33 protein-coding genes and 2 pseudogenes are annotated in these 42,943 nt (G+C 46.8%); 31 read left to right on the forward strand and 4 right to left on the reverse strand.

Annotated elements, in window-relative coordinates; all coding sequences use genetic code 11:
• The first annotated feature begins 155 nt into the window (after positions 1-155).
• The 3 genes from ACE3MQ_RS26450 to ACE3MQ_RS26460 all read left to right on the forward strand — a co-directional run bounded on the left by ACE3MQ_RS26450 (position 156) and on the right by ACE3MQ_RS26460 (position 3,949).
• Positions 156-1,499 carry an MATE family efflux transporter gene (locus ACE3MQ_RS26450; RefSeq protein ID WP_379398466.1) on the forward strand — a complete coding sequence of 448 codons (1,344 nt, stop codon included), beginning with the start codon at positions 156-158 and terminating at the stop codon, positions 1,497-1,499.
• A gap of 102 nt (positions 1,500-1,601) precedes the next feature.
• Positions 1,602-2,279 carry a stalk domain-containing protein gene (locus tag ACE3MQ_RS26455; protein ID WP_379398468.1) on the forward strand — a complete coding sequence of 226 codons (678 nt, stop codon included), beginning with the start codon at positions 1,602-1,604 and terminating at the stop codon, positions 2,277-2,279.
• Between the two features lie 317 nt (positions 2,280-2,596).
• Complete coding sequence (locus tag ACE3MQ_RS26460) at positions 2,597-3,949, forward strand: copper amine oxidase N-terminal domain-containing protein (RefSeq protein ID WP_379398470.1); 1,353 nt, start codon at positions 2,597-2,599, stop codon at positions 3,947-3,949.
• A 65-nt stretch (positions 3,950-4,014) separates the two neighbouring features.
• Here the strand turns inward: ACE3MQ_RS26460 and ACE3MQ_RS26465 are convergent, their stop codons facing one another.
• Entirely contained in the window at positions 4,015-6,045 is a 2,031-nt protein-coding gene (locus ACE3MQ_RS26465; protein ID WP_379398472.1) for a fructose-specific PTS transporter subunit EIIC, read from the reverse strand.
• Between the two features lie 104 nt (positions 6,046-6,149).
• Entirely contained in the window at positions 6,150-8,099 is a 1,950-nt protein-coding gene (locus ACE3MQ_RS26470) for a BglG family transcription antiterminator (protein WP_379398474.1), read from the reverse strand.
• A 178-nt stretch (positions 8,100-8,277) separates the two neighbouring features.
• Here ACE3MQ_RS26470 and ACE3MQ_RS26475 point away from each other — a divergent pair, with 178 nt between their 5' ends.
• The 4 genes and pseudogenes from ACE3MQ_RS26475 to ACE3MQ_RS26490 all read left to right on the forward strand — a co-directional run bounded on the left by ACE3MQ_RS26475 (position 8,278) and on the right by ACE3MQ_RS26490 (position 12,192).
• The gene (locus ACE3MQ_RS26475; RefSeq protein WP_379398476.1) at positions 8,278-9,273 is read left to right on the forward strand and encodes a Gfo/Idh/MocA family protein; all 996 of its coding nucleotides are present in this window, start codon (positions 8,278-8,280) and stop codon (positions 9,271-9,273) included.
• A 377-nt stretch (positions 9,274-9,650) separates the two neighbouring features.
• Positions 9,651-10,190, forward strand: a pseudogene (locus ACE3MQ_RS26480) (LamG-like jellyroll fold domain-containing protein); the annotation flags it as partial.
• An 87-nt stretch (positions 10,191-10,277) separates the two neighbouring features.
• Positions 10,278-11,441 (forward strand): annotated as a pseudogene (locus ACE3MQ_RS26485) (right-handed parallel beta-helix repeat-containing protein); the annotation flags it as partial.
• A 145-nt stretch (positions 11,442-11,586) separates the two neighbouring features.
• Positions 11,587-12,192 carry a PsbP-related protein gene (locus ACE3MQ_RS26490; protein ID WP_379398478.1) on the forward strand — a complete coding sequence of 202 codons (606 nt, stop codon included), beginning with the start codon at positions 11,587-11,589 and terminating at the stop codon, positions 12,190-12,192.
• Here the strand turns inward: ACE3MQ_RS26490 and ACE3MQ_RS26495 are convergent.
• Positions 12,164-12,610 (reverse strand): prepilin peptidase, encoded by a 447-nt coding sequence (locus ACE3MQ_RS26495; RefSeq protein WP_379398480.1) that lies wholly within the window; start codon positions 12,608-12,610, stop codon positions 12,164-12,166. The genes ACE3MQ_RS26490 and ACE3MQ_RS26495 overlap by 29 nt on opposite strands.
• 263 nt (positions 12,611-12,873) lie before the next feature.
• Between ACE3MQ_RS26495 and ACE3MQ_RS26500 the strand changes: the two genes are divergently transcribed.
• The 23 genes from ACE3MQ_RS26500 (at position 12,874) to ACE3MQ_RS26610 (ending at position 38,287) form a co-directional block, all read left to right on the forward strand.
• Positions 12,874-14,250 (forward strand): hypothetical protein, encoded by a 1,377-nt coding sequence (locus ACE3MQ_RS26500; RefSeq protein WP_379398482.1) that lies wholly within the window; start codon positions 12,874-12,876, stop codon positions 14,248-14,250.
• Positions 14,251-14,254: 4 nt separating this feature from the next.
• Positions 14,255-15,130, forward strand: coding sequence for a CpaB family protein (locus ACE3MQ_RS26505; RefSeq protein ID WP_379398484.1), 876 nt, complete (start codon positions 14,255-14,257; stop codon positions 15,128-15,130).
• Positions 15,109-15,936 (forward strand): hypothetical protein, encoded by an 828-nt coding sequence (locus ACE3MQ_RS26510; RefSeq protein ID WP_379398486.1) that lies wholly within the window; start codon positions 15,109-15,111, stop codon positions 15,934-15,936. Before ACE3MQ_RS26505 ends, ACE3MQ_RS26510 begins: the two co-directional genes overlap by 22 nt.
• Before the next feature lie 17 nt (positions 15,937-15,953).
• Positions 15,954-17,423: a CpaF family protein gene (locus tag ACE3MQ_RS26515; protein WP_379398488.1), complete on the forward strand. Its 1,470-nt coding sequence runs from the start codon at positions 15,954-15,956 to the stop codon at positions 17,421-17,423.
• Positions 17,401-18,384: a 6TM ABC transporter family protein gene (locus tag ACE3MQ_RS26520; RefSeq protein ID WP_379398490.1), complete on the forward strand. Its 984-nt coding sequence runs from the start codon at positions 17,401-17,403 to the stop codon at positions 18,382-18,384. Before ACE3MQ_RS26515 ends, ACE3MQ_RS26520 begins: the two co-directional genes overlap by 23 nt.
• Positions 18,381-19,262: a hypothetical protein gene (locus ACE3MQ_RS26525; RefSeq protein WP_379398492.1), complete on the forward strand. Its 882-nt coding sequence runs from the start codon at positions 18,381-18,383 to the stop codon at positions 19,260-19,262. The genes ACE3MQ_RS26520 and ACE3MQ_RS26525 overlap by 4 nt, the downstream gene beginning before the upstream one ends.
• Positions 19,263-19,291: 29 nt before the next feature.
• Positions 19,292-19,519 carry a hypothetical protein gene (locus ACE3MQ_RS26530; protein WP_379398494.1) on the forward strand — a complete coding sequence of 76 codons (228 nt, stop codon included), beginning with the start codon at positions 19,292-19,294 and terminating at the stop codon, positions 19,517-19,519.
• A 33-nt stretch (positions 19,520-19,552) separates the two neighbouring features.
• Positions 19,553-20,047 (forward strand): hypothetical protein, encoded by a 495-nt coding sequence (locus tag ACE3MQ_RS26535; RefSeq protein ID WP_379398496.1) that lies wholly within the window; start codon positions 19,553-19,555, stop codon positions 20,045-20,047.
• Between the two features lie 8 nt (positions 20,048-20,055).
• Entirely contained in the window at positions 20,056-20,559 is a 504-nt protein-coding gene (locus tag ACE3MQ_RS26540) for a hypothetical protein (RefSeq protein ID WP_379398498.1), read from the forward strand.
• 16 nt (positions 20,560-20,575) lie between these two features.
• Positions 20,576-20,806 carry an EsaB/YukD family protein gene (locus ACE3MQ_RS26545; protein WP_379398500.1) on the forward strand — a complete coding sequence of 77 codons (231 nt, stop codon included), beginning with the start codon at positions 20,576-20,578 and terminating at the stop codon, positions 20,804-20,806.
• Positions 20,807-20,820: 14 nt separating this feature from the next.
• Positions 20,821-21,639, forward strand: coding sequence for a DUF5050 domain-containing protein (locus tag ACE3MQ_RS26550; protein WP_379398502.1), 819 nt, complete (start codon positions 20,821-20,823; stop codon positions 21,637-21,639).
• Between the two features lie 7 nt (positions 21,640-21,646).
• Positions 21,647-25,561, forward strand: a complete 3,915-nt coding sequence (essC, locus tag ACE3MQ_RS26555) for a type VII secretion protein EssC (protein ID WP_379398504.1) — start codon at positions 21,647-21,649, stop codon at positions 25,559-25,561.
• Positions 25,562-25,599: 38 nt separating this feature from the next.
• Complete coding sequence (locus tag ACE3MQ_RS26560; RefSeq protein WP_379398506.1) at positions 25,600-25,911, forward strand: WXG100 family type VII secretion target; 312 nt, start codon at positions 25,600-25,602, stop codon at positions 25,909-25,911.
• A 37-nt stretch (positions 25,912-25,948) separates the two neighbouring features.
• Positions 25,949-26,242 (forward strand): WXG100 family type VII secretion target, encoded by a 294-nt coding sequence (locus ACE3MQ_RS26565; protein WP_379398508.1) that lies wholly within the window; start codon positions 25,949-25,951, stop codon positions 26,240-26,242.
• An 82-nt stretch (positions 26,243-26,324) separates the two neighbouring features.
• The gene (locus ACE3MQ_RS26570) at positions 26,325-26,645 is read left to right on the forward strand and encodes a WXG100 family type VII secretion target (RefSeq protein WP_379398510.1); all 321 of its coding nucleotides are present in this window, start codon (positions 26,325-26,327) and stop codon (positions 26,643-26,645) included.
• A 15-nt stretch (positions 26,646-26,660) separates the two neighbouring features.
• Entirely contained in the window at positions 26,661-27,818 is a 1,158-nt protein-coding gene (locus ACE3MQ_RS26575; protein ID WP_379398512.1) for a hypothetical protein, read from the forward strand.
• A gap of 30 nt (positions 27,819-27,848) precedes the next feature.
• The gene (locus ACE3MQ_RS26580; RefSeq protein WP_379398514.1) at positions 27,849-28,589 is read left to right on the forward strand and encodes a hypothetical protein; all 741 of its coding nucleotides are present in this window, start codon (positions 27,849-27,851) and stop codon (positions 28,587-28,589) included.
• Entirely contained in the window at positions 28,582-30,582 is a 2,001-nt protein-coding gene (locus ACE3MQ_RS26585; protein WP_379398516.1) for an Mbeg1-like protein, read from the forward strand. Before ACE3MQ_RS26580 ends, ACE3MQ_RS26585 begins: the two co-directional genes overlap by 8 nt.
• Positions 30,583-30,705: 123 nt before the next feature.
• Complete coding sequence (locus tag ACE3MQ_RS26590) at positions 30,706-31,374, forward strand: hypothetical protein (RefSeq protein WP_379398518.1); 669 nt, start codon at positions 30,706-30,708, stop codon at positions 31,372-31,374.
• The gene (locus tag ACE3MQ_RS26595; RefSeq protein WP_379398520.1) at positions 31,367-33,370 is read left to right on the forward strand and encodes an Mbeg1-like protein; all 2,004 of its coding nucleotides are present in this window, start codon (positions 31,367-31,369) and stop codon (positions 33,368-33,370) included. The genes ACE3MQ_RS26590 and ACE3MQ_RS26595 overlap by 8 nt, the downstream gene beginning before the upstream one ends.
• A 103-nt stretch (positions 33,371-33,473) precedes the next feature.
• Entirely contained in the window at positions 33,474-34,286 is an 813-nt protein-coding gene (locus ACE3MQ_RS26600; RefSeq protein WP_379398522.1) for a copper amine oxidase N-terminal domain-containing protein, read from the forward strand.
• 632 nt (positions 34,287-34,918) lie between these two features.
• Complete coding sequence (locus ACE3MQ_RS26605; protein ID WP_379398524.1) at positions 34,919-37,123, forward strand: hypothetical protein; 2,205 nt, start codon at positions 34,919-34,921, stop codon at positions 37,121-37,123.
• A gap of 216 nt (positions 37,124-37,339) precedes the next feature.
• Entirely contained in the window at positions 37,340-38,287 is a 948-nt protein-coding gene (locus tag ACE3MQ_RS26610) for a serine/threonine protein kinase (protein WP_379398526.1), read from the forward strand.
• On the opposite strand, the gene ACE3MQ_RS26615 is transcribed toward ACE3MQ_RS26610, so the two are convergent.
• Positions 38,250-40,358 (reverse strand): vWA domain-containing protein, encoded by a 2,109-nt coding sequence (locus tag ACE3MQ_RS26615; protein WP_379398528.1) that lies wholly within the window; start codon positions 40,356-40,358, stop codon positions 38,250-38,252. The genes ACE3MQ_RS26610 and ACE3MQ_RS26615 overlap by 38 nt on opposite strands.
• Before the next feature lie 410 nt (positions 40,359-40,768).
• Here ACE3MQ_RS26615 and ACE3MQ_RS26620 point away from each other — a divergent pair, with 410 nt between their 5' ends.
• Complete coding sequence (locus ACE3MQ_RS26620; protein WP_379398530.1) at positions 40,769-42,937, forward strand: transcriptional regulator; 2,169 nt, start codon at positions 40,769-40,771, stop codon at positions 42,935-42,937.
• The last annotated feature ends 6 nt before the right edge of the window (positions 42,938-42,943 follow it).

The following is a 42,943-nucleotide window of genomic DNA, read 5'->3' on the forward strand; positions in this document are numbered from 1 at the left end:
AAATTCCATGTAGTATAGGACAGCTTAGTATCGGACAGCAGCACCATCAATCTTACCTAATTGCAAACTAAATAATTATAATACTGAGCTGGAAGGGGAGAAATCTCCTTCTATTTTTTGTTTGCTATGATATAGGGGGGAGGGGAGGTTGCGACATGAAGCAGCATGATTTTACGAAGGGGAATATTTGGAGGCAGCTTGTCATATTTTCGGCGCCGCTGTTGCTTACGAATTTACTCCAGGTATCTTATCAATTCATCGACAGCTTGTGGGTCGGTAATCTGCTGGGAACCAACGCGCTAGGAGCTGTGGCAATATCCAGCACGGTCATATTTACGGTTCTGTCCTTCATCATCGGGATCAATAATGCGGCACTCACCATTCTATCGCAGGTTAAGGGCAAACAAGACGAACAGGGTTTAAAAAGTTATGTGAATGCATTTTCCGTTATCCTAGGCATGATCGCTATCGTGCTAGGCGTAATTGGATTTGTATTTGCGGAGAAAATTCTACTCCTGTTGGGAACGCCAAGCGAGATGATCCCCATGGCTACAAGTTATTTGCGAATCAACTTTTTGGGCATTCTGTTCTTGTTCGGCTATAACTTTATTAGTACGGTGTATCGGGCGCTGGGCAATAGTAAAACGCCGCTGCGGTTCGTCATGATTGCGGTTGTCTTGAATGCGGTACTCGATCCATTGTTTATTTATGTGTTTCAATGGGGGATTCAAGGCGCGGCCTATGCTACGGTCATTGCCCAAGGGGTGGCTTTCTTCTATGGACTTGTGCTCAGCCTACGCCGCAGGTTCATTCCTTTTTCAATTCCAGAGTGGCCCAAGAAAGCGGAAGTCTCGCTTATATTAACGCAAGGTATTCCTTCCGGTCTGCAAATGATGGTCATTTCTGCGGGTTCAGCGGCGATTATGAGCGTTGTCGCATCGTTCGGGAAGGATACGGTGGCTGGCTTTGGCGCGGCGCAGCGTCTGGATAGCCTCATTATGCTTCCGGCTCAAGCGCTTGGCGTGGCTGTGACAAGCATGGCGGGACAAAATATTGCGGTGAAGCAATGGCAGCGCGTGCGAAAAATTGCCGGGTATGCTATTTTGCTTAATTTAGCGATTATGCTATCTATTTCGGTGATCATTTTTATATTGGCCAAGCCGGGGATTGAAATGTTTATCTCTGAGCCGGGGGCCGTAGCGTTTGGGGCATCTTATGTGCAGATGATCGCCTTTCTCTACCCTTTTTTAGGCTTGAACTTTATTTTTAACGGCGTTGTGCGTGCTTCGGGAGCGATGCTGCAGGTGCTTGTCCTGAATATCATCTCCTTCTGGATTTTACGGTATCCGCTGACTTACTGGTTTGCCGGTTTGGTTGGCGAGAAGGGAATCGCGGCAGGCATTGGCTTAAGCTTCATTATTAGCAGCGTAGTCTCCTATGCATATTACCGTTTCGGACGCTGGCGGGCAAAGAAGCTGTTCGCAGAGGCCAAAGACTGAAGTTTATAAAGTTGCTATATAGTGCCAATATACTATATTCTTCGACCTACTCCGATGCTATAATATCTTAAAATTTATTAAAATGAATGGAAGGAGAATATGATGAAGAAGAAATTGGCGCTTATACTCGGCGGGGCTGTGCTGTTATTCGGCGGAATGAGCCTAGGGGCCGCAGCTAGCTCTCAGCTGCAAGAAATCAAGGCATTTCTGAATGGAGGCATTAAAGTTAGAGTCGATGGAGATATCGCTCAGCTTAAGGATACAAACGGCAAAGCCGTGCTGCCGATTACGTACAATGGCACTACATACCTGCCTGTAAGGGCTGTAGCGGATGTACTGGGCGTGCCCGTGAAATACGATGCCCAGACAAACGAAGTACTGCTGGGTGAACAGTCGGAGGGGGTTCCAATCAAGCAGGAGGATTATAATAATACGCTGTATTCCAAGGATCCGAGTGATACTACACTCCAAGGACACGATTATAAGGAAGTGCTCTATAGTGCTCCTGGAATGAATATGGATTATACGGCAATAAATCCGAACGGAAAGTACATGAAGCTGTATCTGCAATTCGCGGCGATAGACAAAGAAGTAGAGCACGTTGAAATTATAGATCAAGACAAAAATGCTCTGCTGAAAAAAGTCGAAGGAATCACGCCTGAAAGCGGAATGCAAACGATCGAAGTGGACATTACCGGTGTGAAGAACATTTCAATTAATGTGAAGAAGGACAAAGACGGGGGATATATGATTCCGTTGACAACTTCCTACTATAAATAAAAACTAAGAGCTCCGCATTTACAAGGAGCTTCAATAGATGCCTCCTGCTAGCTTAAGCAGGGGGACTTTTTATATACTCCATGTCCTATGTCTGGATACTTTTTTTAATAGAAGCAAAATAAATAGCGCGATATGTGACTTTTGTATTTGATAAATAGTGCAGTGTGGGATTTATTTCCCTGGACATTGGTTTGGTTGACAATGAAAGATCTAGTCGTAAAGAGCTGATTTTCGACAAACTTAGAGGTTTTATCGCAATATTGGCGAAACTTCGTTAGACGAAAAAAATCAATCACAATGAAGAAGGAGAATGCAGAATGATAACTTTAAAGCGCAAATATTACATACTCTTCGTCGTTCTGGCTATGCTTACGGGTGTTTTTGCATGGCCGCAAGGGAATTCGCAAGCCGCTAAAGCCAGCGATTCATTCATCCAAGAAATAAATAAGCAGTACACGGAGATTCGCGATGAATTCAGAGGTCAGTATGATTCCGATTTGAAGCGGATTCAGGGGGATTTTGAGCAATTCCTGCAGAAATCCAGAGAGGATCAAAGTACACTGGAGAAGCTATTGGATGATGATTTGGCATACCTGACGCAGCTGCTGAAGGAGGATCATAAACAGCTCCAAGCGGCTTATGGCAAGCAATCCAGCTACCAGAGCAAATTGCAGCAATACGAACGGGCGATTAATCCGCATTATTCTTCCGGCCCGTTATGGAGATATAACAAGGAAAGCGATAAGAGCTATTCCTCGAGCATCCATTGGAAATTCAACAATGAAATTAACCCTAACTATTCCAGCAGTCTGATGTGGAAATACAGCAATAATGTCAATCCATCCTATTCATCAAGCATCATGTGGAAATATGCCAATACGATGAACCCGAGTTATAGCAGCAGCTTAATGTGGAAGCTTACTAATGAGAGCAATTCCTCCTATTCCTCGAGCACAATGTGGAACTATGCACGAGGCGGCATTAGCCTGACCACGGCGAAAGACAAAATGGCTACGATATTTGCCAATGCGAGAAAGGATCTTCAGGCCGCCCGGGATCAATCCGTAGGTGAGATGAATAAGCTTAAGGCAAATACGGAATCGTCCATTATCGCATTGCGGAACAGCAGCGCAGAGAAATTGCTGCAGCAGCGGGCCAGCAGCCTTGCAGAGATTTCGTCGATCAGAGAACGCAACTTCGGAAAAGGCATTACACCGAATAAGCTGCAAATCAGCTTCGATAAGATCAGAGTCATCATTGATGGAGAAGTAATGGCCTTTGAACAACCGCCGGTGATGAGAAATGGCAGTACGCTCGTTCCGATGAGAGCTATCTTCGAGCGCCTAGGCGCTACCTTGAAATGGAACGCTCAGACCCAATCCGTTGTCGCAACGAAAGACGAAACGAGAATCGAGCTTACCTTGGGCAGCAAAGCGGCGAAGAAGAATGGACAGGTGATTAACCTGGATGTACCGGGGCAGCTGGTCGGCTCGCATACGATGGTGCCGATTCGCTTCATTAGCGAGTCGCTAGGAGCTGCCGTGAAATGGGATAGTGCAACACAGACCGTCTATATTACAACAACAACCGCGGAATCCGGGGATATCATGCCTTCCGAAACGGAGGAAGCGGTACCTGGAACCGGAAGTGACACTACAACAACAGAATAAAATAGCTAAAAACAGCCCCTGAGCAGAATCGTTGATCCTTGCTCGGGGGCTGTTTGCTTCTAACTTTAATGAATCTGATCCAGAAGCGCGTAAGCCTCCTGTTTCGTTTGCACCTTCAATAGCTGATCCCGGAAATCATCATCCATCAGCTTGCGGGAGAGCATTTGCAATATTTTGAGATGCTCGTTTCCTGTGTTCTCCGCAGGAATTGCAATCATGAAGATGAGCTTAGCCGGCGTACCGTCTACGCTGTCCCAATCGACGCCGTCTGGTTTGATTCCGAATACGACGCGCGGCTCGATGACTGCGTTCGATTTCCCGTGAGGGACGGCGATGTTCATGCCGATTCCGGTAGAGCTTTCCTGCTCGCGGCTAAGTATCGCTTGTTTGAACTGAGAGGAAGAGCTGATTGCGCCATCCGCTTCAAGCTTCCCGATTAGCTCATCGATAACGCCGTCACGGGACGTTGCTTTGAGCTCTGTCTCAATCAGATCAAGACTGATAATATCCGTTAACCTGCTGACCGATTTATGTTGGTTTGCGGGCTCAACCGTTTCGGAGATTTTAACGTCGGCTTGAGTATCGCCTCTAGCTTTAGATTTATCACTAGTGCTCTTCCCAGCCTTGAAATCTGCGACTGCTCTACTCGCAACAGTTCCACCTGCAACCGCTGCGTCTGCAGTAGCCGAGTGGGTCGGGGCCACGTCCTTCTTGAGCAGCTTGATCATAAGCGCTGTGACGAGCGAGCCGATAATGACGGCTACAAAGAACATAACCACGTTATCTACCGCACCTAATACGGCAACGATTGGCCCGCCGTGAGCTACCCGATCACCGACCTGACCCAGCATAGCGATGACAGAACCGGTCATGGAGCCGATCATGATGCTGGGAATGACGCGCAGTGGATCCTGCGATGCAAAAGGGATTGCCCCTTCCGTAATTCCGAACAACCCCATCGTAAAGGAAGCCTTCCCTGATTCCCGCTCGGTGTCATGGAATTTCTGCTTGAACAGGAAGGTTGCGAGTCCTAGGCCGATCGGTGGAATACAAATGGCTACGGCGATCGGGCCCATGATTTCATAGTTTCCTTCGCCGATCATGGCTGAACCGAATAGGAAAGCAACCTTATTCACCGGGCCGCCCATGTCAAAAGAAATCATCGCCCCGAGAATCAAAGCGAGCAGGATGGAGCTAGTGCCTTGCATGCTCGCAAGCCAGGAAGTTAAGAACTCAAAAAACTTTGCAATCGGCCCGCCGAGCAGAAGTATAAAGGCTAAGCCCACGATCAACGATGCCAATACCGGAATGATGATGATCGGCATAATAGGGGCAAGCGCTTTAGGAACCTTCCATTTCTTGATCCACAGCGCCACATAACCCGCCAAGAAACCGGCGATGATCCCGCCGATAAATCCGGCGCCGGCTTCACTACCGTAGAAGCTGCCATTTGCGGCGATGAAGCCGCCGATCATACCGGGGGCAAGGCCAGGGCGGTCAGCTATACTAAAGGCGATAAAGCCTGCCAAGATAGGAACCATAAATGTAAAAGATGCGCCGCCGAGACTTTCAACAATTTTCCAGAAGGAGCCCTCCGGAATTTGCAGCCCGCCTGGGGTTGGTTCACCCCCAATGGATAAAGCGATAGCGATCAGAAGGCCGCCTACGACGATAAACGGAACCATGTAGGATACTCCGCTCATCAAATGGCGGTAGAACTGGTTTTGCTTAGCCGCCGGTTGCTTCTCACTGCCGCCGGACGTCTCTTGTCCCGGCTGCGCTTGGTACAGAGGCGCTTGTCCGCGGATCAGCTTCTCAATCAAGGCCTCGGGGTTTCGAATGCCGTCCTGTACTCCGGCGACCAACAGTCTTTTGCCGACGAAGCGGCTTTTGTCCACGTGTTTGTCTGCGGCAATGATTATGCCGTCCGCTTGTGAAATGTCCTCTGCTGAAAATTCATTTTCTACTCCAATGGAGCCCTGGGTTTCCACTTTCATACTAACGCCCAGTTTGTCAGCTGCTTTTTGCAAATTTTCAGCAGCCATGTAAGTATGGGCGATGCCGTTAGGGCATGAGGTAATGGCTAGAAATTTCATTTGGCAAATCTCCCCTGTGTTTTAAATCGTTTATATATAAATATTAACCTAATAAAACAGAGGAAAAGTTTTAATTTTTACCGCAGCTTCCGGCAAAATGTGTTTTATAAGAGCGAGAAGATGTCCTCAGGCTCCTTGGCCCGGATCAGCTGTTCAATAAGAGACGGCTGCTCGCTCAGGAGGGAGAGGCGATGAAATAGTTTTTTCGTATTTTCCTGCTCCTGGTTCCGCAGCGCCAGCATAAACACGATCGATACCTTATCCTGCTCCCATTCGAGCGGTTCCTTCAACGTAGCAATGGCGATTTGGGATTGCTTCACCAGCTTGGGATCGCCGTGTGGGATCGCTATTCCGCCGCCAATGGTCGTCGCCGAGACTCTTTCCCGCAGCAGAGCCTGGTGGGCGTAATCCTGCTCGACATAGCCATTGGCATACAGGCTGTTAGCCAGTTGCTCAATAATTTCAAAGCGGTGGGAAACCTCGACCTGAGAGTAAATGAGTGCAGGCTTCGTATACATTTGCAAAAAAGAGGCCGATGCTTCCAACGGATGTTCTTCCAGTCGTTCAAGTAAATTTGTAATTTTTTTCACATCGACAGGGTCTAACAAAGGAGATACCACGATATAGGGGACGTCTACTGCGTCTATATCGTTCAGTGGAATTGTGGATACGATAAAATCCACCGGGTGATGCTCTAGGTATGTATTTAAATCGGCTCTTCTGACAGAATCCATGACCTGGACTCCGCTGAATTTTCGTTCCAGCTTCGTACGCAGGATTTGCGAGATGCCCACTCCCATATGACACACGGTTACGATATTCTTAATGAGCCTCGTCTGCTTGTTTAACCGTTCGATCGCTGCCTGAAAATGCAAGGTAAGATAAGCGACCTCATCCTCGGGAACGGTGAAATGAAAGTTATGGCCTAGCTCGTTAGTCGCATAAATGACCATACTAAACATATAGGGATACATTTTCTTAATATCCTGGAGCAATGGATTCGTTACGCTCAGCCCGTAGCTCAATCGATGGATCGTTGAGCTTAAATGAATACTCAGCCCTTCCTTCAGCGTAAGATCCCGTTCAAAATCGATGAATGTAAGACTGGACATTTTCCGCATGAGCGATTGCACGATCTCTGTGACCTCTGCGGTAATTTTCAGCGGGTGTTCCGTCAGCCTTGCGCTATCCAGCCGGGTTCGGGAACGGATCTTCGCTCCGAGGAGATGCGCTGTTAAATAAGCGAGCTCACTTGAAGGGAAGTGTACCGAGAAGTAACGCTCCAGCTGCCGAATGAAGTCCAGCGTCCATTGGTACTCTCTTTTCTCCTGAATAAAGGCTTGTTCCTGCTCCGAAAAGGAAATCGGTTGATTGAGCTTCGTTCGGCGAATCATGAGCAGCGTGTGAATCAGCAGATTCTCGAAGGCTTCATCTGTAAAATGAAAGGCCTGCTTCTCCTCCAGCCGTCTTAATTCACGGGTTACGAGGTCTATCTCATAGGTTTCGAACCTCTTTTTTATAAAATCGTTGGTCGAGGTTTCGATTAGCAGGGATACTTTGGACAAAGCGGCCCGCTTGTCCTTCTCAGCTCCTTCAATGAGGATGCCCACTCTTTGCTTGGAGACGATCTCGAGTCGTCGTTTATGAAGCCATGGATTTAGGGAGTCCAGATCCCTTTTGATGATGGCTCGATTGACATAATACTTCTCTGCCAATTCCTGAAGCGTAGTTGGTTTGGTATTCATAAGAAGCTCGTAAGCGATGGCGGCAATTCGGTTATCGTCCCGTTCATACCCGGTATCCGGGGTGGAGCGGAATAATCGATCGAACAGCTTGGCCCGCTCATGCTCCTCAATGTCCAGATCCACCCCGATTCCCGGTTTCCGCAGCAGCTTTGCCTTTCCCTGTTCGGCCAAATAAGCATCAATGGCTTCGAAGTCGTTCCGGATCGTCTTCTCTGAGCAGTTCAAGCTCGCAGCCAGATCGCGCACGACAAAGGAGCGGCCAGGCTCGCCCAGCAGCATTCGCAAAATCTCTTGTTGACGTGTATTCATCGTTCAGATCAACACCTTGTTTAAATTCTTGTTCATGATCATGCTTAAATCGCTCTCATTATAGCTCAGTCGACATAGATATCCAACCAGCATGGTGATCGCGACTAAAAATTGGTAGTATGGGATGAGAGTACATAAAAATATTTTGGTTGCGAAAATAGGGATATGGAGGAATGGCATGAAAGAGAACACGGGGAAGACAATTCGTTGGGGCATCATGGGGACAGGCTGGATAGCCGAGCAGTTTGCCGCAGATTTAACGTATGTCACCAATGGGGAAGGAGCTGCAGTTGGCTCGCGTACCCGGAATAGTGCCGAGCAGTTTGCTGCCAAGTTCAATATTCCCCGCGCCTATGGGAGCTATGAGGAATTAGCAAACGATCCCGAGATTGATGCGATCTATGTGGCGACGCCGCATCCTTTTCATCGAGACAATGTGATAACCGCTTTGCGGGGAGGAAAGGCCGTGCTGTGCGAGAAGCCGATTACGGTGAACAGCCGGGAGCTTGAAGAGATTATTGCACTGGCTAAAGAGAAGGGCTTGTTCTTGATGGAGGCGATGTGGACGCGATTTTTGCCGCCGATCATTAAGGTCAGGAAGTGGCTGGAGGAAGGCCGGATCGGTGAAGTGAAGCTGGTCAAGGCGGAATTCGGTTTCCGCAGCGACTGGAATCCAAGCGGAAGATTGCTGAATCTAGAGCTTGGAGGCGGTGCATTGCTGGATGCGGGGATTTATCCGGTATCGTTCGCCTCGATGATTTTTGGTGCGGATCCAGAGAAAGTTTGGAGTACAGCCCACATCGGCGAGACCGGGGTAGATGAGCATTTTTCGATTTTGCTGGATTATGGACAAGGACGTTCGGCGTCGCTCCACGGGGCGGTTCGGCTTGACCTTACGAATGAAGCGTATATTTACGGAACAGAAGGCTCGATTCACATTCCTTCTTTCTTGAATGCCAAAACGGCAACTCTTCAGGTGAGAGGTCAGGAGGCAGAGACGGTGACGGATGACCGGATAGCTGTGGGTTATGCCTTTGAAGCCGAAGAGGTAGGCCGATGTTTGCTAGCTGGGGAAACGGAGAGCAGTGCAATAACATTGGCGGAATCGCTAGGCATTATGCAGCTGCTTGACCAGGTGCGCGCCCAGTGGGGAGTAAAGTATCCATTTGAGTAAGGCGTAGGCAATATTTCAAAAGACTTCAATGGGAACCTTGACGGACTTCAATGTCTTCAAGGTTTTTTTATTGAATAAGCAAACCCCTGAACACTCCCTATTAAGGTAAAAAAACTATAATATGTAAAAATGATTATTGATGTAACCGCTTTAAAAAACTAGCATAACTAGTAGTACCCGCGTGCACCGGGTGCAAGCCTTATAGCAAAAGGGAGGTGAGTATTCGTACTGCTCCAGGAGATTCAAGGAAAAGTGCTAGTATATCCTTTATTAATGGAGGTATTGCAATGAACTCTAAAACATCCGTTATTAAGCTTAGCCGATCATTTAAAATCCATCCTTGGAAAATCATCGCTATCGTCTTATGTATTGCGCTTATGCTTCCATGGCTGCCTGGAGGTCAGGCCAGTGCGGCAACTCTCTTTAGCGATGATTTTGAAAGCGGTAACAGTAGTAATTGGACGCATACTACAGGTACTTGGTCTGTAGTGAAGGACGGGAGCTCTAACGTATATGCCCAGACGAGCACAAGCGAAGGACGTACATCCGTCGGAAATGCATCCTGGAACAACTATACGATACAAGCCGATGTTAAAGTAGATAATTTCAATGGCACCAACCGTACGTATGTGGCGGGGCGCTATAAGGACGGCAACAATTATTATGCAGCTTCTCTGTACAATAGCGGGGGAGGCAAGCTGGAAATTCGCAAGAAGGTAGGCGGCTCCTCCTCGACGCTCGTTACTAAGGATTATGCGCTGTCAACGGGTGTTTGGTATAACGTCAAGCTGGAGCTCTCAGGATCTACCCTCAAAATGTACGTGAACAATACGCTGGAGCTGACAGCAACGGATTCCAGCCTGTCTGCGGGAGCAGTCGGCTTCGTTACAGGCAAGTCTCTAGCTAAATACGATAACGTTATCGTATCGGAAGGGGCAGGAGGGGGAACGCCAACAGATCCAGATCCGAACCCGACTGACCCGGATCCGCAGGAACCCGCTCCTGCCGAGGGAGATCTCTTCGTAGCGGCGAATGGCTCCACCAGCAACCCTGGAACCTTGGATAAACCGACCACGCTTGCAGCTGCGATTACCAGAATCGCTCCAGGCAAAACGATTTATATGCGCGGAGGAACGTACAGCTTTGACTCGACCATCACGATCGAACGCGGCAATAACGGAACCTCCAGCGCCCGCAAAAGCCTGGTTGCTTACGGCAGCGAGAAGCCTGTCCTGGATTTCTCGGCCCAGGCCTTTGCTTCAACGAATCGCGGCATTCAACTATTCGGACACTATTGGGTCATTAAGGGGCTTGAAATTAAAGGCGCTGGAGATAACGGTTTGTATATCGGCGGCAACTACAATCGGATCGAGCAGATCGAGGCGCATCATAACCGGGATACGGGCATCCAAATCGGACGCTATGCTTCAACCGCGCAATTCGATGAATGGCCCAGCTATAACCTCGTGATCAATTCATATTCTCATGACAACTATGATCCGGATGATGGGGAGGATGCGGATGGCTTCGCAGCCAAGCTGACCGTCGGCCCGGGCAACGTATTTGACGGCTGTATCGCGGCTTATAACGTCGATGACGGTTGGGATTTGTACACCAAATCCGATACTGGCCCGATTGGAGCGGTCACGATCCGCAACAGCATAGCTCATCATAATGGCCAGACTTCCGATGGCACTTCGACGACGAATAGCGATGGGAACGGCTTCAAGCTGGGCGGAGAGAAAATCGGGGTCAACCATATTGTCGAGAACAGCATCGCCTTCCAGAACAAGAAGCACGGCTTCACTTATAATAGCAACCCAGGCTCTATTCAAATGAAGAACAATACATCCTGGTCGAACGGGCAGAGCAATTTCGCCTTCGATAAGGGCACGCATATTTTTACGAACAATTTATCCTTCCAGGGCGGAGCAAGCGATAAGACGAGTGGGACGGATGTATCCAGCACGAACGTATGGTGGAAGAACAAAAAAAGCGAGAATGCCAAAGGACTGTTGGCCAGCGCCGCGGATTTCGTCAGCTTGACTCCTTCGCTGGCGCGGAATAGCGACGGTTCTCCAAATCTCGGCAATTTCCTGAAGCTTGCGGCGGGCAGCGATTTAATCGGCTCGGGCACGCCTAGCGGAACGAATATTGGGGCACGCTAGACCCTAATATTGATAAGTTTGCCTAAGCTCATTTCCACTCTAATCAGAAGAGTGGAGATGGGCTTTTTTTCGTATAGGTTACACGCACCAAAGGTTGTCACATTCTTACTGAACTGGTAATATACCCTGAGTAAAGGAGGAGGTCATGAAGAAATCATTATTAAGATCACTGTTGATACTTATTGTTTTTCTAGTAGGCGTTCAAGTATTTCAATCCTTTAAGGGAGATGACTCTAAGGATACTGCGGTTCAATTAAGCGACAACGAGCAGTTGGCGAGTCTCGGATCCGATTCAGCTCCTGCTCAGGAGCATCCAACGATCAAGGACGACGACAACATTCAAGAAGAAATGGCGTTAACGACTTATGTCAATGAACGTTACGGCTTCAGCATCGAGTATCCCAAAGCCTGGAATATCCAAGAGGATTCGCCGTCGGGAGATGGAACTATGCTATATAAAGAAAATGGCGATGAGATTCGCGTGTATGGAGGTTATTTACTTGGAGAAGAGTTAGACCGGCTGGAAATAAACGAAGCCATCTCGGAAGGAATTGATATCAAGTCATTTAAAACATACAAGGGTAAGGAAGGATCGTTCATCCAGCATGAAGCTTCAAACACGACCACTATTCAGTACATTGTCTATGGAGAAACAACCCATTGCCATTTATATGCTAAAGTGTCTACCAAATACTATGAGATGCATAGGGAGCTATTTAGAGTTATGGCAGAAAGTATAGTTGTAGAATAACCTCGCTTACATATATGACTATAGCTGCCGCGGACAGGAATGGAGCAAAAGGAACGGATAAGATCCTTCCGCGGCGCAAGCCTCTTACTGCCCCTACATAAATCAGGGCTAGCACACTGCCCGATAGAAGCACATAAATGTTGGCATACCAGCCCACCCAAGCCCCGATCGCCGATAATAGCTTGATGTCTCCTGCCCCGATATAGAAATTCCACTTGGATTTGGCTATGAGCAAAAGTATTGAAGGAACAAGAATTCCAAGCAAGGATTCGAACAGGGACAGGTACAGCCAACTGTTAAGCAACCCCAATACAAGCACGAAAATCACTATCCGATTCGGAATCATTCGACATCTCATATCACGGATGCTGCAAATTAGCAGGAGAAGAAGGAAGACGATCGCAAACCCTATTTTCATAGAAAAACCTCTCCTTGTAATTGGTTAAGGACGCCAATATTCTCTCGCATTTCCCGTATTTTGTCAAAAAATGTACCTCCTACTTTATTCCTGTTTTTGAAATCTTGTGAATCTTAAGACCTTTGAGACTGGGTAATAAGTCCATATTCAGGATTATTTATACAAATAAGGTATTGTATGCTCTATAGGTTACTTGTATAATGTCAGCATTAGCGAGGTAAATATTACTAATAAAAAGATTTTTTTCTTTAGTAGGTGAACATATGAAGCTGCTTATCGTTAGTGGTGGGTTTCATAATATCGTGATGCAGTACTTGCCTAAAAAGACAGCGGTTATTCATCCTCAAGCCCTAAATTTGCAAAATTTGTCGGATTATCTGGACGGCGGCAATCCCCTTGGCGAAGGTATTCTCATCACGGATGAAGCATTTACGCAAAAGCCGAGCCTTGACCGGGAGCAGCTGACCAAGCTGCTGGAATGGATTGAGGTGAACAGTACTCCGAGAATCCCCGTTGTTCTGATCACTCGGGACTTCATGAAGCCTTTTGAACTGGGCAGGCTGACGCAAAGATTTGACCACTTGAAGATTATCATTTGCGATACGGTACGAATACCAGCGGAAGTATTTCAACGCTCATTGGAACAGATAGGCCAGAAAGATACTGTTCCCATACATAATGATTTAAAGACAGAACCCAACATCATGAACGAGACCCCACGGGAAGCAGGTCAAAGCGGGAAAAAGCGCTCCTTCTTCGACCGTTTCCTTTCGAAGCCGGAGTCACCCGCTGAGCCAACTGCCACCGACCGTTTGACGAGGGATATAGCCAATATAAGCCGCGGAATAAGCAGAGTCGTTGCAGTTACCGGCCATCGCGGAAACGGATTGACCAGTACCGTCGTCAATTTGGCGCATGAAGCAAACAAAAGAGGGCTTAGCAGCATCATTATCGACATGGATGCGGAATATCGCAGCATGAATATGTATTTTAGCCGATTCCACGACAGAACGAATAAAGACGAGCAAATGAGCGCATCGCTGATTCGTACCCTGGCAAGACCTCAGGATTATATGACAACCGCTTTTAATATCAGTGACCATTTCTGGCTTACTTCATTAGGGTACTCCTTCGATGACCGCAAGCTGATGGAACAATTTTATAACAGCGAGAAATTGGTAGGCTTGATTTCCGTATTGCGAACCAAATTCAATCTCGTGCTATTAGACATGCCGTTGGACTTATTCAGAAGCTTCCAAGAAACGATGATTCATATTGACGTATTTGGCTTATGCATACCGAACAATTTGCATGCTGTTCTCAGCACGGCTCGTAATGTGGAGGTGGTTCTTGATCGGGAAAAGGCCTCTTATTTTAATGCAAAATCGAAGGTGATCGTCACGAAATATAACGATCGCTCGCGCTTTCAGGGATCTTTGTTTGCACCGGAAAAAGTAAATGAAATACTGGCTTCAGGAATCAGCGCCTCCTTTCATTATGAAATGAAGACGGCTGGAGTGGTTCCGTACAGTCATAGCTTTGATTCTCAAATTGAGACAGATATTCCCGTTGCGAACACGGGCGCTGAATTTGAGAAGGCCTTTGGACAAATGCTTCTAAGATTAATGGAGGGTGCGTAAGTTCATGGATTTAAGTACTGTAAAAAGCGTCTCCCCAAATAAAAAATTGTTCAAAAAAATAATGGCTTTACTGTTTAGTATCGCCATTATCGTCGTATCTTTTATCGTACTGAACAATGCCAATGAGGCAGCAAAAGATACGGTAGAAATTCTTAAGGTAAATCAATCGGGGGGAATACCGGCATATGTCGTTTTAACGGATAAACAAATCAAGAAATACTCTATCATCCGCAAGGAATATACCGATGATATGATCCTGGCCGAAGACTTGTCTTCCATAACGAATCAGTATACGAAGTATTATTTGAGGGACGGCAGTATTTTGTACAAGGATCAGCTGATGGAAGAAAAGCCTCAGCAAAATGAATGGTTATATGAGCTTGGCGAGGAGCATGAGGTGCTGACTTTGCCGTATAACTTTCTGGAAGCGGGCGGAGACATTCTCATGCCGGGAGATAAAGTGAGAATTCGCGTGTCTTTTGAGGATGAAATATCGGATAGCTCGGGAAATCCCAATGCCGGCTATGGCTCGACAAAAACCGAAATGAAAACGGAAGTTTTATTCGACAGCATTGAAGTCCGGGACATGCTGAACTCCAGCAGTCACTCGATCTATGAAGTGTATAAAGAGGTGCTCAAGCTGAGTGAAGACAAGAGGCAGGAAGTCATGAAGAGCGACGATTTTCTAAAAAGCATTCAGCCGAGATCACTGCTTCTGGAAGGCACGAGGGAACAAATCGATAAATTTGCCAAATTCAACGGCTATGAGGGCAAAAAGTATTTGATTACGATTCTAACCCGCAAGAACAGCCAGGTTATATTGGATCAACTGCCTACTTTGCAAAGAGAGGTGGAATCATGGATCAAAACGAAAGACTGAGGCTCGATGACGTACTGAGTAAAATTTCGGCGAAGGAACTAATGGGAACGGAACTGCAGGAGAGCAAGCTGATCTATAGTGTCGTCGGTTTTATTCCTGCCTGCGATATGGTAGACAACGCTTTAATCATTAGCAATCTAGGCTATCTGCTGTCTCAGAAAGGCTTCAATACCTGCATTGTCGATTTGAAGGTATTTAACCCGAATATCTACCATTACCTGGATGTCAAACCTAGCAAAAGAGGGCACGGCCTTATTCGGGTGCTAAAAAGCGACAAGGTCGATTTCCGTGAGGAAATTCAGGCTACGAAGTATGAACGCTTGTATGTTTTGTCACCAAGTCCGCATGATTTGCTTGAAGAATATTTCGATTTTGAGTTCGATCATTTGGAACGAGTCATCGATACATTAAAAGGAATGTTCGACATCATCCTGCTGGATATTCCGAATAATCCGCCCCTTGAGTTCTGCCTGGGAGCGATGAAATATTCGCACGTAGGCTTCTTTACGGCTACAGAGCGAATCGAAGCACCAAGCAATATGGTTCGCATGCTGGACTTTGCCTCTTCCGTAGGGATCAGTACAGCTAAATTCACGAGCGTTATTCTGATGAATATTCAGGATATCAACTATGACTATAAGGGGTTTAAGGAATTCGGCTTTAATATCGTGGCGTCCCTGCCGTTGATCAAAGCGGCTTATGCCTATTCGCTCGAAGGGAAGCTATACGTGAGGGACAACCCTTTGGTGAACAAATATTTTCTTAGAGAAATGCGCAGATTGGCAGACATTCTCGGCAATCAGTAAGGGAGGGACGGAAACGAATGCTCACCCGTGCAAAAATCAGCGACATGCAGCAGAAAGTAACGCATCAGGTCAACAAAGTCGAAAATATGGAGGAACTGAAGAATAAATACACAACCATTCAGTTCGAGGAAGCGTTGGAGCTGTGTCAGAAATACATAACCAAGGTTGCGACCCATGCCTTCCGGCGAGAGAGTGACCCGGCTCGTAAACGTGAAATGACCAAATCCTATATCAACGAATTTGTGGACTCGCAGAAGCCGATCGTTGAAGGATTTTTGGAGCTTGTTGAACTGAAGCAAGCATTGATCAATGAGATCACACATTACGGCCCGATTACGAAGGCGATGGAAGACCCTACGATTGACGAAATTCGAATCAACGGGACAGAGCAGATCTTTGTGGAAAGCGGCGGAAAGACGCTACCTTGGGATCAGCATTTTATCGATCGCGAGCATTTGGAGCGGATTATTTCCAAGCTGCTCGGCGTCTCAAAGGTTCGGCTCACGCCTAAAATTCCGATGGTTAACGCCCGTACGATCGAGGGATACCGCGTTAACGCCACTCATGCCGATATTTCACCGTATGATATGCCGGCGGTAGTCATCCGAAAGTTCAGCAAGAAGAGTATTACGCCGGAGATGATGCTGCGGAATGAATCCTTTTCCGTCAACATGTTTAAGCTGCTGTCTCTGCTGCCGAAAGCCGATTTGTCTTGGGTTACGGTAGGGCCGACAGGCAGCGGGAAGACGACGCTGAACGAAATGATGGTCAAGGAGATTAACCCGCTTTCCCGGATCATTACGATTGAGAATCCTTCGGAGATGCGGCTGCTGCAGAGAGAAGGAAATAGCGAGCACGGAAGAATCATCAACGATGTGCTGCAATACGAATCTGTGCCGGATGACGATGACGCCAGTCCGGCAACGATGGAAAATTTGCTGATCAATGCCATGAGGCAATCGCCCCATTGGATTGGTCCGGGTGAACTAAGAACTCCCGGGGAATTTGCAACAGCGCTTCGCGCCGCACAGACCGGTCACTTCTTTTTTACGACGCTGCATGCGGAGGGCGACCGTGAAGCTATTTACCGGTTCCTGACAGCCTACCTCATGGCATCCAATGAACCAGCCGAGCTGGCGCTCCGCAACATTTGCAGTGCCATCAAGTTCATCGTGTTCCAGGAGAAGCTGGCCGACGGCACAAGGAAAGTCACCTCGATTTCGGAAGTGCTGGGTTCCGAGGGACTGGAGCCGATCGTGAATCCGATTTATAAGTTCATATCGGAGGATGTGCTGGAGGAGGAAGGAACTCATCGCGTACTGAAAATCATCGGCAAGCACAAGCGTGTCGGCATGCTGTCCGAGAAGGTGCAGCAGACGATGATTAAGGCGGGAATTAAGCGCAGCCGCTTCGAGTTTCTGACGAATCTGCCGGAGGAAGAAGAAATAGAGGAGTATGGATTCGATGGATACCACTTCAATCATTAGTTTATCTTTAGGGATTGCTGCATTCATCGTATTTAATGCCATATTCGAGGTTCGGTTCTTCGAGGGAACAGGCCGGTTCATTCTTGGTATCCTCGATACGCTAGCTGAACACCTCGGAAGATACAATACAAAGCGATATGTAGAGCGGATCAAGAAGGAACGCATCATCAAGCAGAAGGAGAATATTTACGCCAAATACAATCGGCTTGTCGAGGGGCTGATTCTCGATTTTAACTTGCCGTTGACTTTGGAGAGCTTCACTTCGCTGCTATGCATCGCTTTCGCCATTGTCGTACTCATCGTCGTTGTATTTATGAAGAACGTTACCCTGGCGGTAGTCATCACCGTCGCCATATTCATCGGGCTGTTAACGTACTTCGTGATGCAGTCCAAGGCCATCAAAGCCGAGAAGCTGGAGAGCATCATGGACGCCGAGGATATCCTTTGTCCCTTGGCGCGGGAAGGGGTGCTGGTGGCGATCAAGAAGGTCATGGAAAGCGATGAATATATTAAACCGGGCATACGCCCCTACTTCCAGCAGTTTATCGATAATTGCGAAAATAACGGGTATTCGTTCAAGCAGGCCATTGAGCTGCTCAACCGGCAGTTAGGGCCAAAATTCGATAATTTTGCCAAGAAGGCCATCGTCTTCGAATATAACGAGCGGAAAGGAATGGCCGATATCTTCCTGGATATCGTGGATGAGAATGCAGTTCTACGAGAGATTAATGCCCGCAAGGATCGGATTTTTCGGAAGATGAATCGGGATTTTCTATTAAAAACTGTCATTATCGTGCTGTTCTTTCTATATGCCTTGTCGGTGGATGAATTCAGGGGATTTATGCTGTTCAGCAGCTTCGGCAAAATGATCAACACGGTGATGATCAGCGTTATTTGCTTGAGCTTTGCCCGTACGCAGGCGCTTCAAGGCAATCTGGGGCCGGGGAGTGATAGGAAATGACGATTATCGCCAAATTAAGCGCGCTTGCCGCCATTCTCTATCTAGTAAAAGTATTTATATATCCTTTTTTTAAGCCCGTGCAAGGAAAACAAAAGAAGCGGAATCGAAGATTCCTGAAGGAACGTAAAAATGAACAGTTCAATAGTAAACTGCAGGGCTTCAAACGAACGTTTGCTGCCAAATACGTCACCAGACTGCTGGGGACTGCAGAGCGTGCACGCTACCAGAAAATGATCGACCGTCTCGACCTGCCGATGAAACCCGAGGAGCTTCGGGCGGAACAGATATTTTATGCATCTGCCGGGCTAGTTGTAACCGCCATTTTCATGAGCGCTAACTTATTGCTCGGATATGTGACGGCGATATTTATCATTCTAGGGTGGATGTACCCTATTTCGGAGATGGAACAGAAGATTGAGCGCAAGAATAAGAACATCGCGTTTGATTTTCCGTCGTTCTACAGCATGGTGTATTACCAGTACTCGAAGTCGGTCAACATTTACCTCGCGGACGTGATTCGGGATTATCTGCCGAACGCGAATAGCGATATGGCGGAGGAACTCGGCGTCATGCTCGATAATATCGAATATGGCGAGGAATACGCGCTTAAACAGCTAAAGAAAAGGGTTCCGATTCATTATGTTATCAAATTTTGCGATTTGATGGAGACCCGGCTTAAGGGCTATGACAACATTTCGCAAATGGTATATCTCAAGAATGAGGTGGACAGCTACCGGATCATTGCATTGGAGGAAGATCTGGAGAAAAGGCAGCGGGTGAATTCCCGCATTCAACTCGTTCTTATCTTGATTCTTGTCATTTATATCGCGATCTATTACTTATTTACGATCCTGGATTCTATCAAAATGTTTCAATAATTCAAAATCAATTGAGGAGGTTTATGTCGATGGATTATCAAAATCGCAAGCAGCGCAAAGAACGAAAGGAAGAGAAGCAGCTTTCCTTCTGGAAAGAGGAACGGGGAGATATCGGCGTAAAGCAGATTGCCATCACCGTAGGCTTGATCGTCATCATCGCTGTTGCCGTTACGTTAATTAAAGATACTTTTCTAGAACAGTGGATTAAAGAAGTCTGGGAAATGTTCATTAAGGCAATTGAGGACATGATGGCTTAAATCAGCCGATTAATTAGGGCACAGGTGAATGAAATGCGCGCATTTGCAAAATCAATTCTCATCTCTATTCTCGTCTCGGTAGCCATTTTATTGTTTACGAACTTTATTTATTTCTTTCCCTGGTACATGACGCTGGTGGTAGAGACCTTCCATCTGTCCCAGGCTGTGGCCAGCGATAATTATTTAACGTACGACAACAAGGACTATACGCTCAAAAGGCTGAAAGAACGCCCGGTCTACCGGGACAAGGCCGATCAAATCGTCATTTCCGCCGAGAAGGATAAGGGTGAAAAACATTCAGCGGAGGGGGGGTATGCATCGTCATATGAGGATGCTCTTACGGATGAAGAAAAGCCCTACCAGCAGCGTGGAAACCCCGTCACGGTAAGGATTGAGGCGGTATACCCGCTAAGCATCAAGCTGTGGGGGAAGAAATACGAGCGCGAGATCCCTGTTTCATTCTCTCTTACGACAACGGGGCTCAAGCATTATAAAGACTTAGTTTATGATCCTAATAAAGATTATTAAGAGGGATTATGAAAAATATAGCTATAGCCATGCTGCTGCTTCTACTGCTGTCAGTGTTCCTGGAGCCTGTAGTGGAGCTTATGTATTTAGGAAAAGAGAAGATTGTTCTAGGATCCGCTCTTAGCAATGCTGCTCGGTCGGCGAGGGATCGCAGCTTGAATTATGAATTTCATCGAGATTTGGATGCGAAGGTTGATGAAGATAAGTTCGTAGAGTATTTCGCGAAAGCATTCGGTGATGCACTGAAGCTGACCTGGACGAATGACGGACTGAGCACACGCCAGTTGACCTTCGAATCCATGAACGGCAAATACAATAATTTTACGGTAACCGTTGAGTTTAGGGAAAAAATACATGAAGAAACAGAGCAGCTAGTCACGACGGTCGAGCTTAAGGCGCAATCCGAATACAAATTCCAGACCAAATATTTGCGGCTTGCCGAGGATGCTGGACAGAATGTTGCTTATCAGCTGGAGTCGCAGCGCGAGTTCACGCTGTCGGTCAAGAACTAAAGAAGGAGGAAGCAGGATGGATTATGTTATGGTCACCTTTCAAGCCAGCGAAAGCTTTGTAAGGGAATTGAAGGTGCCGATCTTCGTCACATCGGAGGAATTGATGACGATGCTGTCTGAGGCGCTAGGTTTGTCCATTACCCCGGAGCATCGGCTTCAAGCGGAACCGCTTGGACGCATACTTGATCCTGCCCGAACGTTAGAAGAGGAAGGCGTAGCCTTTGGGGCGCTGCTGACTCTCATTTAGAAGGAGTGGATATCGTGAATTACAACATAAATAGCGGCGGTTTGGTTTGCGAGGCAGATGGCAAGCTGCTTCTCGTCGATATTCGCAATTATTCCGGTACCTGCTTATTGAACGCGTCTTCCGGCGATACATCTCACTTGGACGGATTATTCTGGTTCATGAACAAGGTCGGGGATGACATCTATTACAGCGATCAGATGCAGGGTCATCGCTTGTACAGAATGAACCTGTCAACCCAAAGCGCCGAACGGATTCAGGATCGCCCTTGCTACGGCCTGGCCCTAAGCGGCGACTGGCTGTATTACAAGAGCGAGACCGATCACAAGCTGTATCGCTGCCTTCTGGATGGGAGGAAAGAATCCCGAGTTACGGACGAGCCGGTAGAATGCTTTGTCGTGGAAGAGGATCAAGTGTATTACGTTACCCAGCAAGGAATCAGATCATGCCATGTCACCGGAAACGATCGGGAGCAGCTCTCGGAATCCGTAGGTATACACTTGCTAAAAATCGGCGAAACATTGATATTTGCTGATATCAAGAACCAGTACCTGCTGACCGCCTTGCATTTGCAAACGGGCGAGGCACGCGTATACGCAGACGTGTCGCCGAATAGTCTGAATAGCGATGGGCGTTTCATCTATTGTGCCAATCGCAATAACGAGAGCTCGGTATACCGTATTGATTTGGACACGGGCAGCAAAATCCGCATATGCGGAGAGAGCGCCGATCATATTCATGTTTTAGGCGACACCATTTATTTCAGCAGCCGTTTCGAATGGTATAAAATGTCGCTTACCGGCGGACAAGCGGAGAAAGTCATTACATTGTCGTGAGGTAAATATGATAAACGAAAAATATGAATTTAGCCGCCAGCCCCGTTTTTTGCCGGAGATGCCAAACGGTGAAATTGAAATTCCCAATCCACCTCATGCTTATGAGAAACCGGAAATCTCCTGGTTTACTTTGCTGGCTCCGCCGGTAGTGATGCTGGTCATTACGTTATTGCTCGCATTAACGCACCAGTCGATGTTCATGATGCTGTCGATTGCGATGACCGTGATGACGCTCGTCGTATCGCTCACTACCGCTGCTTCTCAAATCAAGAAATACAGAAAGCAAAAAAAAGAGCGCGAGCAGAAGTATTTGCAATTCATTGCCGATACCCGCAGCGAGCTGATGCTGGCAAGAGAACAGCAAATTAGGGCAATGAACGAAATGAATCCGGAGCCTGCGGCCTGTCTGCAGCGTATCCAGGACATTGACAACCGGCTGTGGGAGAGAACCCCCTCTTCCCCGGATTTTCTGTCACTCCGGCTTGGGGTAGGCAGCGTTCCTTCGGCCTTGCAAATCAAATATACGAAGCAGGCGATCATCATGGAGAGTGATCCGCTGATTATGGAGCCGCAAAGACTGGCTCTCGAGTTCGAAAGGGTACAGGATGTGCCTGTATCGATCAATCTGATGACTTCGGAGATTTGCGGCATCGCCGGGGAGGAAGAGAGAACGTTCGCAGTCGTGACCCAAATGCTGCTGCAGCTCGTTACGCATCACGGATATGATGATGTACGGGTGGTTGTACTGGCTGCTGAGGACGGTCTGGAGAAATGGAACTGGCTCCGGCAGCTGCCGCATCTGTGGACGGACGGATTCGATGCAAGGTTTCTTCTTTGCGGAAAGGCGATCGCTCATCAGGTGCTTGGCGGGCTGAACGAAGTCTTGAAGGAGCGCGATCGTAAAGAGGTGGGAGGAAGCCCGCTTCCGCATTTCGTCTTCATCATCGAAGACCCTTCTTTGCTTGAAGAGGAGCCGATCAATAAGTATTTATATAACAAATGCGCTGTTCTCGGCGTTTCGTCCGTATATATCGCGAAAAATCAGGCTTATCTGCCGATGAACTGCAAGCAGGTTATTGTCATTCAGGGTAAAAACGGCGAGCTGGCCGATCGGGAATCCGGCGAGAAATCGATATTTATTCCGGATCAAGTCTATATGCAGCAATTGGAGCAGGCAGCCCGTCTGATGGCGCCGCTCCGGATCAAGAATTCGAGCGCCAGCTTCTCGCTGCCGACCTCGCTTACACTGCTGGATATGCTGCAGGCCAAAACGACCACGGAAGTTGATTTGCAGTCCCGTTGGTTAAGGAATAAACCCTTCAAGGGGATGAGCGTGCCGATCGGGGTCAAGGCAGGAGGCAGCCTGTTCCAGCTGGATATGCATGAGACCGGACATGGGCCGCACGGACTGGTGGCAGGAACGACGGGCTCCGGGAAGAGTGAGCTCCTGCAAAGCATCATTATTTCCTTGGCAATTAATTATCATCCTCATGACGTCGTTTTTGTGCTGATTGACTACAAGGGCGGCGGCATGGCCGACATCTTCAAGGGCATGCCTCACCTGGTGGGCACGATCACGAACCTGGGAGGAAATCAGACGACTCGCGCGCTACTATCCATTAAGAGCGAGCTGATGAGAAGACAGCGTGTGTTCTCGGAATACGGGGTAAACAACATTGATAGATACCAGAAGCTGTATTACAGCGATAACGAGAGTGGGCGAATGCCAGCAATCCCCCATCTGATTATGATCGCCGACGAGTTTGCCGAGCTGAAGCAGGATCAGCCGGAATTCATGAAGGAGCTGGTCAGTACGGCGCGGGTCGGCCGCAGCTTGGGTGTCCATCTGATTCTGGCCACGCAGAAGCCGGCAGGGGTCGTGGATGACCAGATTTGGAGTAACTCCAAATTCAAAATCTGTCTGAAGGTTCAGGATGAGGCGGACAGTAAAGACGTGATCAAACGGCCGGATGCCGCTATGATCAAGGAGCCTGGCCGCGCTTATATCCAGGTGGGCAATGATGAGATCTTCGAACTGTTCCAATCGGCGTATTCGGGAGCGGATTACGATCCGGAGGGAGAAATGCTGAAGAGTGAGAATCGCACGAAACGCATTTACGAAGTCTCTCTGCATGGCCGATCGGAGCAAATATATCCGTTGGAGGAAGAGAAGATTGCGCTGAAGGAGATGCCTTCCCAGTTGAAGTGCATGGTCGAGCATATTATTTCGTTCTCGGAGCATAGCGGTGTCCAGGCATTGAAGGGGCCATGGCTGCCGCCACTGCCGGATAGCGTATATTTGGACGATTTATATGCTCCTGGATCAGGCTTGGATCTAGAGAGCGGCTGGCCTAGGGAAGAGGCGCTTCTCAGTGCGCCTGTTGGCCTGGTGGATGATCCACGGGGTCAACTGCAGGAGCCGCTGGCGATCGATTTTGCGGCTGAGGGAAATCTTTTCGTTTACGGTTCCCCAGGAACGGGAAAGACGTATCTCTTAAGAGCGCTGTGCATGTCGCTGGCTTATAAGTATTCGCCATCGGATGTTCATTTGTACGTCATGGATTTCGGGGGTTCCTCCTTTAAGCTGTTCGAGAGGCTGCCGCATTGCGGCGGAGTCATGACGCTGGAGCAGGAATCGACGATCCAGCAGTTCGTCCTGTTCCTGTTCAGAGTCATGGACGATCGCAAGAAGCTGTTTGAGGAAAGCCAGAGCGACGGCTTTAACGACTACAGGCATCATGGCGGGCAGCTTCCGGCAATCGTTCTCATCATCGACAATTACTTCGCCTTGTCGGAGACCTATGAAGATATTGACGAGAAAATGGTGACATTGGCTCGGGAAGGCTCTAAATTCGGAATATATATGGTAGTTACCGCAACGAATGCGTCCCTTGTCCGTTACAAGCTGTCCGTGAACTTCAAAATGGCCGTGGCGCTACAGCTGACGGATAAAGGAGAATACGCCAATATCGTCGGCCGGACGGAAGGCTTGGAGCCGGCCAGGACAGCGGGAAGGGGACTGGTTAGCGGCAAGCCTCCGCTGGAGTTCCAGACGGCCATGCCGGAGTTCAGAACTCGGAATATGGAAGAGATGATTCACGATTTCGAGCATTTCGCGCGAGAGAACCTGGTCACTCCAGCTACCCCCATCCCGATTATGCCTAGCAAAATTGATATGAGGGAGATTAATCGGGATGAGGAACTGCTGGCCATCGGTCTCGGGGATCACGATTTGATGCCGGTATGCATAGACCTGACAGTTACTCCGGTCATTATGATCGCAGGAGATGCGATGTCAGGCAAGAGCACTCAACTGGTCTCATGGATCAGCATGCTGAATGAGAAGCTAGGTTCGGATCGATTGGATGTCTACGCGCTGGATTCCAGCTCCATGGGAATCTATGAATTGATGAAGCTGCCTTGTGTGACGGACTTATCGCAGGTTGAAGATATGTATGACTTCATCGATATGATCAAGCAAGAGCTCGATGATCGCCGCTCGAGGTTCCTGGCTACAAGACAGGCTAACGGCGATTTGAACGCGCTTGTTCGTTCATGGAAGCAGATGATATTTGTCATCGATAATTTAAGCGAGCTGACAAATGGAGATCAATACTCACTCAAAGAATTGATCGAGCGCATCGCCAAGCATGAGCGCAGCATGAAGGTCGCCGTCATTGCAGCGGATCAGACCTCAGAGCTTACTAATAACTGGGATAGCCTGGGCAAAGTGCTCCGTGAGGAGCAAACGGGTCTCTTGCTCGGCAGCCTTAAGGAACAGAGTCTGTTCAATACGCGGTTTCCTTACGGGAGCCAGGAGAAGGAAATGGAACTTGGCGATGGTTACTTCATTGTAAAGAATAAATTTACGGGTCTGCGCACGGCCACGTTCCTGCATCAAAATGAGAAGGTCATGATATAAAACATCCAGGGAAGCTGAGTAGTTGAGGAGGGGTGTATATGCCTTCAGCAGGAGAAATACGCAGAAAAGCAGCAGGGGTTCGTGCGATATCCGAAGATATCAGGCGCGAATCATCGAAGTACCAAGGCGTCGTAAACGATGTAACTACCTGGTGGAAGGGAGAGGCTGGCACTAGCTTTAGAACCGGATATTTGCAGATCCAACGCGAAATCAGCGAAATGCTTCGGAAGCTGGACAGCCTGGAATCCGCCGTCAAGAATAATCTGGCAAATGCCGTTGAACGGGCAGAAGAGCAGAGAAGGCGGAAAGCTATGGAAGAGAGCCAGCGCTTGAGCGCAATGAAACGGTAGCTAAGCCAGAATATATCACTTGAAAGGAGGTGAGATCATGTCAAATAATTTAACGTTTAGTCCGGGGCAAGCGCGCAGCGTGTCCAAATCTATTTTGAACAAAGGCAGAAATGCAAAGGATATCGTGGAGCAGCTTCACAGAGAAATCAATTCCGTTGAGGGTTGGTGGCAAGGGGATTCCGCCAAAGCTTTCGTGGAGGAGTTCAGGCAGCTTAAGCCAAACCTTGATAAGTTAGTTGAATGCGTGGAGAACATCAGCAAGAACCTCGATAAAATCGCTGATATCAAGGAACAAAGCGAGAAAGATATCGCTAGCGCACTTCGTAAATAATAGGATTGGCGTGGTATACAGTTTGCTGCTGTTATCACGCCATTTTCTAAATTATATCGGATTTATAAATGGAGGTGGGAAGATGACGACACCAAGTGCCATAAGCAGCACGGCTAGAAATATTCGGAATGAGCTGGCCGAGGTGAAAAGGGAGGAATCCAGGCTTCAAGCGGAGCTTGCCGGAGTGACGTCCTGGTGGAAGGGCAGTGCGGGCAAAGCGCTGAATGATAGCTATCGTTCTCAAACGAGAAATGAATTAAGTCGACTATTTTCAGACGTTGAGGATTTGCAATCTGGACTGGAAAGGCTGGCCGTCGAGGTGCAAAGAGCTGATGAACAAAGACGCATAGAAGCTCAGCAGAAGGCGCTGCAGCTTGAGCGGCAGAGGAATGCGAAGAAATAAAGGGGTGTACCTAGCGTGTTGAGGGATAAGGATAAAATATTATTATGCGAGCTGGCGAATACCCGGGATCTCACTCGATTCCTCCATCGCTCCTTGGAGCATTTCACCGAATGGGGGAAGGAACTGAACGGATATTCGGATTTGGAGCTTTTGACTAGCGAAATAACGGCTAGTCCCACACTGCATAGCCTAACTTTGCAGCAGCATATGAATCTGGAATATATGAATCTGTATGTATTCGCAGACTGTGAGGGAAATAGCGTAATCGTAGCCCATGCGCAGGAACACCCGGAAATTCAACTGGATATACAGCACTTCCTGGATGAAGTCACAGCATGTGTAGAGATTTGGAGGGACAAGGGCCGGTGTGAATTGACCGGTATAAAAGCTGGGGGCTACTGCGTGTCGTATCTTGCCGAGCGGCTGGATATGGAGGCCACTGTATTCGCGGTGCCTACAACTGAAGAGCTTCCCGGGCGGGTACGAAACCTCGTTGCCGAGCATGATCCGGTTGGGGACTGGTTGGAAAAGGTTATTTTCGTAAAGCAGCAGACAGAGGAAACCGATTTGGAAGAGGCATACTTCAAGATTCTCGAGTTTGATTTGGAAGGCAATGCCGTTCCGAGTATTCAAAGCGATTATTCTAAATTCGTGAGCTGGTTTTATCATACGGTAGGCACGGTTCGTCCTGAAGTGTGGCATATTTTTTTCGGGGAGAACAAGGAAGAGGAGCCGATATTGGATTACGGGCTTTATTCTTTATTTTTGAAAATGGATGGATTGACGGAAGAAAGCGTAGGACGCTCTATAGAGAAAGTGGTTAGGTATGCGGAGCAGCAGCTTGAGAAGAACAGAAGCTCGCTGGAAAGCGAATTTAGTCATATCGAGGTCGATCAAATTAAGGAGTTTATCCGTGAATGCGGAGAGCGCCTTACGAACCAAGCAGTGGACATTGTGTATGGCGTTTATCGAAGCGTTGAGACCATTTTAGCGGGAACTGCTTTGTTTGCGATGAATAAGAATACAATTACGGTTATGCCTGTGATGGAGAGCTTTAATGCAAGAACCGGTGAGCTGCTGGACAGGGAGATCGTATTTATAACGAATACAATAGAGCAAGAATTTCAGAAATACATGGACAATATGCTGATGTTTCCCGAAATCTCGTTATGAATGGTAATCCGCTTTGAAGGAGGTGGAAGTGTGAATCCGTGGACGAAAAGTTTCATCTTGGGACTGTTAACCCTGATTATGGTATGGGGAGTGAGTGGATGCATGAACAAGAAGCCGAACCATGAAACGACTATAGATAGAATGATAGCGCATTTGGAAGAGAAGTATGGGGAAGAGTTCGTTCCGCTCTCCTTTAACTCTAGTAATTGGGCGTATGGTTATGATTCTTTATATGCCTATCCGAAAAAAGGGTCAGAGAAGGACAATTTCGAAGTTCGTGGAACGAAAAAAAAGGAGGGGACATACGCTATTCATGACGGTTATTTCGGGATATTTATTAAACCACAATATGAGAAAGTTATGTCTGGCTTTGTAAGCGAGATTTATGACGAGTTTAAGCTTTATACGAATTTTGGTGATGGAGTCCTGCCTGATCGGCTGAACAAAGATACCCCATTTGAGGAGATATATGATAAAGATGAACTTTTTTCATCAGATACGGTGGTTTTTGTAAAAGAAGCGTCTGCAAAAGGGATAGATGATGGGGAAAGTCTTCATAAAATTGCTGTGCAAATGCAGGCTAAGAAAATGGTTGGTAGTGTACGTCTTTATGTGGTTTTTGATGAAAGGTTTGAAACGGTAAGTATAGATTCCTTAGATCTAACTCCAATACAAAAAAGGGACTATTTTATACGCGAACGTAAAAATATAAACGTCACAAAAAGTCTTGGAATTGTGAACTATGAAGAGGAGGTACAAATGGATGGCTGAATTAAGCAAAAGCCAATTAATTCTCCTTGACAATTTAATTTATCTTAATGAAGTAGTAAATAAAAAAGATATGACTGTTGGCCAAATAGTTAATGAATTAATTTATGACAACAAATTAGATGCAAGCATAAATGAGGACAAGATAGGTACAGATGAAGAATATCCCTGTAATATGTCTAGAGGAGAATGGCTTGCTATATTAGATGCAATAAATAAAGACCCACAATTAAGGTCTCTAAAAGTAAACAAAGGTATAAACGGAGAAATGCACGACAAGGATGGACAGCCAATAATGAAAAACGGCAAAGTCCTTGAGGCCGGTATGCGTGTCGCTACATTTGTTGATCCAGATGGTGAGGCTACGGTAGTTTTTCGTGGAACGGGCGGCGACTTTGAATGGTTTGATAACGGACAAGGCGGTTATTTAGCGGATACCCCGCAGCAGATAGCTGCCCTGAAATACGTCGAGAGTTTGGAATACGACAATATTACCGTTACAGGACACTCAAAAGGTGGAAATAAGGCGCAGTATGTAGCCATCCTGTCGGATAAGGTGAAGGAAGCCGTCTCTTTTGATGGTCAAGGATTTTCAAGGGAATTCTTGGAGAAGTATAAAGACCGCATTGAAGCGAATGCCCACAAGATTACCTCGATTTCAGCCAAAGACGATTTCGTAAACTGTCTCCTATATCCCATTGCCGGCACGATTGATTACATAGATACAAAGGAACAAGAAAAATTTAAATATAACCATCGGCCCAATATCTTATTAAATGAAAATGGCCAATTGCGAGGGCCTGCCGAGCAAGGTGACATCCCTAAATTTATAAATGCGTTCACGATTTATATCCACGAAACAATGGAGGAACCCTTCCGTAGTTATGCATTTGATGGCGTGTTGTCTCTGCTAAAAAAAGGAGACGAGGGTTTTGCCAAAGAGGGCTGGCTTCACAGATGGTCTTCCGTCGCCATGGTAGCAACTCACCTGGATGATTATACATTCTCGCAAATTGCCGAAGAGTATGGGGACGGAGCAGAATTAGTCGTTGTGATTATCGCAAGCAGCCTTTATCCGTATCTATTTACCGATGATCTGATTAGGTCATTAAGTAAAAATATAGGGAATGCCATCGATTATGCCATAGAGAAACTGAATCAATTCGGTGACTGGCTAATGACCATGTTGAACAAAGCAGGCGCCAAAATCAAGCAGGCGGGAAACTTGGTGGTTGTTGGGGCAGCGAAGTTTGCTGAACGGGTAAGAAGTGAATGGGAGAAGTTAAAGGAAGGTGTAGTCGTTTTTTCACGCACGCTTGTAGATACGACGAAACAGACCATCGAACACTTTATGAATAGGCTGAAGAAGGCTGTCACCAATTTCTGTATCCAAGTCGCTGAAGGAACCAAGAAGGTTCTTGCAGCCATTAAGCAGTCATGGAACAAGGCGGTAGATCACGTCAAGCAGGGGATAAGTAACATCATCAACCGAGCGAAGGCTGAACAATTCACGAAAATAGCTGTGTTTGTAACCTACTTCACTATGCTCAGAGAGCTGCAAAAACAACTTTCAGGGAAAGGCGATCTCAGCGTTCAGAAGTCAACCCCGGCTGCTGTTAACCATAAATATACCACCAAGGTAGTAAAGGGATATGGTTCGTACACCTCAGCTCAATTGACTGTAGATTTCAGCCGAATAGCTCATTTAAAGTCGAGGTTTAGAAGTCTAGAAGAACGCATTGGGTCAAGAGTCCAGCAAATGCTGTCGCAGGCGGAGAGGACGATTTCCAGCACAGGGCGAGCCTACAGTGAGTCCAATGTCCAAAGGCAAATTCACCAGCTTAACAGGACATGTGAACAAATCAGGCAGAGAAATTATAAGGTGGTTGCCGAACTACAGAGTAAAGTGAAGTTTCTGAATATTGCCGAGGAACAGTATAGAAAAGTGGAGGGCATGATCTCGAGCAACCTTTCAGCGGGTGTTTCTTTTATATAATGCATTTAGCTAAATGGAAGGACTAGAACACAACAGAAAGGGGGGGCAATGGTGATCCTGTGGACGAAACGAATCATCTTGAGTTTGTTAGGCATTATTATTTTGTGGGGAGTGAGTGGATGTATGAATAAGAAACCGAACCCGGAAGCAATCAAAGAGCAAATGATGACACATCTGGAAGAGAAATATGGGGAGGAGTTCGTTCCGAAATCCCTCAGTTTGAGTAGTTGGGCATATAGTTATGACAGATTAATAGCTTATCCGAAAAAAGGTTCCGAAGAGGATCATTTCGAGGTATGGGGCACAAAAATGGAAGACGGCTCTTACAGCATTAGCGACGGTTATTTCGGAATATTCATTCGGCCTCAATATGAGGAGGTTCTCTCTAATATTGTCAGCGGTACTTATGACGAGTTTAAATTGTATGCGGAGTTTGGCGAGGGGGTTCTCCCGGATCGCTTAAACAAGGATACGACAGTTGATCAGATCTACCATAAAGACGAGAATTTCTCGTCGGATTCGGTTATTTTTGTGAAGCAGTCCGAGCTAGGCGACCGAGATGCAGAGGTAAGCTTGCGTCAAATTGCCGGGAAAATGCGTGAGCAGAAATTGGTCGGATTCGTACGATTATATACCGTAGTGAATGACAAATACGAATCCATAGGATCAGGGCCCCAGAATTTAAGTGCGCTGCATGATGAAGGTTTTTTCGTAGGGGACTATAAATCGGTCATGGTGACTCCGGACATGACCATTAGGCAGAACGGAGAGGAGGTTCACGCGGATGGCTGAATTGAAAGAAAATCAATTATTGCTGCTGAACAACTTGATTTACCTCCAAGGGGTGGCCGATGGCAACGATAAGAAGGTCGGAGATATCGTAGATTATCTTCTATACAATAACGGTCTCGATAAAAGCCGGAACCTGAGCAAAATCGGCACGGATGATGAATACCCCTGCAAAATGTCCAAGGAGGAATGGCTCGTCATTTTACGAGCGATCGAGAAGGATTCACAGTTGCGTTCTCTGAAGGTAGCTGACGGCAGAACCGGTGTCATGCTCGACAAGAATGGAAAGGCGATTCGAGGCAGTGACGGCAAGCCGATTGAGGCGGGCATGCGCGTAGCAACGTTTGTGGATCCGCAGGATGAAGCGACTGTAGTTTTCCGGGGAACAGGTGGAGATTACGAGTGGCATGATAACGGGCAAGGCGGTTATCTGTCGGATACACAGCAGCAAAAGGCTGCATTGAAATATATCGAGAGTCTGAAATACGATAACATCACCGTCACGGGTCATTCTAAAGGCGGAAATAAGACGCAGTACGTGGCCATTCTCTCCGATAAGGTAGACCGGGCTTTTTCTTTTGACGGGCAAGGCTTTTCCAAGGAGTTTCTGGAGAAATATAAAGATCAGATTGCAGCGAATGCACATAAAATTACGTCCGTCTCAGCCAAGGATGATTTTGTGAATTGTCTCCTTAACCCAATAGCTGGAACGATCAAATATATCGATACGGAGAAGCAGGAGCAGTTTATTTATAACCACAGGCCAAATATCGTGCTTGATGAGAACGGTCAGATGAGAGAGTTTACCGAGCAAGGGAATATTCCTAAATTCATTAATGAGTTCACCATTTATATTAATGAAACGATGGAGGAGCCGTATCGAAGCTTCGCGTTGGATGGCGTGTTGGCCCACATGGAAAGCGGAGCGGAGGGCTTTGAAAAAGAAGGCGGTTTCCAAAAATGGGTCGGAACGGCGATGGTGCTAAGCCATCTGGACGATTTCGCGTTCAACAAAATTGCCGAAGAATATGGGGATGAGGTCGAGCTCGTTGTGACCTTTATAGCGGCGAGTCTTTTCCCCTATCTATTTGCCGATGATTTCTTGAGTTCTCTTGGTAAGAACATTATGAATGCTATTAATTATGTAATGGATAAGCTTAACCAGTTTGGCGATTGGATCGTGAAGCAATTGTCGATTGCCGCTGCCAAGTTAGTGAAGGCTGGAAAGAAGGTAGGTGAAGCTTTTACAAGATTTGCAGAACAAGTGAAGACAGAATGGGGGAAATTTAAAGAACGGGCCAAAGAATTTGCCAAAGACGTTGTCGTTACGGGGATTAGAGTGGCTCAGGCTATAGAACGTTTTAAAGAAAAGCTAAGAAATGCAGTGACAAGCTTCTTTAAAAGTGTGGCCGAGAGAACGAAAAAAATTCTTACAGCGATTAAGCATGCCTGGGATAAGATCGTCAACGATGTTTCCACAGGCGTCAATGCCGCAATAACCAAGGCAAAATCGGGATTTGCACAAAGGTACAAAGCATTTAAAAGCAATGTCAAATTGCTGGCTCAGCTGCCAAAGCGGGCGGCGGGTCTTATTACGGCAAAGAAGGCGTCTTCTTCAGGCAAGAATAAGAATTATAGCGCCAAAATCATGAAAGGATATAGTTCGCATACATCTGCTCAGTTAGCCGTAGACTTCGGCCGCTTAAACCACTTGAAGTTGAAATTTAAGAATTTCGAGAACTACTTGGGTTCCCGGGTGCAGCAAATGCTCTCTCCAGCAGAGCGAATTGCTTCCAGTACAGGGCGGGCTTACAGTGAGCCCAACGTTCAAAGGCAAGTTCACCAGGTTCACAGAACCTGCGACCAAGTGAGACAGCGCCAGAAGAAAGTGGCTGCAGAACTGCAGAGTAAAATGAAGTTCCTGACTCACGCCGAGGAGCAATATAGAAGGATTGAGCAGATGATTAAGAAAGATGTTTCGGCGGGCGTATCTTTTTAAAGAAGAAAGTTAGTTGAGGAAAATAGGAGCGATACTGGTTTTTACTGTTTTCTGTAAGTAAGGAAATGCAAAGAAAGTACACACATATAGGAGGATTAAAATTATGAAAAAAAGAATTGCCACAGCACTAACTATGCTGCTTTTATTGATGAGCTTAATGCCCACCTTGTCTTTAGCGAAGCCATTACCGCTGCGGGTCGAGGTAAATACGAACCGAATTTATTTCCCGGACGAGCAGCCCTATGTAGATAAGGCTCAGCGGGTACAGGTTCCTGTACGATTTGTTAGTGAAGCTTTGGGGGCAAAGGTAGGATGGAATGCGGCAACTAAGACTGTTACAGTAGACCTGGATTCAAATCAAGTGGTTCTGGTACTTGGCAGCAAAAAGTACACGGTGAATGGCGTGGAGAAGCAAATGGATACGGCCGCAGAGCGAGTTGGCGGCAGAACCTTCGTTCCGCTTCGTTTTATAAGCGAGGGACTGGAAGCCTCCGTAAAATGGGATTCTGCAGTGAGAACGGTCTATATTAATACAGCGGGATTTGATCCTAATGAGGTTAAACCGGAATCGGAACAAGTCGTTGAAAAGGATTTACATGGTTTTAAAGTTAAGTATAATACTGGTTCAAAGCTAGGAATCAAGGAAGGTAAAGGTGAAGGTGAACGAGCCCTGATGGTTTTGCTTATAGAATTTACTAAAATAGGGGCTAATTATGAAATGCAACTAGAAGAGGTAGAAGATATTCTTTTACAAAAAGTGGATGAAAAAACTGTTAAGTCTGTTGTGGAATATGTGAGAACTAAAAAAACACGTGAGCCAGAATTAAAAACAAAGGTATTTACAGATGAAACATTTGAAATTTATGTGGCTTCTAACATTAATTCGAGTATAGCAATTAGTATTTATTATAAGTAGGTACATTCATGAATAAATTCACAAGGATAATGTTAGCTGTGGTTCTTCTTTACGGTGTATCTCCTTATCAATTTATCTACTCGTCAGATGATCAAGTGCCTAAGACTGTTGAAGAAGTGCTTGCTAAAATTAATCTTGATATGGAGAAATTATACGGAGAGAAGGACTATTACAAAGATCACATTATTAAAGACAACAAGCGTTTAAATCTCAGAAAGGATTTAATCCGCGATAGATTGAATAGAGCATCTCAACCTAGTGAGAAATTAGAAGAAAAAGATAAGATAAAACTACACACTTATGAAATAGTCTATGGGGAATCACATGGCCGAAAACTTAATCATAAAGGCAAGGAAATGATGGAATACAGCGGGTATTCTACAGATGGTCATTCTATACCAACAGAAGATGTACCTTGGTTTGCAGGCTGGAGTGGGACTCAAATACAAAATTTCCCCTTGATCTCAGAACCATGGACTGTTAAAAGTGTACAAAACAGGTATGGAATTACTGCAAATAGTTATGACGCATACAAAGACCCATTTAACCAATTTCTCCCCGATGGTACATTTGAGCAAGCTATCATAGAAGGCTTAAATACTCACTACGCAGGTGTACCGTATAAAGAATTCATGTATAACAATCAAAACTCTACATTGGCAGATAAAGTGGTATATGAGGAAAACGCCAAACCCAAACACGGCAGATGGATCGATTACGTCCACGTGCTCCAGCCGCCAACCGAAATCTCTTGGGGGTTCGGGACAGTGTATATCGATAGCAATATCGGCATAACTTACTTGGATATTCCAATAGCCCCTTTCAATATGCTGAAAGATGATGTTTCCGCAGAGTTTGAAGAACTGCCGGTCGAGGCTGTTCCCGGGGAGCCGGTACGGGTAGGGGTGAAGGTGAATTCAAGCTTTATCGATTCGGTCAACTCGAAATATGAATGGATCATTACGCGTGTAAGTGATGGAAGAAAAGTTACCAGCTCGGATGGGCTGAAATTCGGCGGGCATGGAACGGCGGAGTCAGGCACCGTGAAATTGGATCGGAATCAAAGTCGGATTCTGTACGCTGATTTTACCATGCCGGATAGCGAGATTCGCATCCAATTTAACATTAACAAGGACGGAAAATCACCGGAAGAGGAGGATCTAAGCAACAATATCCTCGATTCTTATCCAAAGGCAATTAAGCTTGTCGTTCCGGAGGGGCTCGCATATGATGTGTTATCGAAAAGGGAGAAGTTTCCGCTAAACCAGGGTACTCCGCATACGGCAACTGTTACACTGCCTAGGTCTGATGCAGTGTGGACAAGCAATACGACGGGAGAGCTCAACGTAACGAATAATACGCCTACCTTATTTAGAGACCATCAGGTTCTGAATAATCCGCGCATCAATGAGCCGAGTACTACAGTGACGAGGGATCCGATCTTCCTAACGACGATCAAGCGGGAGGATTTCGGCGATGATCCCGTGAACCGGAAATGGATGAAGCCTGATCCAAATCCAAGAACACCGTTTCAAAGAATCGGCACGGTATCCCAGGATGGGAGCATTCAAAAGGATTATAAGTACAATAGGCAGGTATGCAGCAAAAATGAAGAGGGCAAAGATGTATGCACTACGGTGACCGAAACCGACACGGCTACAGCTTCCTTCCAACCAGGACTAGATAAAAAGGCCTATGAATTTTTCGTATATAATGGAAAAGAGACAATTGATAAGCCAACCTTCCAGAACAAAATCGACAACAACTCGCGAGACTCTTTTAAGAAGGATCTGTTCTGGGAGAATGAGTCTTACAAGTATAGCGTCATTCGTTGGATGTATCACTTGGACGAAAACTGCAAGCCTTATCAGCCTGAGGGCGTGAAGACCGATGCTACCGATTACGGAATTGCGGTGCCTGGGCAGTATCCTCGGTTTTTCACCCAGCAAGCCAGCGCCAATATCGAATGGATCAAGGATAAGGATACGGTTACAAACGGAACGGAGTTTATGAAGCAGCAGTATGCGATAGCCAGAAAGGCCGCCAAGGATCGCAATAACAATAAAAAATTGTACAATAATGCCGTTTTCGCAAGCGATCGGGAGTTGCAGAAATATGATTATCCGATCAAATCGGGATATTACTTCAACCCGGCGGGCAGCTATAACTTTATCGTCAAGACTGTTACCTTTAAGCCGTCGGAAGATGACACGGCCGATCATCGCGATCTGGTCAATGCCTTGATCAATGCATTCCGATATGAAACGAACTTGATCTATATTAACAGCGACAAGAAGGCGGTTAACCTTCAGAACGTTAAACTTGACCCCCAGCGTGGAGGCTTCAAAATAATTCCGGGCGTCTTGAAGGCTGAGGATCCTAAAGGCGTAAATGGTGAAGTATTGCTCGAAGTAAAGGATCGGAAGAGCGATTCCAAACGTTATAAAAAAGTAGTCGAACCGATTTATTTTTCCCAGGATCAAGATGAGAGCAAGACCCATGTATTCTGGAAAAAAGTACTGGAGGGCTACAGCGAATCCTCCACGGCAGGCAGCAACATGTACTATAAATATCGGGAGTTCGTGAAAAATACCGAGCGCAAAATGTACAAAATCACGGAAACGACAGAAGTCACGATTCAGATTAACCCGGACAATATCCCTGTGTACACGCATGCTAGCATGCAGAACGGCAAGTACTATGTGAAGGCTTGGATAGACGATGTCGTCCTTTCCACGCATGAATATAGTAAACTGGGTACTCTCAACGGAATTAGTGTCCTCGATCAAATCGAAGTGACCGTGGCCGGTTCCATGTTCGACGATTTAAATAACTAGCTATGGCCCAATGCCCTTCACTATCCCCGTCTGTCCTTGTTTAAGGTCAGAAGATGGGGTGGTGAGGGGCATTCTTTTGTGATAACAGATCTCATGTTCATGCATGGTCAATTTGTTGAGAAATTGGTAAGATGAGGATAACATACATAGGTTAACTTATCTTTGGTCGAAAAAACATAGCAGCAAGCTTCTTTAAAACGTTCGTGGAGGTTGACAGTGAGTAAAGCATTCATGGGGAACGAGGGGAATGGACTGCGCCGCAATTCGAGATTGCACAGCAGGGAGTCTGGATCTGCCCTGACTTACCGGGTTCGCAGTAAGATTTCCGCTAGTGAGCTGGCCATGGTATACGCGGTCAGATGCGAAGAACAGGATATGAAATGCGTGATTAAGGAGTTCTTCCCTAAATCGTTAGTACGTAGAGGGAAAGATGGCAGCTCCGTACGCCGGTTATCGGGAGTACCGGACGATAAGTATGAAGCGTTAAGGAATGCATTTATTAATGAAGGCAAGCTTTTAAAGAACTGTGAGCATCCCGGCATTGTTCGCTTTATAGATCAATTTGAGCAAAATGACACCGTCTATATTGTTATGGAGTTTATAGAAGGAGTTACACTGGCTGAAATGATTGGAGGACGTCCGGATAGAGTTGAGCCCGGCTTCCTGTACAAGACGATGCTTCCCTTGATTGAGACGCTAGAACATTTACATAAGCAAGGAATTATTCATCGTGATTTGAAGCCCGGCAATATTATCATTGATCACCAGGGGCGCGCGAAGCTGCTCGATTTCGGTTCAGCCATTCGTTTTGACGGCAGCGGCGGCCAGCCGATTTTGACAACAGCCGGGTACTCGCCACTCGAGCTCTATTCTGAACAATCCCGCCAAGGGCCGGTAAGCGATATATATAGCTTGGCCGCATTGCTGTATTATTGCTGCCGCGGAACGGCACCCACAGATGTCCGCAAGCGATTGTTCGATGATCGGCTAGAGCCGATTGGCACGGGTTTGAAGCGCAGTTGGCCATTTCTGTCCCGAGCCATCCGGCGCGGCTTGATCGTTGCGCCGGACAAGCGCTGTTCTTCACTAAAATGGTTCAAGGCTGCGATTACGATGGAATATGTGACTAGCCCGTCTGCTCGACGGAGGAGTCGTTCCGGATAAAAACATTTGTAGTCGGCTTAATGGCCTTATAACGCAGCTCGATTTCGGTTATACCGTCCTCGAATGTAATGTACAGCTTGTCATTATATTCGAGGATTTCTTTTTTATTTTTCGGAAGCGGCGTACGATTGCGAACAAGTGAACAACGTGATGTGTTCTTTACGATCAGCTTGCCGTCTTTGCCTGGGGTGAAGACAATTTGTTCCGCTTCAGGAAGCGGCTCATGTACATCAAGGCTCACGAACAGCTCCAGCAGACTTACCTTACGTCCTTCAAAAGAGGTGAGCGGCCACGACTTGACCGGCACTTCGCTGCCGCTGGCCGTAGCCAAGAAGTATCCTTCCAGCTTACCGGCAAAGCCCGGTTTTGGACGCAGCCACATGAACAAACCGACGGCAATGGCAAGAAGAACAATGCCTCCGGCGATAGACCATTTTAGCACCGTGTATTTCGATTTGACGTTAATGGTTAATATCGCTGTAGCCGACCCGCCTTCCGAATCGCTAGCCGTTAGCGTAATTTGGGTCTGTCCAGTTTGAAGCGGAGACAAAAGCAGCTCACTGTTTTTAAGCTCATGGGTCAGTATTTTGTTTGGATTGTCGCCGCTGTGCATGGTATAAGCTAAATCATCCCCGTTCTCATCAAGGAATAAATCGTTCATGTCCAGAACGACTTGGCCCTCTTCTTTGATGACCTCCAACTGTTCTCTGCCATGGACGGAGGGCGCTATATTCACAATATTCTGATCTTGGACGACACTGTGGCGATAGAAGCTCGGGCCATCCATTCTAACCTGCCATTTATACTTACCCGAGGTTGGAAATATGTATTCGGTATAAAATCGTGTACCCTCGTTCTTCATATCTACGAGAACTTCCTTATTCGTCTCCAGATTCGTGACGACAAGCTGGCCTTGCAGAGACTGATACACTTCCTGCTCCATTAATTGCTCATTTGCAGCCGGATGGATGAGATAAGCCTCGATCCCCGTAGGCTGCCCCTTGATGGCGGCTTTACTCGTTATTGCCGTTTTGGCTTCCAGCTCGTAGCTTCCGAGCAGATTTATTTTTACAAGATCCCCTGATGTGCCCCTAAATTTAAGCTTGGCCGTGCCTTTCTTGGGCTGAGATACCTTGATCAGCGTGTAGCTCGCTGACTTGAACATACGAATATTCTCCGAGCTGTAGAAAAGCTGCGTCTCCTTGAGTGGGTGCTCGGAAAGCAAAATAATGTTGGCCTCCCCCATACTTGAATTAGGAATGTCGACCTGTACCTCTTGCAGCTGCCCCGTCGCCGTAACGCCAGCTACCGGAAGCAGCACAGATCTCATTTGCGCCGCAAAGATCCGGTTGAAAATTTCAGGCAAATCGTCAGCGCTGCTGGTCATATAGGAGGCGCCTCCAGTCTTATTCGCGATGCGCTCTAATTCTTCAGGGTTAACGGTGCCATCGTGATTCAGTCCGATTGTGTAGATCGGGTATCCATCCTTCTGCGCTTTTGAAATAGCTTTGTCTACGTCCTTAGCCGAATCGGCAGCAGTTCGCTGAGAACGTGAAGCTGGCCCAAAATCTGTTTCTCCATCAGAAAGAAGAATGACGAACGGCTTGCGTCCGCTGCCCTCTCCTTCAGACGACTTGGATGAAATCAAGTTCCCGCCTGTGTTTAGTCCTAACCCCAAGTCGGTATATCCGCTTCTGCGGAGTCCGGCTATTTTTTGTTTGAGCTCTGTCTTATTCGCCGCTACCGAAATGGAGGTCAGCGGTTTGGAAGCCACAATTTGATGATTGTAGGCTACAAAGCCGATTCTCGTCCGGCTCGCTTCGCTCATGTCCATGAACATATGAATCACTTCGTTCGCCATTTTGTTTGGATCGGCATGATTCATAGAATAGCTTGTATCCAGGACAAAGACCGCATCAAAAGCGTCGGTATGATGTTTTTGTAAGGAATTTGCAGAAACAGTGAATGAATTGTGAAAAATTGTCGTAAAAAACACGAAAACAAAAATCAGGATAAAAGTCCTAGTTAACAAAAAAATGCCTGGAGTTTGTTTTTGCTTTTTTTGCCTCATTTACCGATACCCGCCTTATGTACTATATAGTGTTGAAATAGAGCGAAAATAGTCGCTCAAATATGTATATTTAAACTTATATCGGAATTGGGTCTTGTTTATTGTATATTATTCCAAAAAATAGGTCTTTGATTGGATATATTTCCCTTGAAGATATGGATGAAAGGTTCTTAAGTCCCTATATCCATCATCAATTCAAGATATTGACAATTGATATGAACGATGTTTAATATTACCCTCGAGACCCGGGTACAGTGAAACTCGTCCCGGTCATACGACTCAGGTATCCCGTACAATAGTCGGATACTGTCGAAAAAAATCAGTAGTACAAGCGTCCGGCATGGGAAAGAATCCGGGGTCTTCATCAGGCCGGTTGCGCTTTTTTAGAAACGGGAGGAGGAATAACGACAATGGATATTATCAATCAGACCAATCGAACGATGCTGTTCGAAGAGATCAATCCCGAGAAGCTGGACCTGATCACCATTGTGGGCGACGTTAAAGGCATTGATAGTCTGAGCGACGACAAAATCAAGGAGATCAACAGCCAGCTTTTAGTGCGGAGCTTCGATGAATTTTTGGACAAGTTCTCGCCGACGGTGTACTCATTTTTCAATGCGGCTAATCAAAAGGTCGTCTACATGCTCAAGAAGCCCGAAGGAATTGCCGAGGAGGCAATTTCCGAGATTCGGATTGATCAACACAATGATTTCCTGAAAATGCTATTTACGCTGATCGACACGAAACGGAGCCAAGGGATGACCAACGTCGATTTCAAGTTTGAGCATTTGCTCGACATGATTTCGCCGAAGAAGGTCATGGATGACATTCGCCAGGTTCGTAAGGAAATCCATTACATGTATGGACAATACGAGAAACTGGACGATGAGGATCCGAAGAGGCTGGATATGGGCGACAAGCTGAACGCCATGTTCGAAGAGGCGAGTGCCAATTACAACAACGTGATGGCTATGCTTCCACTTGCGATCGAGGATATCAAGACGCGGCTGTTGCTGGGCAGCTCGAATGAGGAGAACGATGCCGAGGCGGTGCAAATCGGTATGCTGACGATCGGGGAGAGCGGCGAGTTAAAAATTATCGAAGCCCCTAAGGGCGAGAGCACGGAGCTCGTGCTGCTGGATGAGAACAGCTCCAATGGTTTAGCACTGGTTTTTGAAGATGACTATAACTCGATTACGGAAGCTCCGTCCGGTTATGTGAAGGATTTGGTTGTCCGCACATTCAGCCCGCTGCCGGCAGTCAGCACGGAAGTGAACCTTGAGACTGAGGTGCAAAACTACAACACTTATCTGGAGTTCTACAAAACGGCAAAGGACGATTTCGTCAAAACGGTCAAGCCGTTGGTGGAGAAAATTCTCGGCGTCAAAATGTTTTTTGATCAATATGCGGTTAAGAACAAGGGAATGGCACCTTCGCTTCTCGTGACGAACTCGAAGCTGGATATGATCGTGAAAAGCGCCAATATCCCTCGTCTGGAGACCTATTTGAACACGGTCAACTCCAAGAATGACTTCTCAGATACGATTTGGTTCGGCATCGTCCCTTCCGTAGAGCTGGAGAGCGCCGGCAAGGTAAAGGTCACTCGCGAGCGCTTCAAGGGTAATGAGAAGATTGCCAAGCAGGATGGCAACACCATGGAATCCTTATCGATGCTCATGCAAGTCGTCAAAGACTTCAAGGTTCAAATCTTCTTCAGCTTTGAATCGGGAGAAGAGACGACGTTCAACAATATGGCTACCGCAGGCATCGACAAATACATCGATAAATGCGCGCCGCTCATCCGTAAGGAGTATAGCGAATATGCCATTCCGTGCATTCCGAACTTTACGGTTATTCCGAAGGAAAAGTCGGGCGTGGTGATCGACAGCCGTATGGTTCAAACCGAGAATGGTGCTCAGCTTTCCAGAGAGAAGGAAGACATTCTCAAGCTCTGGATCGAGGGTGTCTATGTAGGAGCGTCGTACGTAGCTGCGGGAATCGTTGCCTCATACCAATGTCCGGAGTATTTGAAGGAATCCTTTAAGAATACGAGCAAAGAGTTCCCGGGCGTTCGTTTTGATATTGAAGCTGGCGAGAATAGCCTGCGGGCGGTCACGACGATGGCGAAGGAAATTACCGGCTTCACGAATACGATCAAGGATTCGATCAACCGGAAAAATTTCGGCTTTATTTTCTCATCGGAGAACGCTCAGCTGCAAGGCAAAGATATTCGTCGGATTACGGTGTATAAGGCGAGAAGTCTGGCTGCGTCGGAGGACGGGTTCGACTCCATTTACAAAACGCTGGTCAGCACATACATAGAGCGAATTCTTCGCTTCCAGACGGCCGACTTCAAGCATGAGAACATCATTAAATTTTTCAGTAACAATCCGAGCAGCCAGAAGAGCATGTGGCTGGCCAAGCGCGGTTTCATAAATTCAATTATTCATGACGGCGATGACATGAACTATGTGATCGATGAGAAGAACAATCTGTGTCACATTGATCTGATCTATAACGGCAATGTGAAGAATTTGGAAGTGATGATTACCAAAGGCACCAGTCCAGTCAAAGCCTAAAGTAAC

The organism is Paenibacillus lentus, assembly GCF_042714055.1.
Lineage (GTDB): Bacteria > Bacillota > Bacilli > Paenibacillales > Paenibacillaceae > Fontibacillus > Fontibacillus lentus_A.

Excerpts from the sequence above, each read along its gene's own strand:
- ACE3MQ_RS26535 (WP_379398496.1), top strand. The coding sequence starts at position 19,553 with ATGCGCGCATTTGCAAAATCAATTCTCATCTCTATTCTCGTCTCGGTA.
- ACE3MQ_RS26450 (WP_379398466.1), top strand. The coding sequence starts at position 156 with ATGAAGCAGCATGATTTTACGAAGGGGAATATTTGGAGGCAGCTTGTC.
- ACE3MQ_RS26525 (WP_379398492.1), top strand. The coding sequence starts at position 18,381 with ATGACGATTATCGCCAAATTAAGCGCGCTTGCCGCCATTCTCTATCTA.
- ACE3MQ_RS26475 (WP_379398476.1), top strand. The coding sequence starts at position 8,278 with ATGAAAGAGAACACGGGGAAGACAATTCGTTGGGGCATCATGGGGACA.
- ACE3MQ_RS26495 (WP_379398480.1), bottom strand. The coding sequence starts at position 12,610 with ATGAAAATAGGGTTTGCGATCGTCTTCCTTCTTCTCCTGCTAATTTGC.
- ACE3MQ_RS26605 (WP_379398524.1), top strand. The coding sequence starts at position 34,919 with ATGTATAACAATCAAAACTCTACATTGGCAGATAAAGTGGTATATGAG.
- ACE3MQ_RS26600 (WP_379398522.1), top strand. The coding sequence starts at position 33,474 with ATGAAAAAAAGAATTGCCACAGCACTAACTATGCTGCTTTTATTGATG.
- essC (WP_379398504.1), top strand. The coding sequence starts at position 21,647 with ATGATAAACGAAAAATATGAATTTAGCCGCCAGCCCCGTTTTTTGCCG.
- ACE3MQ_RS26500 (WP_379398482.1), top strand. The coding sequence starts at position 12,874 with ATGAAGCTGCTTATCGTTAGTGGTGGGTTTCATAATATCGTGATGCAG.
- ACE3MQ_RS26595 (WP_379398520.1), top strand. The coding sequence starts at position 31,367 with ATGGCTGAATTGAAAGAAAATCAATTATTGCTGCTGAACAACTTGATT.
- ACE3MQ_RS26470 (WP_379398474.1), bottom strand. The coding sequence starts at position 8,099 with ATGAATACACGTCAACAAGAGATTTTGCGAATGCTGCTGGGCGAGCCT.
- ACE3MQ_RS26585 (WP_379398516.1), top strand. The coding sequence starts at position 28,582 with ATGGCTGAATTAAGCAAAAGCCAATTAATTCTCCTTGACAATTTAATT.
- ACE3MQ_RS26620 (WP_379398530.1), top strand. The coding sequence starts at position 40,769 with ATGGATATTATCAATCAGACCAATCGAACGATGCTGTTCGAAGAGATC.
- ACE3MQ_RS26515 (WP_379398488.1), top strand. The coding sequence starts at position 15,954 with ATGCTCACCCGTGCAAAAATCAGCGACATGCAGCAGAAAGTAACGCAT.
- ACE3MQ_RS26520 (WP_379398490.1), top strand. The coding sequence starts at position 17,401 with ATGGATACCACTTCAATCATTAGTTTATCTTTAGGGATTGCTGCATTC.
- ACE3MQ_RS26530 (WP_379398494.1), top strand. The coding sequence starts at position 19,292 with ATGGATTATCAAAATCGCAAGCAGCGCAAAGAACGAAAGGAAGAGAAG.
- ACE3MQ_RS26615 (WP_379398528.1), bottom strand. The coding sequence starts at position 40,358 with ATGAGGCAAAAAAAGCAAAAACAAACTCCAGGCATTTTTTTGTTAACT.
- ACE3MQ_RS26465 (WP_379398472.1), bottom strand. The coding sequence starts at position 6,045 with ATGAAATTTCTAGCCATTACCTCATGCCCTAACGGCATCGCCCATACT.
- ACE3MQ_RS26455 (WP_379398468.1), top strand. The coding sequence starts at position 1,602 with ATGAAGAAGAAATTGGCGCTTATACTCGGCGGGGCTGTGCTGTTATTC.
- ACE3MQ_RS26545 (WP_379398500.1), top strand. The coding sequence starts at position 20,576 with ATGGATTATGTTATGGTCACCTTTCAAGCCAGCGAAAGCTTTGTAAGG.
- ACE3MQ_RS26565 (WP_379398508.1), top strand. The coding sequence starts at position 25,949 with ATGTCAAATAATTTAACGTTTAGTCCGGGGCAAGCGCGCAGCGTGTCC.
- ACE3MQ_RS26510 (WP_379398486.1), top strand. The coding sequence starts at position 15,109 with ATGGATCAAAACGAAAGACTGAGGCTCGATGACGTACTGAGTAAAATT.
- ACE3MQ_RS26490 (WP_379398478.1), top strand. The coding sequence starts at position 11,587 with ATGAAGAAATCATTATTAAGATCACTGTTGATACTTATTGTTTTTCTA.
- ACE3MQ_RS26505 (WP_379398484.1), top strand. The coding sequence starts at position 14,255 with ATGGATTTAAGTACTGTAAAAAGCGTCTCCCCAAATAAAAAATTGTTC.
- ACE3MQ_RS26540 (WP_379398498.1), top strand. The coding sequence starts at position 20,056 with ATGAAAAATATAGCTATAGCCATGCTGCTGCTTCTACTGCTGTCAGTG.
- ACE3MQ_RS26590 (WP_379398518.1), top strand. The coding sequence starts at position 30,706 with ATGAATAAGAAACCGAACCCGGAAGCAATCAAAGAGCAAATGATGACA.
- ACE3MQ_RS26460 (WP_379398470.1), top strand. The coding sequence starts at position 2,597 with ATGATAACTTTAAAGCGCAAATATTACATACTCTTCGTCGTTCTGGCT.
- ACE3MQ_RS26560 (WP_379398506.1), top strand. The coding sequence starts at position 25,600 with ATGCCTTCAGCAGGAGAAATACGCAGAAAAGCAGCAGGGGTTCGTGCG.
- ACE3MQ_RS26570 (WP_379398510.1), top strand. The coding sequence starts at position 26,325 with ATGACGACACCAAGTGCCATAAGCAGCACGGCTAGAAATATTCGGAAT.